The organism is Gaiella sp. (assembly GCF_035710885.1).
Lineage (GTDB): Bacteria > Actinomycetota > Thermoleophilia > Gaiellales > Gaiellaceae > Gaiella.
Window position 1 is genome coordinate 1 of sequence record NZ_DASTCS010000063.1, and the last position, 40,544, is coordinate 40,544.

Here is a 40,544-nt window from a genome sequence, read left to right on the forward strand (position 1 = left end):
ACCCAGCCGGCCAGTATCCGCTCGATGTGGTTCTGCCACAACCCGAGCCCGTAGTTGTGCCGGGTGGGAAAGTCGCTGATGTCCAAACGGACGCTGGCGAACCCCGCAACCTGCGCGACTTGCCCCTCGGAGAGGAATCGATCGGCGATTCCGCGCTGATCGAGAACCTCGATGGTGCGGGAGTGCAGACCGCCTGCGCGCGAGCCGGGGAGGTGATGGCTGGCGCGCCGCTCGACGATGGCGACGTCCACCCCCGCCAACGCCAATTCGCCCGCCAACATCAGCCCCGTCGGGCCTCCTCCGGCGATGACCACTGCATGCTCGGTCATCGCCACACTCTGCCTGCGCCCCCCGAGTTCTCGACTGACCCCTTTTCACGCACCCGCACGCGTGAACGTCACATGCGTGACTCCGCTGGGCGAGGAGGCGGCCTCGATCTCATAGTCCTGCTCGAGCCCTTCCAGTCCGTCCCAGAGGCGTACGCCTCGGCCGAGCAGGATCGGGACCACCACGACGTGCAGGTGGTCGACGAGCCCGGCGGCAACGAAGTCGCGGATCACGGTGGGGCCCCCGCCGATGCGGATGTCCTGGCCGCCCGCAGCCTCGCGGGCCTGCTCGAGCGCCTCGGCGGGCGAAGCGTCGATGAAGTGGAACGTCGTGCCGCCCTCCATCTCGATCGACGGGCGCGGATGATGGGTGAGGACGAAGACCGGTGTATGGAACGGGGGGTTGGGACCCCACCAGCCCTTCCACTCCTGGTCTTCGTGCCATCCGGGCGGGCCGAACTTGTTCGCACCCATGATCTCGGCGCCGATCCCGACATCGTGCAGCCGTGTGAAGGCGTCGTCGATGCCGCCGGTGCCGCCGGGCTGGCGGCCGGCCGTCTCGTTCCACCGCCGGGTGGTGAACATCCATTCGTGCAGCCGTTCCCCCGCATGGCCGAACGGTGTGTCGAGGCTCTGAGGCTCGCCGGTGCCGAAACCGTCGAGCGAGATCGAGAAGAACTGGACGCGGGCGAGTGGCATGGCTTCTGCTCCTTCCGTATCGGGGTCAGTTCTCGGACGTGGTGCGGACGAATACGGCTCTCATGTGGCTGCCTCCTGTTTGTCGGGGCCGGGACCGTGAGCGCCTGGAGCGCGAGCATCGCTGCCGCGACCTCCCGGCGACCGCATCGGGGATCGCGGTCGTGGCCCATTCGAGCACGAGCAGCCGCGCACCGGGATCTCGCGCGCAAGTGCTTCGCCGTGCTCGGCGGTCGTTCCATGAAGTGCTCCAGCCGAGGTCGTCCATGAAGGCAACGCACGGACAATGCAGTCGTGCACGGACAATGCAGTCGCCGCAGCGGCAGGAAGGCCGCCGCGACGACCAGCGTGGCGTCGGCCGTCGCCCAGGCGGAGCCGCGCCCGAGGGCGATGGCGAGCACGAATGCGGTCACGGCGAAGGCTGCGGCGAGGAGCTTCGTCAGCGCCGCGTAGAGCGTGCGGGTGATGACGACATCGAATTGTCGTAGAGGCGGTAGCGGCCCGTTGCGACGATCACGGTGGGGATAGACTCGCTCGGGAGGATCGTCGCGGCGCCACGTCGCGGCGCCACGTCGCGGCGCCACCCGGGAGGCGGTGGGGAGTGATGCAGTGGCCAGGCGGGTGATGTCGGCATTGGCGCTCGCCGTTGCGATTACGGCGCTCGGCGCGGCCGTGACGTCCACGACGGCAGCGGCGGTTCCCGCGGTCACCTCGAGCACGAGGACGATTGCCACCGGCGCCGGCCCCCGGCCGGTCCACATCGTCCGCATCGTCCCCGGTCGGGGGGTGCGGCTCGAAGCAGTCTGGCTGGGCGGCGGCCCGGGGCGCACCGGGACCGTGGGTGGGTACATCCGCGCCAACGCCGGTCGCGGCGCGGTCGCCGGCCTCAACGGCGATTTCTTCCTGCTGGCCCGCAACGTCCCCTCCGGCAACCTGCTGATCCACAAGGGCCGCAGCTTCCTCGGCGGCACCAACCGCGGCGCCGCCGCCTTCGGCGCCGACGGCAGCGTCGACATCGTCGCCGGGAACGTGAAGGACGCCGATCTCATCCAAGAGGGGGTGCGCGAGGCGATCTCCGGCAAGCCCGTCTACGTCCACGACGGCCACGTCGGCGACCTGACGACGCTGGAGCCGTATCAACGCGACCACGCCTACCATCGCACCGCGGTCGGGCGGCTGCGGAACGGGCAGACGGCGCTCGTCGTCATCGGCGGCGCAGGCACCTCCGCCCGCCAGTTCGCGCAGGCGCTGATCGGGCTCGGCTTCGTCGAGGCGCTGGGCATGGACATCGACTCCAGCGCGAACGTCAACTGGCGCGGAACGTCCGTCAACCGGCCGGACTACCAGCGGCAGGTCCCGACCGGCATCATCGCGTTCCGCCGAGTCGGCTGAGCGGCGCCCCGGCCGGGCTCGGGCGGCGCGCCTGCCGCCCGGTCCCTACCTGAACCGGGTGCGCACGTTCGATTCCCTCCGGGGCCGGCGAGTGCCTATTTCAGAGGGTTGTTCCCGTCCATCCAGATGATGACCCGATCGAACCGGCCATCGTCGTTGATGGTGAAGAAGTTGCAGTTGTACATCGGCGTGTCCGTCCCGCCGTTGGTCAACGTCACGCGTTGCTCCGTCGCCGCCCGCCGCTGGGCGTCGTCGACGACGAGGTTCGTGATCTCGTGGACCATCGCGTCCCAGCTCGCGAAGAAGTCCGCGAACATCCGCCGGATCTCGTCGGCTCCGGTGAACGTGACGCCGTCCGTCTGCACGGTCAGGGTCGCATCGTCCGCGAAGTGGGACAGGACGTCGTCGACGTCCAGCCGGTCCACTGCGGCGAAGTAGGAGCGCGGCACGGAGGCCAACTCCGCCCGCACGTCGCTCGAGATCGCCTTTGCCACGCTGTCCTCCGATCCGTCGCTCACAGGGCAGGACCCGGAGCGGTCGCTCAGGGAGTGCACCGGCCCCCCGTCAGCGGATAGACTACGAAACCCGGCTGTCTTGCCGGAAATACCTGCAAATCGGTCGCTTCTGCCCGTAGTTCAGCAGCTCGCGCAGCGTCTTCTTACACCGCGTGTGCAAGCTCGATTCTTGCCGGGTCTCTTGGGCGTGTTCCCTACCTTGCTCAGGCCCGGACGAGACTCCGGGAGGCGACGGGAGTGTGGGGCGGAGGGATGGAGGCCTGGCAGCGTTCAGCGCCCGTCTCCCGGCGGTTCCGCGTCTTGCGCCCCGAGAACCGCTTGTTGTCGGTAGGGTGCCGCCCCATCGCCTCCGTTGAGTGAGGCGGCACAGAGGGGGGAGTGACCGTGAAAGCGAAGGGCATGCACCGACTGCTTGCGTGCGCGTTCGTGGGCGCGTTGGTCCTAGGGGTCGCGGCACCGGCCGCGCTCGCGTTCGACTGCACCGTGGCAAAGAAGCCCGCGAGTGCAGGTGCCGTGGGCGTGGTCGACATCACGACCGGGGAGTTCACCCCGACGAAGTCGAATCCCGGTACCGAGGAGAAGCCCCACGGCGGCTTCGTCGTGCTCACCGACGGCGAGAGCGTCACCACGTCGACGTTCCTGCACGCGCCGCAGGGCGTGCTTCCGCCGGTCCGCGAGGGCGGCTCGCAGGCGAACTGCGACGGCAAGGGCCTCGACTCACTCGAGGTCTGCCTCGGCGGCTAGCAACAGGACGCTTGGTGGGGATGAAGTCAGCCCCACTGGCGATCGACGGCACGGGTGGTCGAGACTCAAAGGGGTCGAGCGGGGTTCGTCGTCATTGACGATGATCGCGGTGTCCCCGGGAATTGATGCTCGTTCCTCGAGTCGACGGCGTTAGGCGACCCGAACGGACAAGGAGTGCCCGCTCCGGCGGGCCTCCTTCGTTCCGCCGACGTCGAGCTGGCGGCCACGATGCCGAGAGCCACGATCCCGGCCGCCCCCTCGGGTGGCATCGGCGCGAATCAGCGGGGCCTTCGCTGCGCTATCTGGGCGTCGGACGGCCGGAGGAGCGTGTAGATGAACAGTCCGAGGAAGGGGATGACCAGCATGATGATCGCCCAGGCGGCCTTCGCCGAGACGCTCAGGTCGCCCCGGCGGACGAGGTCGACAACTGCCCGCGCCCAGAGCACGAGGAAGAGGATCACCACCGCCGCGACGAGGATCCGCACAACCGGCGACCCTACACCTGCTCCCGGCCGTCACGAGGCCCGGGGGTCATCGACACCCTTGTGGGGCCCCTCGAGGACATGCGTGAGGACTCGGGTTGAATCCCCCGCGCTCGTGCCTTGCTCGACCGCCGGAGCCGAGCGCCACTCGCAAGCCTTGCGTTCATCTCCGCCCGGATCAGCCACACTTCGAGGATGGCCACCGGCCTGAAAGTCGGCGGTGACGTCGTGAAAGCTCTGGAGGACGTCGGCGTCCCGAGCTACGTCCTCGACACAACGGGAATCGTCCGGTGGCTCAATGCGGCAGCCGAGCGGCTCGTCGGCGACGTTCGCGGTCGCCACTTCACCTCCGTCGTCGCGCCCGAGGACAGCCGACGCGCCCGCGAGCTGTTCTCCCGGAAGGTGCTCGGCACGTCCTCGACCACGGATGCGACCGGCGTCCTCGTCTCGACCGCCGGCGCACGGGTGGCCGTCGAGATCAGCGCCGTGCCGCTCATGAGCGGAGAACGGGTGGTCGGTGTCTTCGGGCTGTTCGAGGGACGCGCTGACGACAGGTCCACAGCGCCGCCCCCGCATCTCACCCCACGCCAGGTCGAGGTACTTCGTCTCTTGGAGCAGGGCCGCTCGACGAAGCAGATCGCCGCCGAGCTCCATCTGAGCACCGAGACGGTCAGAAACCACATCCGCCGTCTCTTTCGGGCCCTCGGCGTCCATTCCCGACTCGAGGCCGTCGCTGCCGCCCGGGCGGGATCGCCCGACTGAATCACGGGTCCGTCGCTCCACGCGGCGGGTAGCGCCGCGCAGCCGGTCAAGAGCAGGTTGGCTCAGGAGCCGATCCAGTTGTTCCGGTGAACCCGGCGTCGCGTGGCTCGCGCTGCGTCGTACGCGCGCATCCTCGCCGTCAGCGTCGGCATCGATCAGCCGACCCTCCCGCGCTCCGGGGGCCGCGCAGCGGCGACGCGCCTGGGACGATGGTAGGGTCGCCGCCTGCGGCTGCGCCAACCTCGCGTGTTCGTGAGGACGAGTGACCTTCGCCGAGCGGCGAAGCGCAAGTGGCCCCGTCAACGGAGGAGGTACCCATGGAACGGTTTCCCTGGCCACGGCTGCCGCACGCCGGGCCCGCGAGACGCCTGCTGCTCGCTGCGGTCGCGGCGCTCACGCTCGTGGTCGTGGCGGCGGTCGGTATGGCCGCGACGTCGGCCACGCCGAACGGCTGTCCGACCGACAAGAGCACGAAGCCGGCCCCGATCGCGAACATCACACCGCCCGCGCGGACCCAGATCGTCGCGTTCAACGTCCTGTCCGGACCGGTCAACGAGGGGACGCAGACCTTCACGCTGAAGGTGCGTGTCGGGAGCACCTGCAGCCGCGACGTCATCGGCGCGAGCGTCTACGTGACAGCGGTGCCGTACAACCAGTTCACCATCCCCGACGAGGAGCTCACCGGGAACGACGGCACCGCGACCCTGGTCTTCCGTCGCGACGCCAACTTCCCCGCGAGCGACCAGCAGCAGCAGCTGACCCTGTTCATCCGCGCGACGAAGCCGGGCGAGGACCCCCTCGCCGGGGTCTCCACCAGGAGACTGGTCGCGGTCCCGTTCGAAGGCTAGTCCCGTTGCTCGCGCACGGCCGCGCCGCGAGACATGCTCCGGCGCGGCCGTCGCAGCCTCGGAGCCGATCGTCAGGCTGCCGGGATCCTTCGCGCTCTGAGAACAAGGATGCGGCGGCCGCTCCCCGAACTCCACCTCGTAACCGGGTGCGACCACCCGCAGCTACCAATCGGAGGCAGCGATGAATGAACGGAGCATGGCCGGCTGGATCGGGTTCGCCGGGATCTTGATGGTGCTGCTCGGCGGGCTCAGCGTCTTCGAGGGGCTGATCGCGCTCCTGGAGGACAACTACTACGTCGTCACCCCGTCGGGCTACCTGCTGTTCGACATCACCGCCTGGGGCTGGATCATGCTGATCTGGGGCCTCATCCTGGCGCTCGTCGGTCTTGCCCTGCTCGGCGGCGCAAGCTGGGCCCGCTGGGTCGCGATCCTGCTCGTCAGCATCAACGTGTTCAGCCAGCTCGGCTTTCTCGGCAACACGAACGACACCGTCTGGCTGCTGATCACGCTGACGCTCAACATCATCGTCCTGTATGCCCTGATCGTCCGATGGCACGAGAGCCAGCGGGAACTGCAAACCCGCTGAAACAACCGGATGGCTTCTGTACGGGGGCACCAGGCGGCGCCCCCGCACAGGAGTGGGTGTTCGACCGAGCCTAGAATGCGTTCCCCGACAAGGAGGGTCGCATGGGGTTGTTGCGCCGTCGCGGTGGGGATGACGGGACGAAGTACCGGATGCGCGAGAAGATGTTCGCGATCGGCGACGACTTCTGGATCGAGAACGCGGAGGGGGAGCGGGCATTCAAGGTCGACGGGAAAGCGCTGCGGATTCGTGACACGCTCGTGCTCGAGGACGCTTCCTCCGGAGCCGAGCTGTACAAGATCCAGGAGAAGAAGCTCACGATCCGCGACCGGATGGAGATCGAGCGCGGAGGCACGACGGTCGCGACGGTCAAGAAGGCGCTGATCACCCCACTTCGAGATCGCTTCTCGATCGAGGTCGAAGGCGGCGAGGACATGGAGGCCAAGGGCAACATCGTCGACCACGAGTACAAGGTCGAACGGGGAGGCAAGAAGGTCGCCGAGGTATCCAAGCGCTGGTTCCGGATCCGCGACACCTACGGCATCGAGATCGCGCCCGAGCAGGACGACGCGCTCATTCTCGCTGTAAGCGTCTGCATCGATCGGATGGCTCGAGGCTGACATACCGCGCTGAGGCGCTTCGGCCCCGTCGCGCACAGCACTCGACCTGCCGGGGCGTCGACGACGGCGGTGACCCGGCCGCCCCACACGCGCCCGGTGGCAGACCGAGGGCCGCCGGCTCGCGTCGCGGCGGCCCTCATCGACGGGACGTGTGCGCTACGCGGCGGGCGTCGCGCAGATGGCGTAGACGGCCAGCTCCCACGACTGCGGGTTGGGGCCGATCTCCTTCGCGTAGGCGAGCCAGCCCTTGCCGCCGTTCGCCGGTCCGCCGCCGACGACGCTGACGCTGTCGGCCAATCCGATCGAGTCCGTCGCGAGGGCGCCGCCACCCAGCACACGCTTGCCCTGGGGGCATACGGCTGCGGCGGCCTTGCTGGCGCTGGAGTCGCTCGGCGACGTGCCCGTGACGACGTCGAGGCCGCTGAGCCCCGGAGGCCCCTGCGGTCCGTCGGCGCCCTTCGCCCCCGGGGTCCCCGGAGCGCCCTTCGGCCCGGTCGCGCCCTTGGGCCCCTGGCCGCCCTTCGGGCCGGCGGGACCCTGCGGTCCTGCGGAGCCTTGCGGCCCCTGCGGCCCCTGCGGGCCCTGCTGACCCTGCGGGCCTGCCGGCAGCTTGCCGGCGAAATCGACCGGCCGGAGCGAGCCGTTGCGGACCTCGTTCGTCGTGATCGAGCCGTTCAGGATGTCGAGGCCGCTCAGCGACTCGTTCTTCACGTTCGCGCCGGTGATCATCACGCCGGCGACCGCCGTGCCGGTTGTCGCCACGAAGAGAGCGAGCAGAGCCACCACCATCGCCGGACTGGGGGTGCGGATCTTCATCGTCTGCTCCTTTCCGCTGCTGGAGGTCGGATGCCCGTACAACCCGCGGGACGCCGATTCCTTACGCGGCCGCCGGAGCAGCTCCGCGGCTCGCTCATCGGGCTCGACTACATTTGAGCCCGGCTCGATGCGGTCGCGGCTCGTCCTCACACGACGCCAGATCCTGGCGTTCCGACGGCGCGTCGGATCGCTCGACGAGCGCATGCGCTTCGGCGCGACGTCGCTGCGCCGCGCGGGGTGGGCGGGCCTGCAGGACAGCATGCCGCGGGCGGCTCTGCTGTCGCTGCACGCGCGGGTCGAAGGCGTCGGGCCGTCGACCTGGGAGCATCGCTCGCTCGCCCAGCTCTGGGGCCCTCGCTACCAGACCTACGTCGTCCCCAGGCGCGACTTCGCGCTGTTCTCGCTGGGGCGGCTGCCCGACAGCCCCAAGGGGCGACAGCGGGCCGAGCGGATGGCTGAGCTGCTGCGCGGTCAGCTCGGCGGTGGACGGATGCCGGACCGGCAGGCCGGGCTCGCGCTGGGCCTGAACTCGAACGCGTTCCGGTACGCGGCGCCGACCGGGACGGTCGCGATCCGCTGGGAGGGCGCGCGGGCACCGACCATCTGGACGGTGCCGGCGCCCGAGATCGACCGTGCGGAGGCGTGCCGCGAGCTCGCGCGGCGCCACCTCCGCGTGTTCGGCCCGACCACGGCCGACGCGTTCGCCCGCTGGGCTGGGATCACCCGCAGCGCGGCCGCGACCGCGTACGCGGCGCTCGGGGAGTCGTTGCTGCCGGTCCGGTCGCCGCTCGGCGAGGAGTTGCTGCTGGCGGAGGACGAGGCCGCGATGCGCGGGGGCGAGACGGCCGCTGCCTCCGCGCGCCTGCTGCCGAGCGGCGATGCGTACTTCCTGCTCCACGGGGCTGAGCGGGAGCTCCTCGTCCCGCGGCCGGATCGGCGCAGCCTGCTCTGGACGTCCCGCGTGTGGCCCGGCGCGCTGCTCGTCGGCGATGAGATCCGCGGGACCTGGCGGCGCGCACAGCACACCGTGCGGATCGACCCGTGGGGCCGCCTGCCCCGGGCGACGCGCGATGCGGTCGAGACCGAGGCGAGTACCCTGCCCCTGCCGGGCATCGATCGGCCGATCGAGGTGATCTGGAACGCGTGAGCTGCGACGAGCTCGAGCCGGTGTAGCTCGTTCGCGTGCTCCGCGCGGCCGGCCGTCCGCCGACGCGGCGGGGGCATGCTGGCCCTCGGCATCGGGCAGGATGTCGCCCGCACAAGACGAAGGCCGGCGCCGGGGGGTCATATCAGGATGCGCTCGCAGTGGTCCGACGGACGTGCGCCCGCCGGGGGACGACGCTGCTCGACGGCCCTTCCTCGCAAGCTCGGACCCGCCACGCGGTGAGCGACCGCAGCGGCGTCGTGCTGGTCGTCGACGACGACCCGGTCAATCGGGCCGTCCTGACCCGGGGCCTCGAGCGGGACGGGCATGTCGTGCGGACGGCCACGACCGGGGAGGAGGGCGTCGTGTCGCTCCGCGCCGCGTCGGCCGACGTCGTGCTGCTCGATGTCGTCATGCCCGGCACGAGCGGGGTCGACGTACTCGAGGAGTTGAAGCACGACGCGGCGCTACGGGACGTGCCGGTGATCATGATCTCCGCCCTGGGCGACTACGACCGCGTCGTGCGCTGCATCGAGATCGGTGCGGAGGACCTTGACGCTGCGGAGCTCGTCGACGACCGCGCCGCCACCGCGCGATCATATCCCGACCGACGAGAGCCGCCCGCTCCGGACGCTACTCGACGTGCCGGCGCTGTGCGTATGCGGCCGCGACCCGCTTCGGAACGACCATCGCCCAGGCGCCCTCGACGAGGTCCCGCATCTCCTCCGAGTCGATCGCCGCGAGCCGCACGTGGACCCAGTGGAAGCGCATATCGGACTCGTCGGGCAGCGAGAACTTCTCGGGCTCTGCCTCGACGAGCGCGTCGCGCCACTCCTTCGGGAAGCCGAAGCCCATCGTCTCCCCGTCGCGCGAGAACGACAGAAAGACAATCCTCCCGACCCGGAACTTCAGCCGGCCGCGGACGACCACCTCGTAGCTTCGCGGCAGCGTCACCGCGAGCGCGCGAACCTCGTCGACCGTGACCGGCACGCCGCCGGTCAGGATAACGCCGCCTACGCGGCTACCGTGCCGGGGCCGCCGCAGGCCAGGCGTCCGCAACAGCGAGTTGGCCGGGCTTCAGCTGTCCAGGCGCGAGACCTCGAGGTCGAGGTCGCCCTCGATGCGACGCATCACCTCGTCGCTGATCTCGCCGGCGTTGCGGAGCCCGACGACTGCGTCTCGCTCCGCCTCGAGCAGCTCGCGGCGCACCCGCTGGTATTTGATCGACCGTCTCTCGATCTTCCCGTCTCCGTCCGGATCGGACCGCGCCGAGAAGCGGTCGATCCGAAACCGGTACTGGCCTCGAAGGCGTTGGGCCGAGTCGTCGAGCACCCGCCCCTCCGCGACCAGCTCGTCGAGACGGTGGAGGGCGGCCTCCGCAGCCATGACCCGCGCGTGCGCTTCCTCGCTCTCGGCGGCGCTCTCGTCCGCCTCCAGCCTCAGCCAGCGGATCGCGAGCGGCAGGGACAGGCCCTGCACGACGAGCGTCGCGAGCACGACGGCGAACGCGAAGAAGACGATCAGGTCGCGGCCCGCGAACGGCGCCCCCGTGTCGGTCTCCAGCGGGACCAGCAGCGCGGCCGCGATCGTCACGGCCCCGCGCATGCCGTTCCACGCGATGAACGCCGGATGGCGCCACGGCGGTGCAGGGTCGCGCTCGCGGATGCCCGGGAACAGCCAGCGGGGGACGTAGGTGGCCGGGAAGACCCAGATGATGCGGAGGGCGATCACCGCGAGCACGATCACCACGGCGTCGCTCACCAGCGCCCAGCCGGCGCGCCCGGAGAGCCCGTCCAGGATCGGCCGCAGCTGCAGCCCCACCAGGCCGAACAGCAGCACGTTGAGCAGGAACGTGACGATCTCCCAGAACCCGCGGGCCTGGAGGCGTGTCTGCACCGTCGTCAGCTCGGGCGTGTACCAGCCCATGTAGACGCCGGCCGTGACGACCGCGAGCACGCCCGAGACGCCCAGCGCCGAGGCGGGCAGGAACGCGAAGTACCCGGTGAGGAACGCGATCGTCACCTCGAGCGGCGGGTTGTCCAAGGGGCGCCGCACACGGCGGATCACGTAGCCGACGGCGAGGCCGACCGCGATCCCGCCGACGACGTTCAACACGAGCGATCCCGCGGCGTCCCAGGGGGCGAACGACCCCGCAACCGCGGCGACGATCGCGGTGCGCAGGAGCACGAGCGCCGTGCCGTCGTTGACGAGGCTCTCGCCCTCGACGATGTCGATCAGGCGCCGCGGGACACCGAGCCGCTTCCCGATCGCCGTGGCGGCGATGGGGTCGGTCGGCGACACGACCGCGCCGAGCACGAACGACTCAGCCCAGCCGAGATCGGTGATCGCGTGCGCGACGACGGCCACCCCGACCGTCGTCAGGCCCACGAGCCCGACCGCGAGCAGCGAGATCGGCCGGATGTTCTGCCGGAGCTCGCGGAGCCCGGTGAAGTACGCCTGCACGTAGAGGAGCGGCGGCAGGATCCCGACGAGCACGAGCTCCGGGGGCATCGTCAGCTTCGGCACGCCGGGCCCGAAGCCGAGCAGCAGCCCGCCGAGGACGAGCAGGATCGGATACGGGATCCGGAGGGGGCCGGCCAAGATCAGGAGCGCGGCGGCCGAGACCAGGAGCGCGAGCAGCTGGAGCTCCTGCTCCCTGCCGAACTCGAGGACAAGCGCGGAGCTGGCGAGCGGAATCACGCCGACAGCCTAGGTCTCGCGGTCTGACGGACGGGCCGCGCCCGCCCGCTGCGCTACGGTGTGTGCAGCGTCCCGTGTCCACACTCCCACACGAGCGCGCCGCATGCTGCTTCGGGGAGTCTCGCGAAGGGATCCTCATGAGGAAGGCATGGCGGCGGCTGCTGGGTCGGTTGCACGCGACGCGGGAACGGATGCTCGCCCGCGGCAGGGGAGGTTCCGAGGTCGGTCACGAGCCTCGGGTCGGGGCGTGACCGAGCCCACCCCGGCGGGTGGGCCCGAAGGGGAAGACCCGATGGGAACGACCGCCAAGCCGATCTTCCAGTTCCTCCGAAGCCGGGGGGCGCGCGTCGCCTGTCCCTTCTGCGCGCACGAGGAATGGCACGGCTGGGACGAGCGGATCACGCTCGAGCACGCGATCGGGAGCGAGGCCGTCGACCGGCACGGCGAGGCGTTCCCGCTCACCTGCGCCAACTGCGGCTTCATCAGGCTCCAGTCCGCGCACGTGCTCGACGACCCGCGGGCCCAGGAGCGCAACCAGCGGGACAGCTAGGCCGTCGGTATCGAGGCCTTCCCCGACGGACGTCCCTGCCTCAGCCGGCGGCTGCGCTCGGCCTCGGCGTTGAGCTCGCCGCCGAACAGCAGCGACAGGCCGGCGAGCCAGAGCCAGGTCAGCGTCACGATCACCGCCGCGAGCGAGCCCCACGTCTTGTTGTAGGAGCCGAACCAGGTCGTGTAGAGCGAGAACGCCGCGGAGGCGAGCAGCCAGGCGATGACGGCGAACACCGCCCCGGGTGTCAGGAACTGCCAGCGCGGGTGGTCGACGTCCGGTCCGAGGTAGAGAACGACCGCGAACGCGGCCAGCAGCGCCGCCACAAGGATCGGCCACTGGCCGATCCACCAGAGCATCGCGACGGCCTTCTCCGCCTCGAGCGCCTCCCCCAGCCAGGCCTGCACGTGCGGCCCGAGGATCAGCAGGACGCCCGCGAGGAGAGCCGCGGCGCCGACGCACACCGCCATCACGAGGGCCGTGAGCCGGCTGCGGAGGAAGCCGCGCCGGTCTTCGCGCTCGTACGCCACGTTGAGCGCCGTGATCACCGTGCTCATCGCGCTCGTCGTCGACCACACCGCGAGCACGAGGCCCGTCACCGTCAGCGCGACCCCCGTCGACGGTCGCTCGACGAGCCGCTGCAGGCTGTCGCCGAAGAGCGTCGCGGCGTCCGGCGGCGCGACCGCGGTGAGCTTGTCGACCATGCTCTCGACCGTGTCGGCGTCCGCCACGAGGGTGAACACGCCGAGTACCACGAGCAGTACGGACGGGATCGCGAAGAACGCGCCGTACGCCAGCGCCGATGCCATCATCGGGACGTTGTCGTCGATGGACTCGCGCGCCGCGCGGACGAAGATCGCCCGCCAGTCCGCGAGCGAGAGGTCGCGAAGCCCCGGGTCCCGAAGCTTCGGCTCGCGACGCTCGGGCTGCGGCCCAGGTTCTTTCGTCTCGAGCTCGTCCGCCCAGCTCACGGCACTACGGCTCCGTGCGCTTCCCCGCCGTCACTCGCCCTCGCTCGAGGCTCCGCCGCCGGCCTCCTCGTCCGCATCGGGATAGTCGGCCTCGAGAGGGTGGTCGCCTTCGCCCCCGGGGCCCGGATCGGGCTGGCCGGGCGGGGTCTGAGGGCTGGGCACGGGATCAGGGCTCGGCGCCGGCTCGGGGACATCGGGGCTGGGCGCGGGCTCGGGGATGTTGGGCGGCGGGACGTCGGGCTCGGTGGGGCTCGGCTCGCTCACGGCAGGGCTCCTTCAGGTCGGTGGCTCGGACACCCGCCTACCCTTGCCGACGGCTTTCGAATCGAGGGGGTTAGCCGCGCACCTCTACCGACTCGAGCAGGACGCCCTGCGCGGCCGCGCCCGTGACGCTCTCGTCCATCGTCGCGTCGACGGCCGATCCTTCCGCGATCGTGCCGCGCGAGGCGTCGAGCCAGTGCTCCACGAAGTGCTCGGGCGTGAAGTGCGACAGCGCGCCGAGGCGCACCCGGATCCGCGCGACCGACCCCGCGCCCTCCGCCTCCGCCACGGCCAGCACCTTGCGCACGAGGTCGTCCATCAGCGCCCGCTCGTGCACGGCGCCTCCAGACCGAGCTCGGTCAGCACCGCATCCACGAGGCCGTCCACGGCCTCGGCGACGGCCGGTGTCATCTCGTCGCCCATCCCGAACGCGGCGCCTTCGAGACCGAGCACGGCGACACGGCGCGGCGCCCGGCCGAGGGCGCGGCCGAGCTCGAGCGCGTCGGCGATCCCCATTGCGTGCGTCGATGCCAGCCTCAGGTCGCGCGGCAGCGGGGCGTCGCCCACCTCGAAGCGCCGCATCGTCCCCGGCGGGGCGCCGCTGCGCAGCGCGTCGACCACGACGAGCGTCTGGAGCCCGTCCCACATGTCCAGCAGCCGCGTCGGCTCGTCCGCGCAGTCGAGCACGGGCGCGCCCGCCGCGCGTAGGCGCTCTGCCACGACCGGCCCGACGGCGTCGTCGCCGCGGAAGGGGCTCCCCAGGCAGACGGCAGCGACGTTCAGAGGCGCTCGACCTCGAAGCGGAGGAAATGGGTCGCGCACGAGATGCACGGGTCGTAGTTGCGGATCGTCTGCTCGCAACGGTGCGCCAGCTCCTCGTCGGGCAGCTCGAGCGCGCCGCTCACCACGCCGACCAGGTCCTCCTCGATCGTCTTCTGGTTCTGGGAGGTGGGGGGCACGATCTTCGCGTCGAGGATCGTCCCCTCGTCGTCGATCCGGTAGCGGTGCCAGCAGATCCCGCGCGGCGCCTCGGTGCATCCGTACCCCGAACCGGCGCGCGGGACGCAGGTGACCGCAGGGACGTCCGGCCGCTCGTACTCGCCGATGATGCGCAGGGCCTCGCCGGCCGCGTACACCGTCTCCACCGCGCGGACGACGATCGAGCGGAACGGGTTGCGGCAGACGGGCCCGAGGCCCGCCTCCGCCGCCGCCTCCTTGGCGACGTCGGACAGCTCCTCGTAGTTGAGGGCGTACCGGGCGAGCGGGCCGACCAGGTAGGCGCCGACGCCCTCGAGCGTCGAGTGCAGCGCGTTCGAGCGCTCCACGTGGTTCTCGGTGAAGTGCTCCTCGTACCCGTCGACCGAGATGTCGAGCCCCGTGCTGGAGACGATCCGGCCGCGCTCGATCGGGTACTCGCCGGGGCTGCGCAGCGAGACGAACGCGTAGTCGCGCTCGTAGTCCGGGAAGTCGAACCCGGCTGTCCAGCGCGTCAGCTCGCGCGCCGCGTCGCGCGCCCACTCGAGCTCCGGGACGAGCGCGCGTAGCTCTGCGGCGGTCGGCGCGCGGTAGAAGCCGCCGACGCGGAAGTTGATCGGGTGCACCTCGCGGCCACCGATGACGCGCATCAGCTCGTTCCCGAGCTTCTTCAGCCGCAGCGCGATCTCGACGAGGTCGCGGCGGTCGCGGGCCAGCTCGATCGCCCCGTCGTAGCCGAGAAAGTCGGGCGCGTGCAGCATCGCCACGTGCAGGACGTGGCTCTCTATCCACTCGCCGCAGTAGATGAGCCTCCGGAGCGCCTGCAGCTGTGCGGGCAGCTCGACCCCGCAGACCTGCTCCATCGCGGCGGCAGAGCTCGCCATGTACGCGATCGGGCAGATGCCGCAGATGCGCGCGGTGATGTCCGGCGCCTCCGTGAAGTGCCGCCCCCGAAGCAGCGCCTCGAAGAAGCGCGGCGGCTCGAAGATCTTGAACTGCACCTCCTCGAGCGCGCCGTCGCGGACCCGGACGAGCATCGCCCCCTCGCCCTCGACGCGTGCGAGATAGTCGGTACGGATCTCGCGCGTCCCGTCACTCATGGTCGAAGCTCGCCTCCCTGAAGGCAGGTGCGTTCGCGTTGAAGGTGCGCAGTGCCCGCAGCATGACCTGGTCGCCCGCGCCGAGCTCCTGCCACTGCAACGCCAGCGCCTTGATGTTGGGGGACTCCATCGGACCGAAACAGCCGTAGCAGCCGCGGCCGTAGGCAGGGCAGATCGCGCCGCAGCCGGCCTGGGTGACCGGGCCGAGGCACGGCGTCCCGTGCGCGACCATCACGCACGGCGTGCCCCGTGCCTTGCACTCCATGCACACGCTCGTCGAGGGTAGGCGCGGCCGCCGCGCGTTGAGCAGCGCGCTGACCGTCTCCACCAGCTGTGCCTTTGAGATCGGGCACCCGCGCAGCTCCAGGTCGACCGGTACGTGGTCGGCGATCGGCGTGGAGGTCTCGAGCGTGGAGACGAACTCCGGCGAGGCGTAGACGAGGGGGATCCACTCGCGCACGTCGGCGAAGTTCCGGAGCGCCTGGATGCCTCCCGCGGTGGCGCACGCGCCGATGGTGATCAGGACGGCGGACTGCTCCCGCACCTCGTGGATCCGCCCCACGTCGTGCGCGGTCGTGACCGAGCCCTCGACGAGCGAGATGTCGTACGGGCCCTCGATCTCGGCGCTCGTCGCCTCGGGGAAGTACGCGATCTCGACGCCTTCGGCGATCGCGAGCAACTCGTCCTCGCAGTCGAGGAGCGACAGCTGGCAGCCGTCGCAGGAGGAGAACTTCCACACCGCGAGCTTGGGCCGGGCGGCGGCGGTCACAGCTCGCGCACCTCCATCAGGCGGGTCATCGCGGCCGCTGGGAACACGGCTCCGTCACGGCAGATGAGCGTCGGCCCGAGCTGGCAGTGCCCGCAGTGCCCGACGGCGCAGCGCATGTTGCGCTCCATCGAGATCCAGATGCGCTCGAGTGGCATCCCCCGGTCGACGAGGGATCTGACCACGAACGTCATCATCACCTCAGGGCCGCAGACGAGCGCCGCTGCACTCGCGGGATCGAAGACCGCGCCCGGGATCAGCGTCGTCACGAGCCCGACGCGCCCGTGCCAGCCGACCGCGGCAGCGTCGACCGTCACGTCGACCTCGACGTCGAGCCGCGCGCGCCACCGCTCCAGCTCCTCCACGAAGAGCAGGTCCTCGGGCGTTCGCGCGCCGACGAGGACCGAGACCGCCCCGTAGTCGTCCCGCCGCCCGAGCGCGTGGCGGATCGCAGGGCGGAGCGGCGCGAGGCCGATCCCGCCCGCGACGACGACCAGGTCGCCGCCGACCGCCTCGGCCAGCGGCCACTCGGTACCGAACGGCCCGCGCACCCCGACGACCGCGCCGGGCTCGAGAGCGCAGAGCGCCCGCGTCACGGCTCCGACGGCGCGGACGGTGTGGGTCAGCGGCCCGTCGCCCTCGTGGTCGCCGCTGGTCGAGATCGGCACCTCGCCGATGCCGAAGGCGTGGAGCATGTCGAACTGCCCCGCGCGCGGGCGGATGCTCTCGTCAAGTGGCTCCAGCTCGAGCGTCCACGTGTCGGCGGTCTCGGGCCTGCGGGAGACGACCCGGTACGGGACCGGGGTCATCGCGCCGCGGAGGGCGGGTTCAGCCGACGCCGACGCCATAGACGTCCAGGAGCCGCACTCTCGCGTGCTGCAGGCGGTCGATCATCACGTGTCCGAAGCGCTTCATCAGCTCGTAGCCGAGCTCCTTGTCGTCCTCGCACTTGCCGCGCAGGCACGCGCCGTCTATCGCGATCGCGCGCACCGGCGTCGCGGCGCGGGCGTCGAAGTGCCAGCGGTAGGGCTCGAAGAGCCACGACCAGCCGACGACGTCGTCGCGCTCGATCGTCTCGATCACGAGCCCTCCGCGCTCGGGCGTGTGCAGCTCGAGCGCCACGCGGCCGCGTCGGACGACGTAGAACGTGTCGGCCGGCTCGCCGTCCCGGAAGAGCAGCTCCTGCTCCTCGAAGCCGACGTTCTTGGCGCAGCCCGCGATCAGGGTCAGCGCGTCCGCGTCCAGGCCGGCGAACACGGGGGCCTGGGCGATCAGCTCATCCAGCGTGCGCACGGTCCACCTCCCCGTCCGTGGCACGGATCGCGGCCAGCTCCTCGGTGACGTCGATCGCGACCGGGCACCAGGTGATGCACCGGCCGCAGCCGACGCAGCCCGACGTGCCGAACTGGTCGAACCACGTGCCGAACTTGTGCGTGAGCCACTGGCGGTAGCGCGCCCGCGGCGAGCGCCGCACGCTGCCGCCGTGGATGTACGAGTGCTCGGTGGAGAAGCACGAGTCCCAGCTCCGCCAGCGCTCGCTCGATCCGTCGGCGAGGTCGTTGACGTCGTCGACCGAGCTGCAGAAGCAGGTGGGGCAGACGAGCGTGCAGTTGCCGCACGTGAGACAGCGCTCGGCCACCTCCGCGAAGCGCGGGTGGTCGAGGTTGGCCGCCAGCAGCTCCGGTAGGCCGGCCGTCTCGAGCTGCCGCCCCATCCGCTCGGCCGCGGCATCCGTGATGCCGAGCGCCGCTTCGCGGTCGTCGCTCGTGGCCTCACGGATCGGGAGCGCCGCCAGGACCAGTCGGCCCCGGTCCGAACCGGCCTCGACGAGGAACCGGTGCCCGCCGTCCATGAGCTCGGTGAGCGCGAGGTCGAACCCGCTCTCGGCCCGCGGGCCGGTCCCCATCGACGTGCAGAAGCAGGTACCGCCGGGCTCCCCGCAGTTGACGGCCACCACGAAGGCCCCCTCGCGGCGCAGGGCATAGTCGCGCTCGACGTAGCGGCCCTCGAGGAAGACGCGGTCCTGGATCGCGATCGCGTGCAGGTCGCACGAGCGGGCGCCGAGCAGCGCAAGCGGGCGCTCGGGGGGCGACTCCTCGTCGATCGCCGGCGGGCCGCCCGTCGGCTGCGCGGCGCGCCACAGGCGCACGCGCGACGGGAACAGCTCCTGCTTCCAGGAGTGAGGGCCGACGGCCCAGCCGAACACGGCGTCGTCGGCGCGCCGCTCGACCCGGTAGGTGGCGGCCTCGCTGTGCGCCGTCCAGCCGTGCGGCAGCTCGTCGGCGGATTCGATCTCGTCCAGCACGATCGCGCCGTCGCGCACCGTCGGGCCGACGACCCGGTACCCCTCGCGGCGGAGCGTCTCGACGAGCGTCGAGAGCCCGTCGGGCCCCATCACGTGGGTGTCGGCGTCGGCGGTGCGCAACTCGGCCACGATTCGTCTGGAGCCAGGATGACCCCCGGACGGCGCCGCGGCATCCGTAGCCTCCGCCTCGATCATGCGGCATTCCCGCACGCCGTGCACGGGGGTGCCCCCGTTGCGCGGGCCGCGTGGTGGCGGCACGCTGCATCCGTGACCGGCGCGCTTCCCGAAGTGGTCGAGCGGCGACGCATCCGCGTCCGCGGCGTCGTCCAGGGCGTCGGCTTCCGCCCGTTCGTGCACCGGCTCGCGACGCGGGACGGGCTGGGAGGGCGCGTCTGGAACGACGGCGAGGGCGTCGTCGTCGAGGTGGAGGGCCCCGCAGCCTTGCTCGATGCGTTCACGCGGGGCCTCAGCGACGAGGCTCCACCCCTGGCGCGGGTCGCGTCGATCACGGGCGAGCGGGTCGCGTGCGTCGGCGAGCACGGCTTCCTCGTGGTCACGAGCCGGGCCGATGGGCGCTCGGCGCTCGTCCCGCCGGACGTGGCCACGTGCGACGACTGCCTGCGCGAGCTCAACGACCCCTCAGATCGGCGCTACCGCTACCCGTTCGTCAACTGCACGAACTGTGGGCCGCGGCTGACGATCGTCACGTGCGTGCCGTACGACCGGCCGAACACGACGATGGCCGGCTTCCCGCTCTGCGAGGACTGCCGCGACGAGTACGAGAACCCGGCGGATCGACGCTTTCACGCCGAGCCGATCGCCTGCCCGGTCTGCGGTCCGCGCCTCTCGGTGCCGCTCGAGGAGGCCGTCGCCGCGCTGCGCGACGGCGCGATCGTCGCGGTGAAGGGGCTCGGCGGCTATCACCTCGCCTGCGACGCTGCGAGCGAACGCGCCGTGGCGCGGCTGCGCGAGCGCAAGGGGCGTGAGGAGAAGCCCCTGGCGGTGATGAGCGCCGAGCCGCTCGCGCTCGCCGAGCCGACCACGGAGGAGCTCGACCTGCTCGGCTCTCCCGCGCGTCCCATCGTGCTCGTGCGCCGGCGAGCCGACGCTCCCGTCGCTCCCTCGGTCGCGCCGGGAACGCCCTGGCTCGGGCTGATGCTCCCGTACACGCCCCTCCACCATCTGCTCTGCGCCGACGTCGCGCGGCCCCTCGTGATGACGAGCGGCAACCTCAGCGACGAGCCGATCGCCTTCGACGACGACCGGGCGCGCCAGCGGCTGGGTGATGTCGCCGACCTGTTCCTCGCGCACGACCGCCCGATTCACCGCCGCTGCGAGGACTCCGTCGTGCGCGCCGACTTCCCCCTGCGGCGCTCGCGAGGCTACGCGCCTTCGGCGCTGCCGCTGCCCGTCCCGCTCGACCGGCCGCTCGTCGCGGCGGGTGCCGAGCTGAAGAGCACCTTCTGCGTCGCCCGCGGCCGCGAGGCGTTCCTCTCCTCCCACCTCGGCGACCTCACCGGCGAGGACGCCTACGCCGCGTTCCGTGACGACCTCGAGCTGTGGCTGGACATGCTCGGCGTGGAGCCCGCCGCGCTCGCGTGCGACCTGCATCCGGACTACCTCTCGACGCGCTGGGCCTGGGAGCAGGGGCTTCCGGTCGTGGAGGTGCAGCACCACCACGCGCACGCAGCCGCGTGCCTCGCCGAGCACGGCGAGCCCGGTCCGGCGCTGGCGGTGGTGCTGGACGGGACCGGCTTCGGTACCGACGGGAGGATCTGGGGCGGCGAGGTGCTGCGCTGCGACCTGACCGCCTTCGAGCGCGTCGCGCACCTCGAGCCCGTGCCGCTGCCGGGCGGCGAGGCCGCCGTGCGCGAGCCCTGGCGCACCGCGAGCGCGTACCTCGAGCTCACCGGTCGCCGGGTTCCCTGGGAGCGATGGGAGCTCGTCCGCCAGAGCCTTTCCGTCAACGCGCCGCTCTCCTCCGGCGCGGGGCGGCTGTTCGACGCGTGCGCGGCACTCCTCGGCGTGCGCGATCGGATCAGCTACGAGGGGCAGGCGGCGATCGAGCTCGAGCACCTCGCCGGGGACCTGCCGGCAGCGGCCTACGAGTGCGCGGTCGAGCACGGCGTCATCCGGGGATCCGAGCTGGTCGCGGCCGCGCACGACGACCTCGCAGCCGGGCGGCCGCGTGCGGAGATCGCGGCGGCGTTCCACGAGGGCGTGGCGACGGCGTTCGCCGCGGCCTGCGCGGAGGCGGGTGGAGCCGAGACCGTCGTCCTCTCCGGCGGCTGCCTGCAGAACCTACGTCTACTCGCCTCGCTCCGCATGCTCCTGGAACGGGAGGGCTTCCGTGTCCTCTCCCACCGCGCCGTCCCCCCGAACGACGGCGGAGTCAGTTACGGTCAGGCGGCAGTGGCCGCCGCGAGGCTCGCATGTGCCTAGGCATCCCCGGCCGGATCGTCGAGATCCCCGACCGGCAGGCCGGGCTTGCCACGGTCGACATCTCGGGGGTGCGCCGCTCGGTCAGCGTGGCCCTCGTCGACGAGCCGTCCGCGCCCGTCGAGCCGGGCGACTGGGTGCTCGTCCACGTCGGCTTCGCGCTGGCCCGGATCGACGAGGAGCAGGCCCAGGAGACGCTCGACCTGCTGCACCGCGGCGTGGAGCTGCAGCAGGAGCTGGACGAGATCCGTCACGGGACGGTCGCGTGAGCCTCGAGCCCGACCGCTGTCTCACCTGCTCGGACGAGGCGGTCGAGGCGCGCGTACGGTCGGTCGAGGGCCTCGAGGCCGTGATCGCGATCGACGCTCGGGTCGAGCGGGTCGCAATCGACCTCGTCCCGGACGCGCGCCCCGGCGACCTGCTCCTCTGCCACGCGGGGATCGCGCTCGAGCGGCTGGAGGAGGCGCCGTGAGGTACGTCGACGAGTACCGCGACCCCGCGCTCGCGCGAAGCCTCTCTGCCGAGATCCGCTCGCTCGTCACCCCGGGCGAGGTCGTGCGGGTGATGGAGGTGTGCGGCGGCCACACGCACGCCATCTACCGCCACGGTCTCGAGGAGCTGCTCCCCGACGAGCTCGAGCTCGTGCACGGGCCCGGCTGCCCCGTCTGCGTGATCCCGATGGGACGCGTCGACGACGCGATCGCGATCGCCGAGACGGAGGGCGTCACCCTCGCCACCTTCGGCGACATGCTGCGGGTGCCCGGCGGGCGCGGCTCGCTGCTCGAGGCAAAGGCGCGCGGGGCCGACGTGCGCATGGTCTATTCGCCGCTCGACGCCCTGGCGCTCGCCGCCCAGGAGCCCGATCGCCACGTGTGCTTCTTCGCAATCGGCTTCGAGACGACCGCCCCGGCGACCGCGGTGACGCTGCTGCGCGCCGGCCAGGACGAGACGCCGAACTTCTCGGTCTTCTGCAACCACGTCCTGATCGAGCCTCCGCTCCGCGCGATCCTCGAGACGCCCGGGCTGCGCGTCGACGCGTTCGTCGGACCGGGGCACGTGTCGTCGGTGATCGGCACCGACGCCTACCGCTTCATCCCCGAGGAATACGGCCGGCCCGTCGTCGTCTCCGCCTTCGAGCCCGTCGACCTGCTGCAGTCGATCGCGATGCTGCTGCGCCAGCGGGTGGAAGGGCGGTGCGAGGTCGAGAACCAGTACACGCGCGTGGTGCGGCGCGACGGGAACGAGCGGGCCGTCGCCGCGATCGCGGAGACGATGGAGCCGCGGGAGGACTTCGAATGGCGCGGCCTGGGGGTGCTCCCGGCGAGCGCCCTGCAGGTGCGGGAGCCGTTCGCCGCCTTCGATGCCGAGCGGCTGTTCGCGCTCCCCGGGGCGCGCATCGAGGACCCGAAGGCCTGCCGTTGCGGCGAGGTGCTGACGGGGCAGATCAAGCCGTGGGAGTGCGGCGTGTTCGGCACGGCGTGCACGCCAGAGCGGCCGCTCGGCACGTGCATGGTGTCGAGCGAGGGCGCCTGCGCCGCGTACTTCTCCTACGGCCGCCTGCGCCGGCCGCGCGAGGAAGCTCCCGTCGGTGCCTGAAGGGGGCCGCCGGCGCCGCCCGGTGCTCCGCGACGAGCTCGTCAACCTCTCGCACGGCGCCGGCGGGAAAGCGACCCGCGACCTCGTCGAGGCCCTCTTCCTGGAGGAGCTCGGCAACGAGGCGCTCGCGCCGCTCGGAGACAGCGCGGTCGTCGCGCCCGCGGACGGCCGGCTGGCGCTGACGACGGACTGCTACGTCGTCCGTCCACTCGTGTTCCCCGGCGGCGACATCGGCGAGCTCGCCGTGAACGGCACTCTCAACGACCTCGCGGTGGCCGGAGCCCGTCCGCTGTGGCTGACGGCCGGGTTCGTGCTGGAGGAAGGGCTTCCGATCGAGCTGCTGCGCAGCGTGGTGCGCTCGATGGCGGCCGCCGCGGAGCGAGCGGGGGTTCCGGTGGCCGCAGGCGACACGAAGGTCGTCGAGCGTGGGAAGGCCGACGGTCTCTACGTGACGACGGCCGGCGTGGGGGTGCTCGACCACGACCTCCAGCTCGTGCCGGGGAGCGTCCGACCGGGCGACCGGGTGCTGCTCTCGGGCACCCTGGCCGACCACGGCATGGCGGTGATGATCGCCCGGGGCGACCTCCACCTCGAGGGGGACGTCGAGAGCGACACGGCGCCGCTCCACGAGCTGACTGCGGCCCTGCTCGGCCTGGGGGAGGCGTTGCGTTGGATGCGCGACCCGACGCGCGGGGGCCTGGCGACGGCACTCAACGAGCTGGCCGCGCAAGCCTCGCTCGCCGTGCGGCTGGAGGAGAGCGCGCTGCCCGTGCGACCGCCGGTCCACGCCGCCTGCGAGATCCTCGGCATCGACCCGCTCTACGTGGCCAACGAGGGCAAGCTCGTCGCCGTCGTCGCGGCGGACTCCGCCGTGGACGCGCTCGCCATCCTGCGCGCGCACCCCCTCGGCGCCGATGCCGTCGAGATCGGCGTGATCGAGCCCGAGCCGGAGGGAATGGTGCTGCTCGACACGTCCCTCGGAGGCAGCCGCATCGTCGACCTGCTCGTCGGCGATCCGTTGCCACGGATCTGCTGAGAGACGGGAGCCGATCTGCAGGTCCTGACCTAGCGGGGGGGTTACCCGGCCCTTCGGCCGGTCCACCTCGGGCGCGCCTGGTTATAGGCTCCAGCGGTGGTCGAGCGGCTCGACGAGGAGCGCATCGAGATGCTCCGAAGCTGGGGAGAGGGTCTCTCCGGCAGCGATCGCGACGAGCTGCGCGCGGCGGGGCGCGCGATCCTGATGCTGATCGAGGAGATCGACCGGCTCGAGGCCGACATCTGGAACGAGCGGGCGGCCCACCTGCAGGCGGGCGAGCAACGCTCGTCGCAGTCCCTGGCGAGCACGCTCCGGGACCGCCTCGCGCAGCGTGCCCTGCCAGGCGAGCCGACCGCGTAGGCTCAGTTGTCGCGGGCGACCAGGCCGACCGCCTGCCCGTCGAGCCAGCCGAGGAACCGACGCGGCGCGGAGAGCTGGGGCAGCCGCGCGCTCCGCTGCACGTAGCCGTCTCTCACGCCGAGGCCGCCCCAGGCCTCCAGGAGCTCGGGGCGCACGCGGTACGCGCCGGCGCGATACCCCGCGAACGGGAGGCAGCGCTCGAAACGGCCGGAGCGCCCTTCGCGGCCGCGGACGACGACGTCCGTCGCGCCGATCTCCCTGCGCCGCGTATGCGCGTTCTCGTGCCATTGCGCGGCCGGCAGGTCGCGCGCGGCGACGATCTCGTCGACCGTGAGCAGCCCGATCAGCGCGTAGACCAGGCGTCGCTCGCGGACGTCCCGCAGCCCGGCGTAGAAGACGAGCAGGTCACCGGGGCCGAGCTTCTCCCGGATCTGGCGAGCCCGCTGACGGCGGTCGCCGTACGTCAGGCTCGCGAAGTCGGGATCCGCGTGCGCCGCCCGCTCGCGCAGGCCGGGCGGCAGCCGGGCTCCGAGCCGCTCGACCGCGGGCGCCCAGCGCTCGAACGGTGTCTCGAGGCCCTTCCGGAGCGGCTCGGTCTCCGGGATGGGCACGTAGGCGAAGTCTCCGGTCGTGGAGTCGACGGGGCCGTTCCAGCGTCCGCCTGCGTCGGTGCAGTCGGCTCCGACGCGGACGAGGAGCGCCCTCACGCGACGACGCGCGCGAGGGCCCCTAGCTCCTCCTCCGAGACCCGCCACGAGCCCGCGGCGGCATTCGCGCGCACCTGTTGGGGGCTCGTCGCACCGGCGATCACCGACGCGACCCCCGGGATCGAGGCGAGCCCGCCGATCGCGAGCTCGAGCAGGGGGCGCCCTCGCTCGGACGCGACCTTTTCCAGCGCCTCGGCGACGTCGAAGTCCTCGTCGTCGAGGCGCTCTCCTGACAGGCGGCTGCCTTCGGGCGCCGGCTCGCCGCGCCGGTACTTGCCGGTGAGCAGCCCGCTCTCGAGCGGGAAGTAGGGCACGTAGCCGATTCCCAGCTCGCGGCAGAGCGGCAGCACCTCGGCGTCGTCGTCGCGGTGGGCGAGGCTGTAGTGGTTCTGCACCGCGACCACGGTGACGCCGCTCGCGGCCGCTTCGCGGATCAGGTCGGCGCCGACGTTCGAGAGCCCGAGCCAGCGGACCCTCCCCTCGTCGACGAGCTCCTGCATGGCGCCGAGCGTCTCCGCGAGCGGCGTCACGCCGTCGGGGCGGTGGTAGTAATAGAGGTCGATCACGTCCAGGCCGAGCCGCTCGAGCGAGCCGTCGATCGCCCGCCGGACGTGGTCACGAGAGCCGCCCGCGCCCGGTACCGACGCGTTCTGGCCGAACTTCGAGGCGAGCACGACCCGATCGCGGCGGTCGCCGAGCGCTGCGCCGATGAAGCGCTCGCTGTCGCCCGAGCCGTACGTGTCCGCCGTGTCGAGGAAGGTGATCCCGACCTCGAGGGCGGCGTCGATCACGGCGCGCGTCGCCCCCCGATCGAGCCGCCGGCCGAAGTTGTTGCAGCCGAGCCCGACGCGTGAGACCTCGAGATCGGAGCTGCCGAGGCGCGTCACCTCCACGCCCGCAAGCCTATGCCACGGGTCAGTTGGGCCGCGGCGCCTGGAGCGCCCGCGCGAGCACCGGGTCGCGTCCGGCGAGGAAGTCCTCGATCGTGAGCCGGACGGCGATGTGCGGCCGGGTCGTGAGCGCGCCGGGACGGCCGAAGCGCTGGTAGGTCGTGGCCACCCTCGCGGTCAGGCCCGCGGCCGGGAGCTCGACTGCGCTCGAGTCGCCCCACTGGCTCGGTGCGCCACCGGTGGGCTCGCCCAGCAGCCGCACACGGGGCAACGCGTCGACGTCGGCGGCGAAGTTCCCCGCCGCGGAGAAGGTCGCGCGCCCGATCAGGAGCATGACGGATCGCGTTCGCGACAGCCGGTCCATCGCGTCGAGGAGGGCGCCGTACGTCGTGTTGTCGCCGCCGTGGTTGAGCCTCACGTCGACGACGACCCGCTGGACCTCCGGGCGGCGCGCGGCGCGCAGCAGCCGCTGCGAGACCGTCCAGGTCTGCGCGGTGGTCGCGTGGTACCCGAGGTACAGCGTCCTGCCTCGGTCGAGGCGCGTGAGCCACTGGTCCCGCTCGGGGAAGCGGAGCCAGAGCGGCTGGGTCGCGGCCGGCCTCCTCAGCGGTGCGAGGATCGACCCGATCGAGGCGAACGAGGACGCGGAGACCGGCTCCAGCACGGCCGAGCGGCCGTCTGCGAACGTCAGCCGGGCCGTGCCGCCGTCGGTCAGCCCGAGGCCCGCGAGCACTTCCTCGGTGACGACGTACTCCGGCAGCAGGTCGAGCACGGTCGATGCGTTGTCGCGAGGCACGAGGGGGCGCACCGCCGCAGTGATCCGCTCGATCGGGACGTCCTCGATCGCCGTCAGGCGCGCGCCGACGAGGTCCGCCCGTCCCGGGGCGGCGACGACGTGGAGGCCCGTCGGGAAGGCGTAGAGCCTCAACGGGTAGACATGGAGCGGCCGGGCGTGCCGGTCGTACGGATAGACCGCCGTGTGCCCGTTCCGGGGCCCCGCGAGCGCGACGAGTCGCATCAGGCCGACGACGAGCGCCGGACGGTCGAGGGTCGAGGCCTGGCGCGCGAGCGCGGTCGCCTCGGCGCGAAAGCGCGGACGTGGCGTCGAGGCGAAGAGATCGGGGTGCAGCCGTTCCATCGTGGAGGCGAGCTCCAGGACCTCGCGTTCCGCGGCGGGGGCCGCCGCGAGCGAGCCGCCTGCACCCGCGAGGAGGACGACGAGCGACGCGACGACGTGCGCCGCCGTCCTCACTCGTCCTCCTCGAGCTGCTCGAGCACCCAGCCGGCCCAGGCGATGTCCTGCTCGGCGCGCTCGATCGCGCGGCGCAGCTCGAACCAGTGGAACCGGTCGGCGCCCGTGCGGGTGTTGGTGGGCTCGATCCGGCGGTAGACGTCGAGGCGGGCCTGCGTCTCCCGGCGGAACCGCTCGACGTGCCCGGAGACCACCTCGCGCGGCAGCAACGAGCCGACGAAGAGCCGTAGGTGGAAGGCGGCCTCGCCGCCGGCCTCGTCGGCGAGCCACGCGTCGAGCGCCGCCCGCCCGTCGCCGGTCAGCCGGTAGACCTGCTTGTCGGGCCGCGTCCGCTGGCGCACCGTGCGCACGCTCAGGTGGCCGTCGCGGACGAGACGCGGCAGCAGCGCGTAGAGCTGGCTGCGGGCCGGCGCCCAGACGTGCCCGATCGCACGGCCGACCCGCTTCGTCAGCTCGTAGCCGGAGCCCTCTCCACCGAGCGCGAGCTCGGCGAGGACGGCGGCCTCGCTCGTCGTGAGCGCTCTGGTGGCGGGGCGCGTGATGACCACGGGGCGACGCTATCAGTCCGTCCTGGAATAGTCCACCTCGGACTAAGAAGCCGATCCCCGGATCTCGCTAGGCTCCGCCCGGTGACGGGCCCGCTGCGCTCGCCTCGGTTCGCCGCGGCGGCCGGGCTGTTCCTGCTCTGGTGCGCGGCTGCCGCGTTCCTGGCGGTCTGGTTCTCCGGTCGGATCCGCGACTGGTCGGTGATGACCGACGAGATGCAGTACGCGAAGCTCGCCCTCGCCGTCGCCGAGACGGGGTCGCCGTTGCCGTCGCTCCACGACACGTCGGTCTCGCTCGCGAACCAGCTCTATCCGCTGCTGCTCGCCCCGCTGTACGGCTCGCTCTCCTCGCCCGATGCCTTTCGCGGCGCACACGTGCTCAACGCCGTGGTGATGACGAGCGCCGCCTTGCCCGGCTATCTCCTCGCGCGGCAGCTCCTTCCGCGAGCCTGGTCGTACGCGGTCGCGGTGCTGACCGTCGTGATGCCCTGGATGGTGCTCACGGGCTTCGTGATGAGCGAGGCGGTCGCGTACCCGGCCTTCCTCTGGGCCGCACTCGCCTTCCACCGGACGATCGTGGAGCCGTCACCGCGCCGCGACCTGGTGGCCGTGGTCGCCCTCGCGGTCGCGATCCTGGCACGGACGCAGTTCTCCGCGCTCGCGCTCGTGCTTCCGCTCGCCATCCTCGGCCACGAGCTCGGCGGCGCGTCCCCCTCCGCCACGGGCGGCGGTGCCCGGCAGCGGCTGGCCGCCGGTGCGCGCGCCGCCGTGGGCCGGCACCGCACCCTGTGGGCGCTGTACGCGGTGGGGGCGCTCCTGGCGGTCGCCCTCCTCCTCGCCGGGTACCGGCTGTTCGGAGCGTACGAGACGACGGTGGAGGAGGGGTCCGTGCTGCCCTGGGGGACCTGGTGGTCGGCCGTCGAGCACGTCGCGGTGGTCGGGATCGGGTGTGGGGTCGTGCCGCTCGTGCTGGGCGGCGGGTGGATGCTCGCCTCCGTCGTGTGCCCCTCGCGCCCGGAGCGCCGCGCCTTCGCGACCCTGTCGCTCCTCCTGCTCGCGGCGCTCGCCGTCGAGACCGCCTCGTTCGACCTGCGCTTCGGCGGGAAGGACATCGTTCGCGACCGATACCTCTTCTACGTCGTCCCCTTGCTGGTCGTCGGAGCGGCGGCCGCGCTGACCGAGCGGCGGCGCGGGCCCACCGCGGTCGGGGCAGGGGCGATCACCGGGCTCCTCGCCGCAGGGAGCCTCGGGCTGGCGTTCCCCACGTTCCCGGGGATCTCGGTCGACTCGCCGGTGAGCATCCTCAACGAGACGTTGATCGACCAGTCGGGATCGCTCGGCACCGGGACCTTCGTCGCGCTGCTCGTCCTCCTCCTCGGGGCGGTGCTCGTGCTCGGTCTCCTGGTCGCGCCGCGGCTCCCGCTGGCCGTGACCCTGTTCGCGGCGGTGCTCGTCTTCTCAGCGCTCATGCTGCGCAGCGAGGTCGACCGGATCCTGGACGGCACCGGCCTCAGCGGCCGGCCGCTCGCGGGGCCGCCCGGAGAGGCCCTCGACTGGGTCGACACCGTCGTGCCGGACGGCGAGGGGGCCGCAGTCGTCTCGTTCCCGCTCTCGACGGCCTGGGGGGTGAGCGCAATCCAGTGGTGGGACGTCGAGTTCTGGAACAACACGGTCACGCGGGCATACGGCGCCCCGGACGGGAACTTCACCTACACGCCGTTCCCCCTCCGTACCCTCGAGATCGACCGGACGACGGGGCTGATCGAGGGCACGGCGGACGCGCCCGCCTACCTCGTCGTCGTGCCGGGCGACCCGCGCTTCGGCCTCGCCGGGGTCGCGCACGCGTCGAGCTCCGGGCTCCGGGTCATCGCGGCCGAGCGACCCTACCGAGCGGTCTGGTCGAGCCGCGGTCTCTCGACCGACGGCTGGACCCGCCCCGGCATCCCGGCGTCGGTCCGCGCCCATGCGCCGCTGGGCGCCCCCGCCGCGGTGAGCCGCATCCGGATCCGGCTCCGGGCGCCCGAAGAGGCCGAGGCCCGCTACCGGATCTCGACGGCGCTCGCCGACCGCTCCGGCGTGATCTCCCCCGCAGGCACGGCGGAGGAGACCGTCCTCGTGTGCGTCGCCCCCGGATCACCCGCCGACGTGGCGATCCGGACGTCGACGAGCGCGCTCGTCCCGGGGCCGCCCCTGTTCCCGGATCCGGAGCCGCACCGCCGGGTCGGCGTCCTCGTCGGCCCCGTGGTGGTGGAGCGGACCGGGCGTGCCTGCGACGCCGCCTGAGCTCAGGGGCGGGCAGCCCTGGGCGAGCGCGACGTCATGCAGCGCATGCGTCGAGAGCGCTCAGCCGCGGGCGCGGACGCGCACCTCGGCGACCTCGGCCGCGCTGTCCGGCGCCAGCCCGGTGACCCAGAGCACGACGTAGCGGCCCGGGCGCCGTGCGACCGGGAACCGCGTCCGGGCGGCGACGATCCGGGCCGGTGAGACGGTGGTGAACGGCCCCTGCCGCGACGTGCCGAGGCGCACCTCCGCGCGGAACCCGGGCGTCGGGGTGTCGACGACCACCTGCTGGATGCGGACCCGGCGCCCCGCGTCCAGCACGAGGCCGACACCGTTCTTGAAGAACCTCGAGTAGCGCTCCGTGCGCCAGTGCGTGTCCTGCCGTCCGTCGACCGCGAGCGAGGCCTCCTCGTCCCGCTCCCGCCCGTCGCCCTCCGGGTCGAACGCCCCCGCGGCGGCCAGCTTCACGAAGCGCACGGGCTGCGGGCGGGGTGTCGTCGGCCGCGGGGTCGCGGTCGTGGTGGCGGGCGGCTCGGCGGGCTGCACCGACGGGTCGTCGTCGAGGCCGAGGGAGACCGCGTACCCGAGCCCGATCAGGAACAGCGCGAGGGCGCCGCCGGCCATGAGCCGCGTCGCGTTCGGGGTGACAGTCAACCGGCCGTTCATGCGACGCGACCGATGCTCTTCGCACGGAGACAGGTCGTGCGCGGCGAGACCCCCATACGCGGCCAGTCTACGGCGATCGGGCCCGGGGAAACCGCCGCCCGGCGCTCGCGCGTACCCTCGTTCGGTGGCATTCCTCGCCGCGCTCGCAGTCGTGACCGGGCTGATCGTCGGGCTCCCGCTCCTGATCGTGGGGCTGGCGCTCCTCGGCCCTGCGGGCTGGATCGCGGCCGCGGTCGTCCTGCCGCTCGCCACGCTCGCCGTGATCCTGTGGCTCGGCCGGGCACGCACGGGCGACGGAGAGCCGCCGCCGAGCTAGTCGATTCAGCGAAGGACGGGGAGCGCCGCTGGATCCAGGCCGAGCCATTCCCGCGCAAGCCGTGCCAGCGTGCCGTCGCGACGCAGCCGCCGCAGCTCGCGGTCGACGGCCTTCACGTCCAGGCCTGCGCCGGGCGGAACCAACGCGACCAGGCCCTCGCCCCTCGCGATTCGACCGACCACCGGCCCGAGCACACGGCGTTGAGGCTCCACGAACCGTCCCGCCTCGACGGCCGGGACGAGCGCCGCGTCGCAGAAGCCGGTACGAAGCGACGACCGGAGTCGCTCCGTCCCGGCGACGAGGACCGGCGCCCGGCTGGTCCGTAGCGACGCCGCGGCCCGGGCGGCCTCGGAGCCGCGTACGGCGCAGAGCAGCGCGCCCCGGAGATCGGCGAGGCGGCCGGGCCGCCCGAGGCCGCGCCGTGTCACGACCGCGATGTCGGTCGTCACGTACGGGACGGTGGTGTGCCCGGCGGCCACGGGAACGCCCGCCGGCTCGATCCCGGCGAGCGCGAGGTGCCACCCGGGAGCGCCGGCCACGGACAGCCTGCCCGGTGACGCGTGGACGAATGCTCCGACCCTGCCGCCGAGTCGTCGGGCGAGCGTGCGCGCGAGCTCCACCTCGAACCCGCGGGCGAGGATCACGTCCTTCCCCCGCACGACGCCCGCCTGGAGCGACGCGTTCGTGAGCCCGAGCGCAACGACCAGCGACTGAGCGGGAGGCCGGGCCGGCGGTGCCGACGGGTCGGCTGCTGCGCCGACGCCGGGCAGGGCGAGCACCCCGAGGGCGAGGGCGGCGGCCACCGTGCGGCGGAGGGAGCTCACGCGGTCCCCCAGACCACGTCGACCGGAGTCCCGTGGGCGGCGAAGGCGTAGAGCAGCGGAGCGTCGCGGGCCATCATCCGGATGCACCCGTGCGAGGCCGGGTAAGCCGGCACCGACGGGTAGGCATGGAAGGCGATCCCGCCGACGAAGTAGCTCGCCCAGGGCATCCAGGTCGAGAACGGCACCGACCAGGACATGCGCTCCTTGCGGAAGACCCGGAACGAGCCGCTCGGAGTTGCCCCACCGGCGCCGGTCGAGATGTGGAACACGCGCTCGACGCGGTTGCCGACGATCTGGAGGGCGACCTGCCGGCCGAGCAGGATCTCCACCCGCCGGCCGGGCCTCCGGACGGCCGGGGTGGGACGCATCGCGCGGAGGAGCGCGGCGGTCACGCCCGCATCCAGCGCGCCGGTGCGCGGGAGCCCGGACCACTTCTGGAAGGCGAGTACTGCGATCGAGGTCTCCTCGCCGGGCTGCCCCGTGACCCCCGTCGGCGCCATGAAGCCGAGGTCGGCCAGGAGCTGCTGCGTCCCGCGAAGGTCGGGCGCCCGCTGCTCGGGCACGGGCTCGCGGACGGTGCGGCGGAGGTCGTAGCCCGGGAACAGGCCGATCGGGACGCCGCCCTCGATCCGGATCCTCACGCCGAGCACGCCCGGCACGGCCCGCAGCGTGCGGACGAGCTGCCCCACTCGCGCGCTGAGCGAGCCCTCGTTGCGGCCCGCGGTGAACCGGGCGGCGAGGTCGACCGTCACGACGCGACGCGAGATCCGCAGGTCGCGGATCGCCGTCCCGGTGGGGATCGCTGTCCGCAGTCCGCTCGCGCGCTCGCGCTTCGTGGGCCCGGCCAGGAGCGAGCGCACGAGCCCGGGGACCCCGGGTGCGACGCGGGCGACGGGAGCCGGCTGCGCACGCTGCAGGAACCACACCTCGCCCCGGATCGCGCCCGCACCCGTTGCGGGCGCCGCGAGTGAGAGCGCCATGAGGGCGACGAGCAGGACCGAAGCGCGTCTCACGCGCGGTGAGTTCCGCCCCACGGTCGCGAATCCTGCGCCCATGCCGCCGACACGGCAGGTCCATCGGCAGGCCGCGCGCGACGCTTGACAGCGCTCGCGGCGATAAGACTCGAGCGTGCCGCAGACGTGGAGGGACGGGTGGCTACGGCCCGGCCGGGTGCGCGCGGACGATCACGACCGGGCAGGGGGCATGGTCTGCGATCCGTCCCGACGTCGACCCGAGCAGCGCCTCCGCCAGGGCGCCTCGCCCGCGGTTGCCGACCACGAGCAGGTCCGCGCCCTCGGCCGCCGTGATGAGCGCATCGGTGGCATCGCCCTGGACGAGCGACACCGTCACGCCGTGGTCGTCGCCGAGCACGTCGCGGACCTGCTCCGAGGCGATCCGCTCGGCGGCATGCTGCGTCGCCTCGAGAACGTCCGCGCTCTCGGTCCACGCCATCGGCACGAGCCCGGAGTCGGCGGGAGTCGTCACGGGGACGTAGCTCCAGGCGTGCACCGCCTCCACGGTCGCGCCCCGCAGCGCAGCCTCCTCGACTGCCCAGCGCAGCGCCGCGGCGGCGTGCTCGCTCCCGTCGATCCCGACGACGATCCTGCCCGGCATCGCCCAGATCATGCCGATTCGAGGCGTGCCACGAGAACTCGTTGCTCAAGCTGGGCGTCGTTGCCGCCGATGCTCCGTCTGAGGCCCGTGAACCCTCCTTCGAACATCCCTGCCGCGGACCGACCGCCCCGTCCCGACGCGGGCGACGCGAACGACCCGCTGGTCGAGTCGTACCGCAAGCTCGCGGACGTCTTCCACGAGCTCCTCTCCGAGCAGTCGCTCGACGACCTCCTGAACCGCATCGCGCACACCGTGGGGGAGCTGATCCCCTACGACGACATCACGTTCTACGAGGCCGACGAGGCCAAGCGCCGGCTGAAGGCCGTGTACGCCTCGGGCCGGGACTCCGAGAAGGTGCTCGCCGACGAGCCGTTCTCGTACGGCGAGGGGATCACCGGCTGGGCGGTCGAGCACCGCGAGCCCGTCCTCGCGAACCGCGCCGAGCTCGACCCGCGTGTCCGCTTCGTGGCCGACACGCCGCCCGATCCCGAGTCGCTCGTCGTCGTCCCTCTCGTCGCGCGCGGACGCCTCAAGGGAACGCTCAACATCTACCGCTCCGGGTTCCAGGAGTTCACCGAGGACGAGTTCCTGCTCGCCGTCCGCTTCGGGGACGCCGCCGCGCTCGCGGTCGACAACGCCCACATCCGGGCGTCGCTCGAGCGCCAGGCCCAGACCGACCCGCTGACCGGCCTCTGGAACCACCGCGCCTTCCACGAGCGGCTCCGTCAGGAGCTCGTCGACGCGTCCACCGACCAGTCCTCCGTCTCGCTCGTGATGCTCGACCTCGACGACTTCAAGCGCGTGAACGACGTCTACAGCCACGCGACCGGCGACCACGTGCTCTCCGAGGTCGCGACGATCCTGCTCTCGTCGGTCCGCTCCGGCGACGTCGTCTCCCGGATCGGAGGCGAGGAGTTCGCGATCATCGCGCCGGCGAGCGGGCTGTCCGACGCCTTCAGGCTCGCCGAGCGCGTCCAGGAGCAGGTGGCGTTGACGGAGTTCAGCCCGGTCGGGCCGATCAGCGTCTCGATCGGCATCGCCTCCGGGCCGGAGCACGCAGCCAACCCGCGCGAGCTCGTCGCGTGCGCCGAGGTCGCGATGATGACGGCGAAGGCACGGGGGAAGGGCCAGATCGTCGTGTTCCACGAGGACGGGCGCGAGCGCCCAGTGGAGAGCCTCGACTCGCGCCGGGCCGAGTTCCGCTCGATCGCGCACCTGAAGATGCTCCACGGCGTCTCGACGAAGCTCAGTCGCCTGAACGACGTCGCGGAGATCGGCGCGACGATCGCCGACGAGCTTCGCCTCCTGATCGACTACCACAACTGCCGTGTCTTCGTCCGCGACGGCGAGGACCTGCGCCCGATCGCGTTCCGGGGCGACCTGACGGCGTCCGGCTCGGCGATGGAAGTGCTTCAGACCCGCGTGGGCGAGGGCGTCACCGGCCACGTCGCGCTCACGGGCGAGCCGTTCCTCACCGGCGACGCGGCGAACTGCGGGATCGGCGTCCGGATCCCGGGGACACCACGGATCGAGGAGTCGCTGCTCGCCGTCCCGCTTCGCTACGGCGCGACGGTCGTCGGCGTGATCGTGGTCTCGAAGCTCGGTCTCGACCAGTTCGACTCGGACGACCTCCGCCTCCTCGAGGTGCTGGCCGGCCACGTCTCGGTCGCGCTCGTCAACGCTCGCCTCTACGACTCTCAACGGCGGGAGGCCGAGAGCGCCAAGGCGCTGCTCGAGCTCACGCGAGAGCTGTCGGCCGTCACGAACCTGGACGGCGTGCTCGACCAGGTCGTGCGCGGCGCGGCCCGGATCATGGGGTCCCGGCGCTGCTCGATCTGGCTGCCGACGCACGACGGCGGGCTCATCTGCCGCGCCGCGGTGGGAGACGCGGGGTACACGGCGCTCCAGGGCCGCTTCCTGCCCCCCGACGTCGTCGCGCGCTTCTCGACGCGCGGCGCGCCCTTCGTGACGACACCCGAGGAGGCGACCCTGCTCCAGCGGGCCGCCGGCGCCGACGCGGCGGGCCTTCCCCACGCCGTGTCCTTCATCCCGCTCGACCAGGGGCTGGCGGCGCTCGCGGTCGCGACGGAGACCGCCATCCGCTCGCGCGAGCTCGAGCTGCTCGCGGGGATCGCGAGCCAGGCGCGGCTCGCGATCACGAACGCAGGCAGCTTCGCGACGCTGGAGCGGACCTTCCTCTCGACGGTCGAGGCGCTCGCGAACGCACTCGAGGCGAAGGACTCCTACACCTCCTCCCATGCCCGCTGGATCTGCGACATGTCGGTCGAGGTAGGGCGCGCGCTCGGGCTCGACGCGGTGCACCTCAAGCGCGTCGAGCTCGGCGCCCTGTTCCACGACATCGGCAAGATCGGCATCCCGGCGTCGATCCTGATGAAGCCCGGGCCTCTCACGACCGAGGAGCGGTCGATGATCCAGCGCCACCCGGAGCTCGGCGAGCGCATCCTGGCCCCGATCGACCAGCTCGCGGCCGTGCGACCGATCGTCCGGGCCTGCCACGAGCGCTTCGACGGCCTCGGGTACCCCGACGGCCTCCGCGGCGACGGGATACCGCTCGAGGCGCGGATCATCTTCGCCTGCGACGCGTTCCACGCGATGACCACCGACCGGCCCTACCGCGAGGCGCTGCCGGTCGAGGAGGCGTTCCGGCGGCTCGTGGACGCGGCCGGGACGCAGTTCGACCCGCGTGTCGTCGACGTCTGCCTGCGTGTGCTGAAGAAGCCTCCGCCCGCCGAGCTCTGAGCCGGCCCGGGAGCCGGGCGCTCGACGCCGCTCACCCGACGCGCCGCAGCACCCTGAGCGCACGCCCCTGGAGCGGGACCCGGGCGCGGGCCGCGTGCGTGGTCCCGTTCGGCCCGAGCTCCGGGTCGCCGGTGCAGAGCTCGTGCGCCCAGCGGCGGCCGAAGCGCGCCGGCGGCAGGACGAACGTGACCGGGTCCCGCCACGCGTTGAAGAGCACGATGAACGACTCGTCCACCACCGGCTCGCCGTCCGCGGTGAGCGTGGGGATCTCCGCACCGTTCAGGAAGGCGCCGAGGGTGAACGCGTCGCCGCGCGACCAGTCGGCCTGGGTCATCCGCCGACCGTCGGGCCGGAACCACCAGACGTCCGGCGCGCCCGAGCCCTGCCGCTCCTCGCCCGTGAGGAACTCCGGGCGGCGGAAGACCGGGTGCTCGGCCCGCAGGCGGAGCAGCCGCTTCGTGAACTCGAGGATGCCTCGGGCGCGCTCGTCGGGCTCCCAGTGGAGCCACGAGAGCTCGTTGTCCTGGCAGTAGGCGTTGTTGTTCCCCTGCTGGGTTCGCCGCAGCTCGTCGCCCGCGAGCACCATCGGCGTTCCCTGCGACAGGAGCAGTGTCGCCAGGAAGTTGCGCGTCTGGCGATCCCGCAGGGCGTTGACCTCCGGGTCGTCCGTCTCGCCCTCGACGCCGCAGTTCCACGAGCGGTTGTCGTCGGTGCCGTCGCGGTTGTCCTCGAGGTTGGCCTCGTTGTGCTTGCGCTCGTGGGAGACGAGGTCGCGCAGCGTGAAGCCGTCGTGGCAGGTGACGAAGTTGATCGAGGCGGAGGGGTGACGGCCGTCGGACTGGTAGAGGTCGCTCGACCCGGTGAACCGGCGCGCGAACTCGGCCACCGCCGTATGCCCGCGCCAGAAGTCGCGCATGGTGTCTCGATACATCCCGTTCCACTCCGACCACAGGATCGGGAAGTTCCCGACCTGGTAGCCGCCCGGCCCGACGTCCCAGGGCTCCGCGATCAGCTTCACCTGGGAGAGGACGGGGTCCTGGTGGATCACGTCGAAGAAGGCGGACAGCTTGTCCACGTCGTACAGCTCGCGCGCCAGCGCGGACGCGAGGTCGAACCGGAAGCCGTCCACGTGGCACTCCGTCACGAAGTAGCGCAGCGAGTCCATGATCAGGCGGAGCACCGACGGGTTGACGGGGTTGAGCGAGTTGCCGGTCCCCGTGAAATCCATGTAGTGGCGCGGGTCGTCGGGCTGGAGCCGGTAGTAGGCGGCGTTGTCGATGCCCTTGAACGAGAGCGTCGGGCCGAGATGGCTCCCCTCGGCGGTGTGGTTGTAGACGACGTCGAGGATCACCTCGATCCCCGCGCGGTGCAGTGCCTTCACCATCCCCTTGAACTCCCGCACCTGCTCCCCACGCGTGCCGGTCGCGGCGTACCCGGCATGCGGCGCGAGGAAGCCGATGGTCGAATACCCCCAGAAGTTGGAGAGCCCTCGCGCGACGAGGAGATCCTCGTCGGCGATGTGGTGGACCGGAAGGAGCTCGACCGCGGTGACGCCGAGATCGCGGAGATACTCGATCGCGGCATCCGACGCGAGCCCGGCGTAGGTACCGCGCAGGTCGTCGCGCACGTCGGGCATCAGCCTGGTGAACCCCTTGACGTGGAGCTCGTAGATCACGGTCTCGGCCCACGGTCGCTCGATCCGGACGTCGCCCTCCCAGTCGAACGTCTCGTCCGTCACCACGCAGCGCGGGATCGCCGGGGCCGAGTCTTCCGCGTCCCGAACGTCTTCCTCACCCGGCGCGTAGGCGAGGACGCGCGCACGGTCGAACGCGATCGGTCCCTCGATCGCCTTCGCGTAGGGGTCGATCAGGAGCTTGGCCGGATTGAATCGGTGGCCGTCCGCGGGCTTCCACGGTCCTTCGACGCGGTAGCCGTAGCGCTGCCCCGGCCCGACGCCCGGGAGATAGACGTGCCACGTGTGCGCCGTCCGCTGCCGCATGGCGATCCGCTCCTCCCGGTCGGACTCGTCGAAGAGGCAGAGCTCCACGCCCTCGGCGTTCTCGCTGAACAGCGAGAAGTTCGTCCCGCTGCCGTCCCAGGTCGGGCCCAGCGGGAACGGCACACCGGGCCAGGCCGTGCGATTCACCGCGGCACCGTATCGGCCGCCCCGGAGGGCCTCGGCCCGCTTAGCCCGCGGCTTCGGCCCTGCGCAGGCCGCGGACGCCCCACACCGCGAAGACGGCGATCAGAACGAGCCCCAGCGTGAAGGCGAGGGCGACCTCGGTCGGAGCGCCCGAGATGAGGCTCCGCCCCGCCTCGAGCATGTACGTGACCGGATTGACCGTGGCGGCCGTCTCGATCCACCCGGACAGGAGGTCGACGGGCACGTACACCGGGGCGAAGAACAGGAGCAGGAAGACGGGCATCTGCATCAGCGGGCCGACCTGAATCGTCCGGAAGCGGAACGCGATCCCCGCCGACCAGAGCAGCGCCGCGACGTTGAGCAGCAGCGCGAGCGTGTAGAGGCCGATCACGTCGACGGGGCCGCCCCCGACGTCCATCCCCACGAGGAGCGCGATCGCGGTGAGCATGGTCGCGGTGATCCCCCAGCGCACGAGCGCGGCAAGCGCGTAGCCGACGAGGATGCCGATCCGGTTCGGCGAGGCGAGCAGCAGCCGCTTGCCGAAGCCGCCCTCGAAGTCCCGCGCGATCCCGAACCCGGTGAACACGCCGCCGAAGGCTGCGGACTGGAGCAGGACGAACACGAACTGGAAGGCGGTGTAGTCGCCCGCGAAGTCGAATCCGGGCACCTCGGAGACCTGCGAGAGCCCGCCGGCGAACGCCGTGAAGAAGAAGAGCGGGAAGAGCAGCCCCGGGAGGAGGAGCGAGGGGGTGGTGAGGACGTTGTGCAATGTGCGCCACGCGACGCCCCTCGCGACCGGCCAGACCGTCACGTGCGGGTCATCCTCTCGGTCAGCGCCCACGACGCGAGCGCGAGCGAGACGACCGCGATCACGATCGCGATGCCGAACCCGAGCGCGAGGGCCTGGGCGTCCCAGCCCGTGATGATCAGGCTGCGGACGCACTCGATCAGATACGAGACCGGGTTCACCGAGGCGAGCCAGCGGAACCAGTCGACGGCGATCAGGTCGCGCGGGGTGTTCATCGACGAGATGAAGAGGAACACGAACAGCAGCGGGAACATCCCCTGCACGGCCTCCCCCGTGCCCGTGCGCAACGCGAGGAAGGAGCCGAGCGCGCCGAATCCCAGCGAGACGATCAACGAGAACACGAGCAGCACGACGATGCCGGCGGGGCCGGAGGCGAAGTCGACGCCCAGGACCAGCCCGACCACGATGTAGACCGCCGACTGGATCAGCCCGAGGACGACGATCCCCGAGAGCTGGCCGGCGAGCAGGGACGAGCCGCGGAGCGACGTCAGCGAGAGGCGGTTCAGGAAGCCCGTCTGGATGTCGCGGGCGAGATCGGTCCCGGCGTTCATCGTCGCGAACAACGCGCCCTGGATGAACGGCACGGCAAGCGCGAAGGCGAGGAACGAGTCCGTCGGGAAGCCCGGCAGCGCGGTCGAAGGCTCGAGACCCGCGGCGTTGACGAGCATCAGCATGACCGGAAAGACGAGCGGCGGGATCGCCATCGCCGGCTGCCTCAGCGTGCGGCGGACCGAGCGACCCGCGATGGCGCCGACCTGGACGGCGAGGACGCTCATCCGCCGTCCGCCTCTGCCGCCCCCTCGAGCGTACGCCCTGTCTTCGCTAGGAACACGTCGTCCAGCGTCGGGGCGCGCAGCTCGATGTCGTCGAGGACGACTCCCTCCGCGTCCACGCCCCGCACGACATCGGCGAGGCCGATCCCCTCGCGCAGCCGGACCGCGAGCTCGCCGTCGCTCAGAGGCTCCCCGAACCGGCGCAGCAGCGCCTCGATCCGGGGCCGGTCGCCGTCGTCGTACGGGATCGCGTGCACGCTGGGGCGGCCGATCTCGGCCTTGAGGGCGGTCGGCGTGCCCTCCGCAACGATCCTGCCGTGGTCGATGATCCCGACCCGATCGGCGAGCACGTCCGCCTCCTCGAGGTACTGGGTCGTGAGGAACACCGTGACGCCGTCGTCGCGCGAGAGCCGCGCGACCTCGTCCCAGAGCGCCGTGCGGCTCTGCGGGTCGAGCCCCGTGGTCGGCTCGTCGAGGAACAGCACGCGCGGCCGGTGGACGAGCGCGAGCGCGAGGTCCAGGCGGCGCTTCATCCCGCCCGAGTAGCCACCGACCTTGCGGTCCGCCGCCTCGGTGAGACCGACGCGCTCGAGCAGCTCGGCCGTGCGCGGCGCCCGTTCCTCGCGCCGCAGGCCCTGGAGCATCGTCTGCAGCCGCAGGTGGTCGCGCCCCGTGAGGAGCGCGTCCAGGGCCGCCTCCTGCAGCGCGGCGCCGATCGAGGCCCGCACCTTCGGCCCCTCGCGCACGACGTCGAACCCGGCGACCCGCGCGGTGCCGGCGGTCGGCGGCAGGAGGGTCGTCAGCATGTGCACCGTGGTCGACTTTCCCGCGCCGTTCGGGCCGAGGAAGCCGTAGATCTCGCCGGGCTCGACGCGCAGGTCGATGCCGTCCACCGCGCGCGGCCCTTTCCGGAACTCCCGTACGAGCCCCTCGGCGACGATGCTGTTGTCCCGGCTCACGGTGGGACGCTAGATGAGCGCGG

The 40,544-nt window shown here is 72.2% G+C and carries 45 protein-coding genes and 1 pseudogene; 18 read left to right on the forward strand and 28 right to left on the reverse strand.

Annotation, left to right across the window (positions count from 1 at the left end; translation table 11 throughout):
- Together VFO26_RS14925 and VFO26_RS14930 are read right to left on the reverse strand one after the other, a co-directional pair.
- Positions 1-329, reverse strand: a 329-nt coding sequence (locus VFO26_RS14925; protein ID WP_325115845.1) for an FAD-dependent monooxygenase, incomplete at its 3' end; no start/stop codon positions are given.
- Between the two features lie 45 nt (positions 330-374).
- Positions 375-1,025, reverse strand: coding sequence for a dihydrofolate reductase family protein (locus VFO26_RS14930; protein ID WP_325115846.1), 651 nt, complete (start codon positions 1,023-1,025; stop codon positions 375-377).
- Between the two features lie 606 nt (positions 1,026-1,631).
- Here VFO26_RS14930 and VFO26_RS14935 point away from each other — a divergent pair.
- The gene (locus VFO26_RS14935) at positions 1,632-2,414 is read left to right on the forward strand and encodes a phosphodiester glycosidase family protein (protein WP_325115847.1); all 783 of its coding nucleotides are present in this window, start codon (positions 1,632-1,634) and stop codon (positions 2,412-2,414) included.
- A 95-nt stretch (positions 2,415-2,509) separates the two neighbouring features.
- On the opposite strand, the gene VFO26_RS14940 is transcribed toward VFO26_RS14935, so the two are convergent.
- Complete coding sequence (locus tag VFO26_RS14940) at positions 2,510-2,908, reverse strand: nuclear transport factor 2 family protein (RefSeq protein ID WP_325115848.1); 399 nt, start codon at positions 2,906-2,908, stop codon at positions 2,510-2,512.
- 405 nt (positions 2,909-3,313) lie between these two features.
- Here VFO26_RS14940 and VFO26_RS14945 point away from each other — a divergent pair, with 405 nt between their 5' ends.
- Positions 3,314-3,673, forward strand: coding sequence for a hypothetical protein (locus VFO26_RS14945; RefSeq protein WP_325115849.1), 360 nt, complete (start codon positions 3,314-3,316; stop codon positions 3,671-3,673).
- A 278-nt stretch (positions 3,674-3,951) separates the two neighbouring features.
- On the opposite strand, the gene VFO26_RS14950 is transcribed toward VFO26_RS14945, so the two are convergent.
- The gene (locus VFO26_RS14950; protein WP_325115850.1) at positions 3,952-4,158 is read right to left on the reverse strand and encodes a PLDc N-terminal domain-containing protein; all 207 of its coding nucleotides are present in this window, start codon (positions 4,156-4,158) and stop codon (positions 3,952-3,954) included.
- A 192-nt stretch (positions 4,159-4,350) separates the two neighbouring features.
- Here VFO26_RS14950 and VFO26_RS14955 point away from each other — a divergent pair, with 192 nt between their 5' ends.
- From VFO26_RS14955 to VFO26_RS14970, 4 genes are all read left to right on the forward strand, one after another.
- Positions 4,351-4,917: a helix-turn-helix transcriptional regulator gene (locus VFO26_RS14955; protein ID WP_325115851.1), complete on the forward strand. Its 567-nt coding sequence runs from the start codon at positions 4,351-4,353 to the stop codon at positions 4,915-4,917.
- 317 nt (positions 4,918-5,234) lie between these two features.
- The gene (locus VFO26_RS14960; protein WP_325115852.1) at positions 5,235-5,765 is read left to right on the forward strand and encodes a hypothetical protein; all 531 of its coding nucleotides are present in this window, start codon (positions 5,235-5,237) and stop codon (positions 5,763-5,765) included.
- Between the two features lie 196 nt (positions 5,766-5,961).
- A complete protein-coding gene (locus tag VFO26_RS14965) occupies positions 5,962-6,351 on the forward strand; it encodes a DUF7144 family membrane protein (RefSeq protein ID WP_325115853.1) in 390 nt (129 codons plus the stop codon).
- A 101-nt stretch (positions 6,352-6,452) separates the two neighbouring features.
- On the forward strand, positions 6,453-6,968 hold the full coding sequence (locus tag VFO26_RS14970; RefSeq protein WP_325115854.1) for an LURP-one-related/scramblase family protein: 516 nt from the start codon (positions 6,453-6,455) through the stop codon (positions 6,966-6,968).
- 156 nt (positions 6,969-7,124) lie between these two features.
- Here the strand turns inward: VFO26_RS14970 and VFO26_RS14975 are convergent, their stop codons facing one another.
- On the reverse strand, positions 7,125-7,784 hold the full coding sequence (locus VFO26_RS14975; RefSeq protein ID WP_325115855.1) for a hypothetical protein: 660 nt from the start codon (positions 7,782-7,784) through the stop codon (positions 7,125-7,127).
- Positions 7,785-7,911: 127 nt separating this feature from the next.
- Here VFO26_RS14975 and VFO26_RS14980 point away from each other — a divergent pair, with 127 nt between their 5' ends.
- Positions 7,912-8,931, forward strand: coding sequence for a DNA glycosylase AlkZ-like family protein (locus VFO26_RS14980; protein ID WP_325115856.1), 1,020 nt, complete (start codon positions 7,912-7,914; stop codon positions 8,929-8,931).
- 257 nt (positions 8,932-9,188) lie between these two features.
- A pseudogene (locus VFO26_RS18005) lies at positions 9,189-9,467 on the forward strand (response regulator); the annotation flags it as partial.
- 94 nt (positions 9,468-9,561) lie between these two features.
- Here the strand turns inward: VFO26_RS18005 and VFO26_RS14985 are convergent.
- Both VFO26_RS14985 and VFO26_RS14990 read right to left on the reverse strand, forming a co-directional pair.
- Positions 9,562-9,918 (reverse strand): MmcQ/YjbR family DNA-binding protein, encoded by a 357-nt coding sequence (locus VFO26_RS14985; RefSeq protein WP_325115857.1) that lies wholly within the window; start codon positions 9,916-9,918, stop codon positions 9,562-9,564.
- A gap of 87 nt (positions 9,919-10,005) precedes the next feature.
- The gene (locus VFO26_RS14990) at positions 10,006-11,628 is read right to left on the reverse strand and encodes a Na+/H+ antiporter (protein ID WP_325115859.1); all 1,623 of its coding nucleotides are present in this window, start codon (positions 11,626-11,628) and stop codon (positions 10,006-10,008) included.
- A 247-nt stretch (positions 11,629-11,875) separates the two neighbouring features.
- On the opposite strand from VFO26_RS14990, the gene VFO26_RS14995 reads away from it, so the two are divergent.
- Entirely contained in the window at positions 11,876-12,178 is a 303-nt protein-coding gene (locus tag VFO26_RS14995; protein WP_325115860.1) for a hypothetical protein, read from the forward strand.
- Here the strand turns inward: VFO26_RS14995 and VFO26_RS15000 are convergent.
- The 9 genes from VFO26_RS15000 to VFO26_RS15040 form a co-directional block, all read right to left on the reverse strand.
- Positions 12,175-13,146: a YihY/virulence factor BrkB family protein gene (locus VFO26_RS15000; protein WP_325115861.1), complete on the reverse strand. Its 972-nt coding sequence runs from the start codon at positions 13,144-13,146 to the stop codon at positions 12,175-12,177. The genes VFO26_RS14995 and VFO26_RS15000 overlap by 4 nt on opposite strands.
- 30 nt (positions 13,147-13,176) lie before the next feature.
- Positions 13,177-13,410: a hypothetical protein gene (locus VFO26_RS15005; protein WP_325115862.1), complete on the reverse strand. Its 234-nt coding sequence runs from the start codon at positions 13,408-13,410 to the stop codon at positions 13,177-13,179.
- Positions 13,411-13,480: 70 nt separating this feature from the next.
- On the reverse strand, positions 13,481-13,726 hold the full coding sequence (locus VFO26_RS15010; RefSeq protein ID WP_325115863.1) for a hypothetical protein: 246 nt from the start codon (positions 13,724-13,726) through the stop codon (positions 13,481-13,483).
- On the reverse strand, positions 13,726-14,238 hold the full coding sequence (locus VFO26_RS15015) for a hydrogenase maturation protease (protein WP_325115864.1): 513 nt from the start codon (positions 14,236-14,238) through the stop codon (positions 13,726-13,728). The genes VFO26_RS15010 and VFO26_RS15015 overlap by 1 nt, the downstream gene beginning before the upstream one ends.
- Positions 14,187-15,482: a Ni/Fe hydrogenase subunit alpha gene (locus tag VFO26_RS15020; protein ID WP_325115865.1), complete on the reverse strand. Its 1,296-nt coding sequence runs from the start codon at positions 15,480-15,482 to the stop codon at positions 14,187-14,189. Before VFO26_RS15020 ends, VFO26_RS15015 begins: the two co-directional genes overlap by 52 nt.
- Positions 15,475-16,251, reverse strand: coding sequence for a hypothetical protein (locus VFO26_RS15025; RefSeq protein ID WP_325115866.1), 777 nt, complete (start codon positions 16,249-16,251; stop codon positions 15,475-15,477). The genes VFO26_RS15020 and VFO26_RS15025 overlap by 8 nt, the downstream gene beginning before the upstream one ends.
- A complete protein-coding gene (locus VFO26_RS15030) occupies positions 16,248-17,057 on the reverse strand; it encodes an FAD/NAD(P)-binding protein (RefSeq protein ID WP_325115867.1) in 810 nt (269 codons plus the stop codon). The genes VFO26_RS15025 and VFO26_RS15030 overlap by 4 nt, the downstream gene beginning before the upstream one ends.
- A gap of 19 nt (positions 17,058-17,076) precedes the next feature.
- Complete coding sequence (locus tag VFO26_RS15035) at positions 17,077-17,541, reverse strand: cyclic nucleotide-binding domain-containing protein (protein ID WP_325115868.1); 465 nt, start codon at positions 17,539-17,541, stop codon at positions 17,077-17,079.
- Positions 17,525-18,685, reverse strand: coding sequence for a 4Fe-4S dicluster domain-containing protein (locus tag VFO26_RS15040; RefSeq protein WP_414653106.1), 1,161 nt, complete (start codon positions 18,683-18,685; stop codon positions 17,525-17,527). Before VFO26_RS15040 ends, VFO26_RS15035 begins: the two co-directional genes overlap by 17 nt.
- Before the next feature lie 135 nt (positions 18,686-18,820).
- Between VFO26_RS15040 and hypF the strand changes: the two genes are divergently transcribed.
- The 6 genes from hypF (at position 18,821) to VFO26_RS15070 (ending at position 23,984) form a co-directional block, all read left to right on the forward strand.
- Positions 18,821-20,995, forward strand: coding sequence for a carbamoyltransferase HypF (hypF, locus tag VFO26_RS15045; protein ID WP_325115870.1), 2,175 nt, complete (start codon positions 18,821-18,823; stop codon positions 20,993-20,995).
- Entirely contained in the window at positions 20,986-21,261 is a 276-nt protein-coding gene (locus tag VFO26_RS15050) for a HypC/HybG/HupF family hydrogenase formation chaperone (protein ID WP_325115871.1), read from the forward strand. Before hypF ends, VFO26_RS15050 begins: the two co-directional genes overlap by 10 nt.
- The gene (locus VFO26_RS15055; protein WP_325115872.1) at positions 21,258-21,464 is read left to right on the forward strand and encodes a HypC/HybG/HupF family hydrogenase formation chaperone; all 207 of its coding nucleotides are present in this window, start codon (positions 21,258-21,260) and stop codon (positions 21,462-21,464) included. The genes VFO26_RS15050 and VFO26_RS15055 overlap by 4 nt, the downstream gene beginning before the upstream one ends.
- Positions 21,461-22,588 carry a hydrogenase formation protein HypD gene (hypD, locus tag VFO26_RS15060; protein ID WP_325115873.1) on the forward strand — a complete coding sequence of 376 codons (1,128 nt, stop codon included), beginning with the start codon at positions 21,461-21,463 and terminating at the stop codon, positions 22,586-22,588. Before VFO26_RS15055 ends, hypD begins: the two co-directional genes overlap by 4 nt.
- Positions 22,581-23,624 carry a hydrogenase expression/formation protein HypE gene (gene hypE / locus VFO26_RS15065; RefSeq protein ID WP_325115874.1) on the forward strand — a complete coding sequence of 348 codons (1,044 nt, stop codon included), beginning with the start codon at positions 22,581-22,583 and terminating at the stop codon, positions 23,622-23,624. The genes hypD and hypE overlap by 8 nt, the downstream gene beginning before the upstream one ends.
- Before the next feature lie 96 nt (positions 23,625-23,720).
- On the forward strand, positions 23,721-23,984 hold the full coding sequence (locus tag VFO26_RS15070; protein ID WP_325115875.1) for a hypothetical protein: 264 nt from the start codon (positions 23,721-23,723) through the stop codon (positions 23,982-23,984).
- A 2-nt stretch (positions 23,985-23,986) separates the two neighbouring features.
- Here the strand turns inward: VFO26_RS15070 and VFO26_RS15075 are convergent, their stop codons facing one another.
- From VFO26_RS15075 to VFO26_RS15090, 4 genes are read right to left on the reverse strand one after another with little or no spacing between them, the layout of a single operon-like run.
- Positions 23,987-24,691, reverse strand: a complete 705-nt coding sequence (locus VFO26_RS15075) for a hypothetical protein (RefSeq protein WP_325115876.1) — start codon at positions 24,689-24,691, stop codon at positions 23,987-23,989.
- On the reverse strand, positions 24,688-25,584 hold the full coding sequence (locus VFO26_RS15080; protein WP_325115877.1) for an aldo/keto reductase: 897 nt from the start codon (positions 25,582-25,584) through the stop codon (positions 24,688-24,690). The genes VFO26_RS15075 and VFO26_RS15080 overlap by 4 nt, the downstream gene beginning before the upstream one ends.
- Before the next feature lie 22 nt (positions 25,585-25,606).
- The gene (locus VFO26_RS15085; RefSeq protein WP_325115878.1) at positions 25,607-26,833 is read right to left on the reverse strand and encodes a hypothetical protein; all 1,227 of its coding nucleotides are present in this window, start codon (positions 26,831-26,833) and stop codon (positions 25,607-25,609) included.
- Positions 26,830-27,381, reverse strand: coding sequence for a PadR family transcriptional regulator (locus tag VFO26_RS15090; protein ID WP_325115880.1), 552 nt, complete (start codon positions 27,379-27,381; stop codon positions 26,830-26,832). Before VFO26_RS15090 ends, VFO26_RS15085 begins: the two co-directional genes overlap by 4 nt.
- 81 nt (positions 27,382-27,462) lie before the next feature.
- On the opposite strand from VFO26_RS15090, the gene VFO26_RS15095 reads away from it, so the two are divergent.
- Positions 27,463-29,661, forward strand: a complete 2,199-nt coding sequence (locus tag VFO26_RS15095; RefSeq protein ID WP_325115881.1) for a hypothetical protein — start codon at positions 27,463-27,465, stop codon at positions 29,659-29,661.
- A 60-nt stretch (positions 29,662-29,721) separates the two neighbouring features.
- On the opposite strand, the gene VFO26_RS15100 is transcribed toward VFO26_RS15095, so the two are convergent.
- A complete protein-coding gene (locus VFO26_RS15100) occupies positions 29,722-30,324 on the reverse strand; it encodes a hypothetical protein (RefSeq protein ID WP_325115882.1) in 603 nt (200 codons plus the stop codon).
- Between the two features lie 124 nt (positions 30,325-30,448).
- On the opposite strand from VFO26_RS15100, the gene VFO26_RS15105 reads away from it, so the two are divergent.
- Entirely contained in the window at positions 30,449-30,640 is a 192-nt protein-coding gene (locus VFO26_RS15105) for a hypothetical protein (RefSeq protein WP_325115883.1), read from the forward strand.
- A 5-nt stretch (positions 30,641-30,645) separates the two neighbouring features.
- On the opposite strand, the gene VFO26_RS15110 is transcribed toward VFO26_RS15105, so the two are convergent.
- The 3 genes from VFO26_RS15110 to VFO26_RS15120 all read right to left on the reverse strand — a co-directional run bounded on the left by VFO26_RS15110 (position 30,646) and on the right by VFO26_RS15120 (position 33,078).
- On the reverse strand, positions 30,646-31,464 hold the full coding sequence (locus VFO26_RS15110) for a transporter substrate-binding domain-containing protein (RefSeq protein WP_325115885.1): 819 nt from the start codon (positions 31,462-31,464) through the stop codon (positions 30,646-30,648).
- Entirely contained in the window at positions 31,461-32,477 is a 1,017-nt protein-coding gene (locus VFO26_RS15115; protein ID WP_325115886.1) for a L,D-transpeptidase family protein, read from the reverse strand. The genes VFO26_RS15110 and VFO26_RS15115 overlap by 4 nt, the downstream gene beginning before the upstream one ends.
- Before the next feature lie 142 nt (positions 32,478-32,619).
- Positions 32,620-33,078, reverse strand: a complete 459-nt coding sequence (locus tag VFO26_RS15120) for a universal stress protein (RefSeq protein WP_325115887.1) — start codon at positions 33,076-33,078, stop codon at positions 32,620-32,622.
- 87 nt (positions 33,079-33,165) lie between these two features.
- On the opposite strand from VFO26_RS15120, the gene VFO26_RS15125 reads away from it, so the two are divergent.
- A complete protein-coding gene (locus VFO26_RS15125; protein WP_325115888.1) occupies positions 33,166-35,838 on the forward strand; it encodes a diguanylate cyclase in 2,673 nt (890 codons plus the stop codon).
- Positions 35,839-35,869: 31 nt separating this feature from the next.
- On the opposite strand, the gene glgX is transcribed toward VFO26_RS15125, so the two are convergent.
- The 4 genes from glgX to VFO26_RS15145 are packed head-to-tail and all read right to left on the reverse strand — an operon-like array spanning position 35,870 to position 40,521.
- On the reverse strand, positions 35,870-37,984 hold the full coding sequence (glgX, locus tag VFO26_RS15130) for a glycogen debranching protein GlgX (RefSeq protein ID WP_325115889.1): 2,115 nt from the start codon (positions 37,982-37,984) through the stop codon (positions 35,870-35,872).
- Positions 37,985-38,024: 40 nt separating this feature from the next.
- Complete coding sequence (locus tag VFO26_RS15135; RefSeq protein ID WP_325115890.1) at positions 38,025-38,792, reverse strand: ABC transporter permease; 768 nt, start codon at positions 38,790-38,792, stop codon at positions 38,025-38,027.
- Positions 38,789-39,565: an ABC transporter permease gene (locus VFO26_RS15140; protein ID WP_325115891.1), complete on the reverse strand. Its 777-nt coding sequence runs from the start codon at positions 39,563-39,565 to the stop codon at positions 38,789-38,791. The genes VFO26_RS15135 and VFO26_RS15140 overlap by 4 nt, the downstream gene beginning before the upstream one ends.
- Positions 39,562-40,521: an ATP-binding cassette domain-containing protein gene (locus VFO26_RS15145; protein ID WP_325115892.1), complete on the reverse strand. Its 960-nt coding sequence runs from the start codon at positions 40,519-40,521 to the stop codon at positions 39,562-39,564. Before VFO26_RS15145 ends, VFO26_RS15140 begins: the two co-directional genes overlap by 4 nt.
- Positions 40,522-40,544 lie beyond the last annotated feature (23 nt).

Excerpts from the sequence above, each read along its gene's own strand:
- VFO26_RS14930 (WP_325115846.1), bottom strand. The coding sequence starts at position 1,025 with ATGCCACTCGCCCGCGTCCAGTTCTTCTCGATCTCGCTCGACGGTTTC.
- VFO26_RS14955 (WP_325115851.1), top strand. The coding sequence starts at position 4,351 with ATGGCCACCGGCCTGAAAGTCGGCGGTGACGTCGTGAAAGCTCTGGAG.
- VFO26_RS14960 (WP_325115852.1), top strand. The coding sequence starts at position 5,235 with ATGGAACGGTTTCCCTGGCCACGGCTGCCGCACGCCGGGCCCGCGAGA.
- VFO26_RS14965 (WP_325115853.1), top strand. The coding sequence starts at position 5,962 with ATGGCCGGCTGGATCGGGTTCGCCGGGATCTTGATGGTGCTGCTCGGC.
- VFO26_RS14970 (WP_325115854.1), top strand. The coding sequence starts at position 6,453 with ATGGGGTTGTTGCGCCGTCGCGGTGGGGATGACGGGACGAAGTACCGG.
- VFO26_RS14975 (WP_325115855.1), bottom strand. The coding sequence starts at position 7,784 with ATGAAGATCCGCACCCCCAGTCCGGCGATGGTGGTGGCTCTGCTCGCT.
- VFO26_RS14980 (WP_325115856.1), top strand. The coding sequence starts at position 7,912 with ATGCGGTCGCGGCTCGTCCTCACACGACGCCAGATCCTGGCGTTCCGA.
- VFO26_RS15010 (WP_325115863.1), bottom strand. The coding sequence starts at position 13,726 with ATGGACGACCTCGTGCGCAAGGTGCTGGCCGTGGCGGAGGCGGAGGGC.
- VFO26_RS15020 (WP_325115865.1), bottom strand. The coding sequence starts at position 15,482 with ATGAGTGACGGGACGCGCGAGATCCGTACCGACTATCTCGCACGCGTC.
- VFO26_RS15030 (WP_325115867.1), bottom strand. The coding sequence starts at position 17,057 with ATGACCCCGGTCCCGTACCGGGTCGTCTCCCGCAGGCCCGAGACCGCC.
- VFO26_RS15050 (WP_325115871.1), top strand. The coding sequence starts at position 20,986 with ATGTGCCTAGGCATCCCCGGCCGGATCGTCGAGATCCCCGACCGGCAG.
- VFO26_RS15100 (WP_325115882.1), bottom strand. The coding sequence starts at position 30,324 with ATGAACGGCCGGTTGACTGTCACCCCGAACGCGACGCGGCTCATGGCC.
- VFO26_RS15120 (WP_325115887.1), bottom strand. The coding sequence starts at position 33,078 with ATGCCGGGCAGGATCGTCGTCGGGATCGACGGGAGCGAGCACGCCGCC.
- VFO26_RS15140 (WP_325115891.1), bottom strand. The coding sequence starts at position 39,565 with ATGAGCGTCCTCGCCGTCCAGGTCGGCGCCATCGCGGGTCGCTCGGTC.